The sequence below is a fragment of the Bacillus kwashiorkori genome (assembly GCF_001375515.1).
Classification (GTDB): domain Bacteria; phylum Bacillota; class Bacilli; order Bacillales; family Caldibacillaceae; genus Bacillus_BK; species Bacillus_BK kwashiorkori.
Genome location: NZ_CTDX01000013.1, coordinates 230,686 through 288,356, shown reverse-complemented (window position 1 = coordinate 288,356; position 57,671 = coordinate 230,686). Strand labels below are relative to the sequence as shown.

Here is a 57,671-nt window from a genome sequence, read left to right as displayed (position 1 = left end):
GGCGATATTGATTTAATTAAAAAAATGCGCCTTTATGATGGAGAAGCGGTTGAAGGTTTTAATTCAGCGGATTTAGCTGAGCTGAAAAAGGAACACCCTGATGAAGGAATGAGTGGGATTGATCCTAGATACGTCATTAATCGAATCTCTTCCACCATTATCCGTAAAGAAGTAAAATCAATAAATGCGTTAGATGTGTTGCGCTCCTTAAAAGAAGGGTTAGACCAACATCCATCCATTACACAAGAATTGAAAGAAAGGTATTTGAATTTCATCTCCATTGCTAGAAAGCAGTATGATGATATTGCAAAAAAAGAAGTACAAAAAGCATTTGTTTATTCGTATGAGGAATCTGCTAAAACATTAATGGATAACTATTTGGATAATGTGGAGGCATATTGTAACCGCACAAAGCTACGTGATCCATTAACTGATGAAGAAATTAATCCAGACGAAAAATTAATGCGTTCCATTGAAGAGCAAATCGGCATATCGGAAAATGCAAAAAAAGCATTCCGGGAAGAAATTTTAATTCGAATTTCGGCCTTTGCAAGAAAAGGAAAACGATTTGATTATCGTTCCCATGATAGATTAAGAGAAGCAATTCAGAAAAAATTATTCGCTGACCTAAAAGACGTTGTAAAAATTACTACATCTACGAAAACACCAGATGAACAGCAATTGAAAAAAATAAACGAAGTCGTTGCGCGTCTAATTGATGAGTACGGTTATAACTCCACTTCAGCAAATGAACTTTTACGATACGTTGGAAGCCTGTTGAATAGATAGGTATCGTAAAACGTGTTTTTAAAAAAAGGGTTTTGGTCCAATTAACTAATTTGCTTCTCTGCTAAAGTGAACGAAATTAGCTGTACCGCCATAAAACAAGGGCTGTAACCGTTAATTCAAGTACAGAACTCCATCGCTGAATGAACTTCAGCTCTAAGTGGAGAAAACAACTTGATTCGGGAACAGCCCTTTTCTTTTCGGGATTATATTTAACCTATCAATATGAAAAAATTACTTTCCTATAAGTGCCATAACTGCCTTATAAAGTATTACTAGAGAGAACACTAATACAGCTACTAGTCCTAATAATGTTGTGACAGGTTCAATACTTTCTAGTGGTGTATCAGCAAGTGGCATTCTAAGTAAGGCAAATCCGGCAAGAATACTCGCGAGAAAAAGTAAAATAGCGCGATCCATTTTTCATCCCTCCAATCAATACATATATATGTACAAGTTTTTAAAAAAGTTCTTTTTTCGTGTAAAAATGATGAAAAAAACTACTAGTTTTACTGTCATAGTGTTGAATATTAATGAAGCTTAAAAGGAACATTGTAAGTTTTTCTTAATTAAGATAAAATACAAATAAATATGGCTATCATTCATCATTAGATGATGATTAATATAAACTCAGAACAGGTAAGGGTAAGGGTGAAAAGCAATGATAACAATTAATGAAATTGCCAAATTGGCGCAAGTTTCCCGAACGACCGTATCCCGTGTTCTCAACAATTCTGGATATGTAAGTGACGAAGCTAGAAAACGAGTGCTAAAAGTAATTGAAGAGACAGGCTATACCCCGAGCCAGCAAGCACGCTCTTTGCGGACGAAAGAAACGAAAGTGGTAGGGGTAATTTTACCAAGAATTAGTACGGAGACTGCGAGTAAAGTTGTGGCCGGAATAGATTCCGTTTTAAGTGAAGCAGGTTATCAAATTTTGTTAGCAAATACAAATCTTCAAATGGAAAAAGAACTTGAATACATTCAATTACTTGTCAATCGACAAGTAGACGGAATAATTTTACTAGCTACGAACGTATTGCCAGAATTAGTTGCGAAGGTGGAACAATTGTCCATTCCAATTGTTGCTGTTGGTCAAACTTTTCCAAATATCACCTCCGTCGTATATGATGATTATCATGCAGCAAAAACGTTAACAAAAAAGTTTATTGAAAAAGGTAAAACGAAAATTGCCTTTATAGGGGTAAAAGAAACAGATGAAGCAGTAGGGGTTAGTCGAAAAAATGGTTTTTTAGATGCTATGCGAGAAAATGGTCTAGAAGTTAGAGAAGAGTGGTTAATTACAGGGAGTTTTGAGTCGAAATTTGGTTATCAGGCAATGAAAACGATTTTTACTGAAACAGATACGATGCCAGATGCCGTTTTTGCAGCCACTGACCGACTAGCTATTGGAGTGATGTCGTATTTAAAGGAACAAAACATCCAAATCCCGGAACAAATGAGTATTGCTGGAATTGGGTCCTCCGAAATATCAAAATATATGTCCCCGAGTTTAACGACAGTGCAATATGAAAATGAGCATGCTGGTGAAATTGCTGCAACGATTTTGTTACGTAACTTACAAGGGGAGCATGTACCACCAGAAAAAATTATCTTAAGTTATAGACTTATAAAACGGGATAGTTTATAATTTTTAAAAGGTGTGGAATCGATTTCTGTTCTTGCGGACATAATGGAATCGATTCCACGAAAAACAAATAATCTGGAATCGATTCCTCGCGACAAATAAAAAATTCATTAACACATTTTTTTAATCAAAATTGGCATGATAAATACGAAAAAGGAGTGGAAATGATGTCGGAAAATCAAAATATTGCAAAATCTGTTTTAGAGGCGGTTGGAGGTCAAGAAAACATTGTTTCTGTCGCCCACTGTGCAACGAGATTACGAATCATGGTTAAAGATAAAGAAAAAATTGATCAAGAAAAAGTGGAGAATACAGATAAAGTAAAAGGTGCATTTTTTAACTCTGGTCAATATCAAATTATTTTTGGTACCGGTACGGTAAATCGAATTTATGATGAAGTCATTAAATTAGGTGTATCTGGAACGACTAAAGCTGAGCAATCGAAAGAAGCAGTGAAATCAGGTAGCAAATTCCAAAGGGCGATACGAACTTTTGGTGATGTGTTTGTGCCTATTATTCCTGCTTTAGTTGCGACAGGTTTATTCATGGGATTACGCGGTCTTATCATGCAGGAGCAAATATTAGCTCTTTTCGGGTTAGTTCCAGAAGATATATCAAAAAACTTTTTATTATTTACTGAAATACTAACAGATACAGCATTTGTCTTTTTACCAGCGCTAGTTGCATGGTCAACGTTCCGAGTTTTTGGGGGAAATCCGACAATTGGTCTCGTTTTAGGCTTAATGCTTGTAAGTCCATCATTACCAAATGCTTGGGGCGTTGCTGGTGGTGATGTGCAGCCAATTATGTTCTTTGATTTTATTCCTGTAGTTGGTTATCAAGGCTCCGTCTTACCTGCCTTCATTGCAGGATTTATCGGTGCGAAATTAGAGCAATGGATACGTAAAAGAGTACCAGAAGCACTAGATTTAATCGTTACACCATTTTTAACACTATTAATTATGATTACTTTGGCGTTATTTGTCATTGGACCGATTTTCCATTCAGCAGAAAATATCATTTTATCTACATTTAAAGCAATATTAGAATGGCCTTTCGGAATTAGTGGGTTAATCATCGGTGGTCTAAACCAATTAATCGTGATTACAGGGGTTCACCATATCTTTAATATGTTAGAAATTCAATTGTTAGAGGCATTTGGAAATAATCCTTATAATGCAATTATTACTTGTTCTGTTGCTGCTCAAGGTGGTGCGGCATTAGCTGTTGGATTGAAAACTAAGTCAGCCAAGTTAAAAGCATTAGCATTGCCATCGTCGTTATCTGCCTTTTTAGGTATCACGGAACCAGCAATTTTCGGTGTTAATTTACGATACTTTAAACCATTCGTAATGGCATTAATAGGTGGTGCAGCTGGAGGATTTTTATCATCTATTCTTGGCTTAAAAGGTACTGGTATGGCAATTACTGTTATTCCTGGGGCATTGTTATATCTAAATGGTCAAATTTTACAATATTTGCTTGTAAATGCAGTCGCAATTGGAATTGCCTTCACTTTAACTTGGTTCTTTGGTTATTCCGATAAAATGCAAAAAAATATAAGTAATGAATAAGACAAATATGTACTGGCAAACAACATTAAGTACTATCAGATATGTTTAAACATATCGTTAGTTTTAAGTGACCTCATAAACGAGAACGATGACCCTTTAACAATTTTTTATTTACACAAGTTTTATGAAAAACACGAGCAGAGTTGGTCCTTTGGATACATTGTAAAAAATTTTCGCTAGAAAAAAATGGAGTTGAGTTGTCCCTTACTTGCATTGTAGGGGATAACATCTTGAAAAAGTCAATGAAGTCTTTTTAGTTACGTTTCGATAGGAACATAATGAAACCGTATAAAATGTTACTAGATTAACGGCAGTAGAAATAAATACCTTTTGCATAGCACTGTGCAAAACTTTAAGAGTTGTCCGTTCACTCCAAACAATGTACTAAAAATCAACCTCTCACACAGCCTTAACATAAGGAGTTATTCAAAATGGAAAAAGAAGTTCAGCAAAGAGAAAAGATTACTCGATTATTAGACGACTATCAAAAACGCGAAATTGCTGACCCATATCGCTTAAAATTTCATCTAACACCAAGGATCGGATTACTCAATGATCCTAATGGTTTAATTCAATTTAACAATCGATACCACGTATTTTTTCAGTGGAATCCATTTGCTACAGACCATACATATAAATGTTGGGGACACTATTCCACAAAAGATTTTATTACTTGGCAAGAACATCCCCCTGCACTTTTACCTGACGAATGGTATGACAAAAATGGTTGCTATTCGGGTTCAGCGGTAGAACATAACGGGAAATTATATTTGTTTTATACTGGCAATGTAAAAAATGAAGCGGGCGATAGGGAAACATATCAATGTATGGCTGTGTCTGAAGATGGTATTCATTTTGAAAAAAAAGGTCCCATTATTTATTTACCAGATGGCTATACAGCGCACTTTCGTGATCCAAAAGTTTGGAAGGAAGAAGATTATTGGTATATGGTATTAGGTGCACAAACGAAAGATGAAATGGGTGTTGCAGTTTTATATCGTTCCGCTAATTTTAATGATTGGGAATTTTTAGGTGAAATCGCAGGAAGCAATAAAAATGAGCTAGGGATGTTTGGCTATATGTGGGAATGCCCAGATCTGTTTCACCTTGATGATAAAGAAGTGTTAATTGTTTCACCACAAGGACTTGCTGCAGATGGTTATCAGTACCAAAATCTTTTCCAATCTGGGTACTTTATTGGGAATTGGAATCAATCGAATCATCAGTTTTATCATGGGGAATTTACGGAATTAGATCGTGGGTTTGATTTTTATGCACCACAAACTTTTGAAGATAAACATGGCAGAAGAATTTTGTATGCATGGATGGGGATGGCCGATGGAACAGAACCGTATCACCAATCGGTAAAAAGCGGTTGGATTCATTCGTTAACAATCCCACGCCAATTAAAAATGAAAAATAATCATCTTTATCAACAGCCACTCGAAGAACTAAAAAAGTTAAGAACTTCTGAAAAAACACATTTACTTCACTTATCTCAAGAAGAGCAACAATTATCTCTTACGTCTCCTTGCCAAGAAATTTTTATGGACATAGAGCTAGAGGGAAGTTTATCCATTGTGATTAGCCCAGAATGCCAAATTGTATATGATGGCAGTTCCATTATAGTTGATCGAATTAGTTTTTCTAGTGAAAATAGAGAAACTAGGCAAGTACCTTTAAATAAATTGCGAAACTTACATCTATTTTTAGACCATTCGTCGTTAGAGTTATTTATTAACGATGGAGAGGAAGTATTTACGCTACGCTTTTATCCGACTGAAATTGTTAACAAACTAATATTTTCAACTGACAATGAAATAAAGTTAAAAGCTCAATGTTGGGAACTTGACGAATTAAAATGGATGTTAAATAATGAATAAATGGATGGATTTGTTAAATACTTAACAAAACTTTGATTGCATAAATGGAAGGAGAACTACAATGTTAAAAAAATTATTTGGTAAAAAAGAGACTTCTTCAAATAAAGTTGAATTAACAGCACCACTAACAGGAACGTTACTACCGTTAGAACAAGTACCTGATCCTGTTTTCTCGGAAAAAATGATGGGTGATGGGATTGCTATTGAGCCTACGGAAGGAAAAGTAGTATCCCCAGTTGATGGAGAAATATTACAAGTATTTCCTACAAAACATGCAGTTGGTATTAAAGCTAATAACGGAGCGGAAATTTTAATTCATATTGGTTTAGAAACAGTCGGTATGGGTGGTGAAGGCTTCACTGCACATGTTGCGGAAGGAAGTAAAGTAAAACAAGGTGATTTGTTAATAACAGTCGATCTTGACTTAGTCAAAGAAAAGGCAAAAAGTACGATTACACCAATGATTATTACTAATGGTGATAATCTGACTATTGAAAAAGAGTCACATAATAAAGTACAAGCTAACTCCGAAGTCGTATTGAAAGTTACTGCCAAATAAAGGTTTTTTAAATGCATAATTAAAAGGTCATCATTGAAAAATGGTGACCTTTTCCTTTTTTCTCTGCTTGTCCTAAATGAAAATAACAGTAAATTTTTAAAAAGGTCTTGCATAAGATAAAGTAATTCAAAAAAAGTATTTCTAAACATTCAGAAATATATCGAGTAATACTAATTTTTCCTTGTAACAAAGCAGTGCAAAGACAGTCGACAATATATGTATGCACTTATGGTGTAAAATGTGCATTATTTTGAGAAATTTTTTTATAATGGGAGGGAGAGAAAATGAGTCATTTGAACAAACAACCATTTACAGTTTCACAAGAAGACTGGTCCCTCCATCGAAAAGGCCATGAAGACCAGCAAAGACATAATGAAAAGGTACAAGAGGCCATAAAGAAAAACTTGCCTGACTTAATTTCAGAAGAAAGTATAATTTTATCTAACGGAAAAGAAGTAATAAAAATACCGATTCGTTCATTAGACGAGTATAAAATTCGATATAATTACGATAAAAATAAACATGTGGGCCAAGGAGATGGAGACAGCCAAGTAGGGGATGTTGTTGCGAGAGATGGATCTGGTGAGAAGGCAGGAGGTCAAGGTGAAGGTGCTGGTGATCAGCCAGGGGACGATTACTATGAAGCGGAAGTATCTTTAGCAGAAATCGAAGAACAATTATTTAGCGAATTGGAACTTCCAAATTTAGAACGTAAAGATGATCATGAATTAGTCGTGGAAGATATTGAATTTAACGATATTCGAAAAACGGGGCTAATGGGGAATATTGACAAAAAAAGGACGATGTTATCGGCCTTTAAAAGAAATTCCTTAACAGGTAAGAAAAGTTTTTATCCGATTTATCCAGAAGATTTAAAGTTTAAGACGTGGAACGAAGTAGTAAAAACGGAATCAAAAGCAGTTGTGTTAGCGATGATGGATACGAGTGGCAGTATGGGCATATGGGAAAAATATATGTCACGCAGTTTCTTTTTTTGGATGACGCGATTTTTACGTACTAAATATGAAACTGTAGACATTGAATTTATCGCCCATCATACAGAAGCAAAAGTTGTAACGGAAGAAGAATTTTTTTCAAAAGGAGAAAGTGGTGGAACAATTTGTTCTTCTGCTTATCGTAAAGCACTAGAACTAATTGATACAAAGTATTCTCCAAATCAATACAATATTTATCCTTTCCATTTTTCTGACGGAGATAATTTAACATCAGACAATATTCGTTGTGTTAAATTAGTGGAAGAATTGATGGAAGTATCTAATATATTTGGTTATGGAGAGGTGAACCAGTATAACCGGCACTCTACATTAATGTCGGCATATAAACATATTAAACATGATAAATTCCAATATTATATCTTAAGACAAAAAGCGGATGTCTTTCATGCTTTGCAAAGTTTTTTTAAGAAAAATGTAACAGAAAACTTTCCACAGTTTGCGTGAATAATGGGAAGTAAAAAATCGACAATACGATTGTCGATTTTTTTGTTGCAAGGATCTCTTTTTCGTGATACATTATCATTACGTAAACGTTTACGTATTTAATTGATAAAATTACGTTAATATGTTTATGCTAGTACATATAAATCATATACTTAAGCGATTACGGGTATGATGATTATATCGATCAAAAACAGGGTTGTGATTCTGATGCCATATACCATTAAAGATGTTGCAAAGTTGGCCAATGTATCAACCGCGACAGTATCTAGAGTTCTCAATGACCAAGGTGGATATTCAGAGAAAACGAAACAAAAGGTTTTAGCAGTTATACAAGACTTAGGTTATGAACCGAATGCTATTGCGCGTGGTCTTGTGAATAGACGCACACATACCATTGGGTTTTTAGCTCCCGATTTAACGAGTACTTTTGCCAATGAATTGTTAAAAGGGGTTGAAAAAGCTGTACATGATCGGGGGAGTAGTGTTATTGTTTGTCACACGGAAAATCACGGAGTCAAAACAATGAAATATTTACAATTACTCCATGAAAAGCGAATTGATGGCATTATTTATACAAGCCATGAACTTAAGGAAGAATACTATGAGTATATAAAGAAAATGAATGTTCCACTTGTTCTATTGGCGACAGAAACGGAACAGTATTCCGTTCCTTTTGTAAAGGTGAATGACCGAGCTGCAGCATTTTCCGCAACAGAGTATTTAATTAAAAATGGACATCGGAAAATTGGGTTAATTATCGGTGAAAAAAGCGATCGGATTGCCACTATTCCGCGGCTGGAAGGATACCGGACAGCATTAGCCCATTATCAAATTGATTTTAACTGGGACTATGTTATTTTTAGTGATAGTTATTTTTTTCGGGATGGCATTGCTGGCTTACGTAACTTAAGAGAAGTTGCCCCAGAAGTAACTGCCGTTTTTGCCGGTAGTGATGAAATAGCGATGGGTGTATTATCGGAATGCTACCGGAAGAATATTAAAGTTCCTGATCGATTATCCGTTATCGGTTATGACAATATAAAAATAGCGGAAATGACCACACCTGCTTTAACGACGATTGCTCAACCTTTAACAGCAATGGGCGAAAGATCTGCTCAAATGATTTTTACTATGTTAAATGGGGAGCGCTTAGTTAGCAGTCAATTTTTACCACATACGATTATTGAAAGAGAATCAGTAAAAAATCTTAACTAAAAATAAATAATGAATTTCTAACAATACATTATGAAATTCTAAATAAGATTAAATATTTTATAAAAGGAGCAAACATCATGAAAAAAACTTGGTGGAAAGAAAGTGTTGTATATCAAATTTATCCGCGTAGCTTTAATGATAGTAATGGCGACGGAATTGGTGATTTAAGAGGAATTATTGAAAAGTTAGATTACTTAAAAACCTTAGGAATTAATGTGATATGGTTATCGCCTGTATATCAGTCACCTAATGATGATAACGGCTATGATATAAGTGATTATCAGGCCATTATGGCTGAATTTGGAACGATGGTAGACTGGGAAGAGCTTCTTGCAGAAATGCATAAACGGGAAATGAAATTAATAATGGATTTAGTTGTTAACCACACTTCAGATGAACATGCGTGGTTTGTCGAATCTCGTAAGTCGAAGGATAATCGTTACCGTGATTACTACATTTGGCGTCCCGGGAAAGACGGAAAAGAACCGAACAATTGGGAATCCTCCTTTAGTGGATCAGCCTGGCAATATGATGAAGCAACTGGCGAATATTTCTTACATTTATTTAGTAAAAAACAACCAGACTTAAACTGGGAAAACGAGAAAGTACGGGAAGAAATTTATAATATGATGACCTGGTGGCTCGATAAAGGGATTGACGGATTCCGGATGGACGTTATTAACTTCATTTCAAAAGTTCCTGGTCTTCCTGATGGTGATCCAGTACCAGGTAAAAAGTATGTATCAGGACATAAATATTATATGAATGGTCCTCGGATTCATGAATTTTTACACGAAATGAATCAAGAAGTTCTTTCAAAATACGACATTATGACTGTTGGAGAAATGCCAGGAGCAACTGTCGAACAAGCAAAATTGTATACCGATCCAGAGCGAAAAGAGCTGAACATGGTGTTTACCTTTGAACATATGGACTTAGATTCTGGTCCAAATGGTAAATGGGATTTGCGTCCTTTAAAACTAATAGATTTAAAAGAAAATATTACAAAGTGGCAAACAGGGTTACATGGTGTTGGTTGGAATAGTCTTTACTTAAATAATCATGATCAACCACGGCTCGTCTCTCGTTTCGGTAATGATAAAGAATATCGTGTTGAATCGGCAAAAATGTTAGCTACTTTCTTGCATATGTTACAAGGTACCCCGTACATTTACCAAGGCGAAGAAATTGGCATGACTAATGTGCGCTTTGATTCCATTGATGATTATAAAGATATTGAAATCCTGAATATGTATAAGGAAAAAGTAATAGAAGGCAATGAACCTGTAGAAAAAGTAATGGAATCCATTTATGTCAAAGGTCGTGATAACGCAAGAACGCCAATGCAATGGAATGATAGTGAACATGCCGGCTTTACGACAGGAAAACCGTGGATTAAAGTAAATCCTAATTATAAGGAGATTAACGCAGAACAAGCAATGGCGGATGGAAATTCAATTTATCACTATTACCGCAAATTGATTCAATTACGAAAAAATCATCCGATTATTGTTTATGGTGATTACAAGTTACTAGATAAAGAAAACGAGCAAATTTTTGCTTACTTACGTTCCTATAACGGTGAACGTCTCCTTGTCGTAAATAACTTTACAGCCGACACTGTGGAGTTTCGTATGCCAGTAGGAGAATTTACTCCAACGAGTTTATTAATCAGTAATTATGAGGTAGAGGCGAATTTACCGTCGGAAACATTAACATTACGCCCGTACGAAACAAGAGTGTATTTCGGTAAATAAAAAAATTTTTAGCAAGAAATCCACTTCTCCCCATATGATTTTTTAAAGAACAATATTTAATCTTTTGTTCGATAAAATTTCAAAAGGGGAGAAGGTTGTGGGGATATTTTATGATAAAGAATTAAATTTATTTCATTTAAAGGGAAAAGATACGAGTTATGTGATGCAAATTATTCGTGACGGTTATTTAGCTCATCGTTATTGGGGCAAGCTTGTTAATGAATTTTCTGAGGAATCTATAACTTATATGTACCGTCCATTTTCACCTAATCCGGATAAAACGGACCGGAAATTTTCTCTTGATACACTCCCTCAAGAATATCCACAGTATGGAAATTCTGATTTTCGCATGCCTGCCTATCAAGTTCAATTACAGGACGGATCGACGATTAGTGACTTGCGTTACCATTCACATTTAATCATGAAAGGAAAACCACAATTACAAGGACTTCCAGCAACCTATGTGGATGAGGCGGAAGATGCGGAAACATTAGTTATTACGTTAGAAGATAAACATATCGGTCTGAAAGTGAAGCTGACCTATACTGTTTTTCATCAATTAAATGTATTCACAAGATCTACTTTATTTATAAACGAAGGGAAAAAATCGTTTAAGTTGTTACGGGCTCTCAGTATGAGCATTGATTATTCAGATTGTGAGTTTGATTTGTTACATTTATATGGTGCCCATGCAAAAGAACGATTTTTGTCGAGGCACCCTTTGAAACCAGGAATCCAAGCAATTGGTAGTGTAAGGGGAACGAGTTCTCATCAACATAATCCATTTCTTGCCCTCGTTCGGAAAGAGGCGAATGAATTATCTGGTGAAGTGTTTGCCTTTCATCTTGTCTACAGCGGGAACTTTTTAGCTGCAGCAGAGGTAGATCAATTTCAAACTACTCGTGTCACGATGGGGATTCATCCTTTTGATTTTACGTGGTTACTTCATCCGAAAGAGACATTTCAAACCCCAGAAACGGTATTAGTCTATTCATCTGAAGGTTTAGGAGCAATGTCTAGAACCTTCCATCAACTTTATCTAAAATATTTAATGCGCGGCAAATACAAGGATCGAATCAGACCGATTGTTTTTAATAACTGGGAAGCGACTTATTTTCGCTTTAATTCCCAACGATTATGGAAATTGGCGAAAGTTGCAAGTGAAATAGGAATAGAATTATTTGTTCTAGATGATGGGTGGTTTGGAAAACGTAATAATGCAAAAACTTCCCTTGGTGACTGGGTTGTGAATATGGAAAAAATCCCTGAAGGCTTAGATGGATTTGCCCGAAAAATCGGTAGCTTAGGCTTACAATTTGGTCTCTGGGTGGAACCAGAAATGGTGTCTGTTGATAGTGAACTATATCGCCAACATTCAGATTGGGTTTTACATGTACCTAACCGACCAAGAACAGAAAGTCGAAACCAGTTAATTTTAGATTTGTCACGACGAGATGTTCAAGATGAAATAATTAATCAAATGACAAAGCTCTTTAACAGTGCTCCCATTTCTTATGTAAAATGGGATATGAATCGCCATATGACTGAAATTGGTTCCGCATGTCTGCCACCAGAGCGTCAAAGGGAAACAGCTCATCGATATATGCTCGGTCTATATCGGGTATTATCGGTATTAACAAATCGGTTTCCCGATATATTGTTTGAAAACTGTTCAGGTGGAGGCGGGCGTTTTGACCCAGGGATGTTATATTACATGCCACAAACATGGACAAGTGACAATACGGATGCGATTTCTCGGTTAAAAATTCAATATGGTACAAGTTTCGTTTATCCAATCATTTCTATTGGTTCCCATGTCTCCAATGTTCCCAATCATCAAGTTGGGAGAATTACGTCACTAGATATCCGTGGAGCAGTGGCAATGAGTGGGAATTTAGGATATGAATTGGATTTGACGAAATTGTCAAAGACAGAAATCGATACAATTAAAGAGCAAATAGGAAAATATAAATGGATTCGCCGACTAATTCAATTTGGTGAATTTTACCGGTTGTTAAGTCCTTTCGAAGGCAATGAAGCGGCATGGTTATTTGTGAATCAAGAAAAAACAGAAGCAATTGTTTTTTACTTTTATATTTTGGCAGAACCGGCTGCCCCGATAAAATTTCTTAAACTGTGTGGATTAAGTAGAAGGAAACAGTATCAAATAGTCGGAAGTTCTAAACGGTATGGCGGCGATGAATTAATGAATATCGGTTTGGCAATACCGGCTGATGTAAAAGGAGACTTCCAAAGTTTTACATGGTATTTGCGAGAAGTAACTTGAATTTTTATTAGTCAAGTGTTAAAAGCTCGGAATTTTACTTGCTAGTTACTGGAATAATAGTATAATTGATGGGGTTTATATAAGGCAATTATTTTTAGCTAAGAGCTTCAACTAAAGAAGAATGTGTGTAGAGGTGGCAAATTATGCAGAAAAAATGGTGGAAAGAAAGTGTCGTTTATCAAATTTATCCGCGCAGTTTCAGAGATAGTAATGGTGATGGGATTGGTGATCTTCGCGGAGTAATTGAAAAACTTGATTATATAAAGGATTTAGGAATCGATGTCATTTGGATTTGCCCGATGTATAAATCTCCTAATGACGATAATGGTTATGATATAGCTGATTACCAAGATATTATGGAAGAGTTTGGTACGATGGCAGACTTTGATGAACTTCTCTCTGAAGTCCATAAACGGGATATGAAAATCATTTTAGATTTAGTAATCAACCATACGAGTGATGAACATCCTTGGTTTATTGAATCACGTTCATCAAAGGACAATCCAAAACGTGATTGGTATATTTGGCGTGATGGAAAAAATGGAAAAGAACCAAATAATTGGGAATCAATCTTTGGGGGTTCTGCTTGGGAATATGATGATTCAACAGACCAATATTATTTACATTTGTTTTCCAAAAAGCAACCAGATTTAAATTGGGAAAATGAAGAAGTACGAACAGCACTCACCGACATGGTAAATTGGTGGTTGGATAAAGGGATCGACGGTTTCCGTGTCGATGCTATTTCACATATTAAGAAAAAACCAGGCCTCCCAGACATGCCAAATCCGAACGGCCAACAATATGTTTCTTGTTTCCCATATATGATGAATGTGGAAGGAATCGATCAGTTTTTAAGGGAATTTACAGAAAAGACATTTAAAAAATACGATATAATGACCGTCGGTGAGGCAAACGGAGTCCGCATTGAAGATGCCGATAGATGGGTCGGTGAGGAAAATGGATATTTTAATATGATTTTCCAGTTTGAGCATATCGACTTATGGAGTAAAAATACTGATCAAACAATTGATGTACGCAAATTAAAACAAACGTTAACAAAATGGCAAAACGGCCTGGAAGGTATCGGCTGGAATGCTTTGTTTTTAGAAAACCATGATAAACCACGTAGCGTTTCCAGTTGGGGAAATCCAGATAAATATTGGAAGGAAAGTGCCAAAATGCTTGCTTCCCTTTATTTTCTTATGAAAGGAACCCCATATATTTATCAAGGCCAGGAGATTGGCATGACCAATGTACAATTCCAAACTATCGAAGAATATGATGATGTAAGTATGATTAATTTTTATCATGCTGAAAAAGCAAAAGGCCGTCCTCATGAAGAAATAATGGAAGTAATTTGGACACAAGGCCGTGATAACTCACGAACTCCAATGCAATGGAATAGTGAGAAAATGGCAGGCTTTACTTCTAGTGATCGACCGTGGATGGGCGTCAATTCGAATTACGTAGACATTAATGTAGAGCAACAATTAAATGATCCAGACTCGATTTTAAACTTTTATAAAAGGTTAATTCAAATTAGAAAAGAACATCATGTGTTCGTTCATGGTAAGTATGAATTATTATTTGAGAATGATCCGCAACTATTTGTCTATACACGAACAATGGGCGATCAAAGGGCGATTGTCATTTGTAACTACGGTGAGACTGAACGGGAATTACGATTACCTGAAGATTTCGTTCTTACATCATCACAACTTTTAGCAGCCAATTATGATTCAGCAGATTCACAGCTATCAGAGCAAACGTTGCTAAAACCTTATGAAACAAGAGTGTATTTAATTTAATCGCTATAAAATTATCTGCTCTGTATGAAGCGCAAAGTACTTTTCTGTATGTTGCAGCTACATCAGGGCAGTTTTTTTATGTAAGAAAAAAGAGTTGCTAATAGATTGTTGGAATGTTCGATAGATGTGTTATTGTTTAAGATAGGAGTATTCACAAGAATACATTATGATACAATATTTATTGCACATACTAATGATAATGACAAAAAAGGGGTGGATAACAATGATGACAAATGGTATTAATCGAGTGGTTCTCGTTGGTACTGGTGCAGTAGGTTCCAGTTATGCGTTTGCGTTATTGAACCAAGGAGTAACGGAAGAACTTGTTCTTATTGATATTAATGTAGATCGTACAGAAGGGGATGCGATGGACTTAAATCATGGATTACCTTTCTCACCAACACGAACAAAAATTTGGTCTGGAGATTATTCAGCATGTGCGGAAGCAGATATTGTCGTTTTGACGGCCGGGGCGGCTCAAAAACCGGGAGAAACAAGGCTCGATTTGGTAGAAAAGAATACGAAAATTTATAAATCAATCGTTGAATCAGTAATGGATAGTGGATTTAATGGTATTTTTATTGTGGCAGCGAACCCTGTCGACATTCTTTCGTATGTTGTATGGAAATACTCTGGATTACCGAAAGAAAGAATTATCGGTTCAGGAACCATTCTGGATACAGCTAGGTTGCGATTTTTATTAAGCGAGTATTTCGATGTGGACACACGGAACGTTCACGCATACATAATTGGGGAACATGGGGATACGGAGTTGCCTGTATGGAGCAAAGCAAATATTGCGGGTATTTTATTAAAGGATTATATGAAGAAAAATAGTGCGTTCAAAGCAGCAGATTTAGAAGAGATTTTTCTAAATGTACGCGATGCTGCTTACCATATCATTGAAAAGAAGGGGGCAACGTATTACGGTATCGCCATGGGTCTCGTTCGCTTAACGAAAGCTATTTTACAAAATGAACATTCCGTCCTCACTGTTTCCACTTATTTAAATGGGGAATATGGAAATGAAGATGTGTTTATCGGTGTACCAGCGATAGTTACTCGCGCCGGAATAAGAGAAGTCATCCAAGTAGATTTGGATGAAAATGAGCAACAGCAATTTAACCATTCCGTTAGCGTATTAAAAGAAATTATCGAACAGATTCATTGGGACGATATGTAATATCTAATTGCCAATACATTTATGATCCTATCACATTAAAATCCTCCATGAGCAAATCGTTTTTACGAATTAAAAGGCTTATGGAGGATTATTTTTTTTACAATATGAAATTAGAAAAACTAATTTGTATGTGAAGGTGATACGAACCTTAAATTTAATTTTCTATTGATTAATGCGGTAAAAAGGCGAGTTGGATGAAAAATAAAATGGCGAATATATAGACGATGGGATGAATTTCACGCCATTTTCCCATAAACATTTTTAATATAGGTAAGGAAATGAATCCTAAAGCAATGCCAGTAGATATACTAGATGTTAGTGGCATACATATGATGACTAAAAATGCAGGAAAAGCTTCATCCATTTCGTTCCAATTTATTTTTGCAATATGCCCCATCATTAAACTACCAACAATAATTAAGGCAGGAGCAGTTATTGCTGCCACCCCAGATAACGAGCCGACTAGTGGTCCGAAGAAGGAAGCTATAATAAATAGGAGCGCAATCGTTACAGAAGTTAAACCAGTTTTTCCTCCAGCAGCGACACCAGAAGTTGATTCAATATAGGCGGTAGTAGGGCTAGTACCGAACATGGCGCCAACCGTTGTAGCAAGAGAATCAGATAATAAGGCCTCTTTAGCCCGTGGCATAGATTTCCCTTTAATGAAACCAGCTTGTTCGGCTACACCAATCATTGTTCCTGTCGTATCAAAAATGGTTACTAGTAGGAAGGAAAATACTACAGCATATAAAGAATATTGAAATACATCCCCAATGGCGGTAAATGGATTAGCAATCATAAGCCCTTCAGGTAATGACGGTAATGCGAACACTTTATCAAACGTTAATTGTCCAGTAAAGTAAGCAACAATAGATGTAATAATCATTCCGATAAATAAAGCTCCATTTACTTTTAACGCCATCAAAATAAGTGTTACTGCTAGTCCGAATAAAGCTAATAATACGGTTGGAGAGTGGAGATCTCCAAGACCCACTAAATTTTCTGGATGGCTAGTGATGATCCCTGTATTTTTAAAGCCGATAAAAGCGATAAACAAACCAATCCCTGCAGAAATACCAAATTTCAAATTATCTGGGATAGATTCAATTAACAATTGGCGAAATTTTGTTAATGAAAGCAGTAAAAAAATGAGTCCGGCAACAAATACGGCGGAAAAAGCAGTATGATAGGTAATTCCTCCGTGAGAACCAACGACAGAGAAAGCAAAATAGACATTTAACCCCATTCCTGGTGCAACTGCAATTGGATAATTAGCAAATAATCCCATCCATAATGTCCCGACAACGGCAGCAATTATTGTTGCAGAAAACACTTGCTCAAAAGGCATCCCAGTTTCGGACAATATAGATGGATTAACAACAATTATATAAACCATTGTAAAAAATGTCGTTAGTCCTGCAATTACTTCTGTTTTCATCGTTGTTTTATTTTCTTCTAGTTTAAACATAGAGGTCCTCCTAAATACGAACAATTTTAATCACATATAGTATAATATTCGTTTTTTAATATAAATGCAAGTGATTTTTTTATTTTCTAATATAATTTACACAATAACGGTAAAATACACAGTGAAAAAATGAAATGGAAAAACATATTTTTATAGTTTCTAAATAAAAAACTATTGAATAAAATATAACGATAAATTATAATAACGTTAATAAAACGTTATATAAAAAGAGGTGGGTAAATTGACAATATCCTTAACTAATTTTGATCATTTAACAGAAGAGGAAAGATACGCCAGATTTATGGATAAAATTAATGCTGGGGAGAAAATCGAGGCAGATGATTGGATGCCAGAAGACTATCGAATCGCACTTGTTAAATTAATATCGATGCATGGTATTAGCGAAATAATGGGAGCACTTCCAGAAAAAGAATGGGTTCCAAAAGCACCTTCTATCCGCAGAAAGCTCGGCATCATGGCAAAAGTCCAAGATGAAATGGGACATGGACAATTATTGCTTCGTGTTGTGGAAGATTTATTAAAACCACTAGGAAAAAATCGCGAAAATATAATGGACGATTTATTTTCAGGAGATTTAAAGTTTCATAATGTTTTCCATATGGAAGCACCGACTTGGGCAGATGCAGGTATAATCGCTTGGCTTGTTGATGGGGCGGCGATAATCACTCAAACAAATATGTTGAATGCTTCCTATGGGCCATATGCAAGAGCTTTGCAAAGAATTTGCGCGGAAGAAGTGTTTCATGCCCAACATGGAGAGTCCATTATTTTAGCTTTAGCAGAGGGAACAGAAGAGCAAAAGCAACTGTTGCAAGATGCGCTCAATCGCTGGTGGCCATCTTTACTTATGTTTTTCGGACCAAAATCCGCGGCAACAACTGGTTCTTCCAAACAAGATATTACAATTAAGTATAAAATCCGCACAAAGACGAACGAACAACTACGACAAGACTTCTTTACGAAATATGTACCTCGCATCTTAGCACTCGGACTAAAATTACCTGACGAAACGATGTATTACGATGAGGCAAACGAAGAATGGATATATCAACAGCCTGATTGGAATGAGTTTAAAAAGATTATTAAAAACGAAGGACCGAAGTCGCAAGAACGGCTCCAACTTAGAAAAGCCGCCTATGAAAATAATGCATGGGTGAGAGAGGCGTTAAGCAAAAAAGTAGTAGCAAGTTAACGGAGCAGTACTTTTTAATGAGCTTTCCATCATTCTGAAAAAATACACTCGAAGAAAAATTTCTAAGTATAGGAGGCGAAGCAGTTGTCAGAAAGCGAGTTTTACGAAGTTTATGAGGTGTTTAGTAAGCGTTCACACTCCGCAAATATGCAATACCAGTTCAGTCTGTTAGCACCAAATGAAGAAATGGCACTTATTTATGCACAAGAGAATTTCATGCGTCGAGAACCGGTTGTGGACATTTGGGTAGTCAAACGGTCGGACATTCGAAAAATGTCAGAGACAGAAAGAGAGACGTTAAAACGGTTGGATAATAAAGATTATCGGTTAACGAAAGGTTATGGCTATTTGAAAAAGAAATGGCGTCAATATGAGCAAAAAATGCTGGATGAAAAAGAGATCTTTTCGTGGAGCGGGGGGGAAAGCGGTGAACGAAAAAATAAAGTCAGCAACAGAAGTACAGCAAAATAAGGAGTATAAAGAAGCATTAACAGAGTTACTTTATCAATTAGCCGATGACGATTTTATCCTTTCATTTCGGGGTTCTGAATGGTTAGGGCTGGCCCCCCATATAGAGGAGGATGTTGCCTTTTCATCCATCACCCAAAACATGATGGGTCATGCGTTTATGTATTATCAATTGTTGGAGGAACTTGGTGAAGGGGACATTGATTATTTAGCCCATAGCCGACCGAGTGACGCCCGGAAAAATGCCATTTTATTAGAAGAAGCGAATGGCAACGGGACATATTTAACTAATCCGAACTTTGACTGGGCATTTACGGTTGTAAGGCATTATTTTTATGACATGTATAAACGGATTAAATTATTATCTCTAAAAAATTCATCGTATGGGCCGTTATCCGAAGCAGCGATTAATATACGTATGGAACATTATTACCACATTATGCATTGGCAAACTTGGTTCAAACAGTTAATCTCTGCTGGTGGAGAAGCAAAGACGAGAATGTGTAAAGCAATCGATAGAGTGTATGAGGAAATTGAAGGCCTGTTAACATTAGGTCCGAATGCGAAAAAAATGACAGTTTTCGGTCTCATTGAGGAAGAGGATGTATTAAAACAACGGTTTTACAATGAAATAAATGAAGTGTTTGAAGAACTACAATTAGAACGACCTGCAAAAGGAGAAATGAAACGAGGAAATGGGCGCATTGGGGAACATACCGAAGATTTAAACACCGCTTTACTTTTACTAAGCGATGTATATCGAAGCATCCCAAATGCTGTATGGTAAATCATTGTAATGGTGATAGGGAGATTTTTTATCCTTTCCATTTAATGCATATTAAGCAATTGCTAGACGGTGAGTCAATTGCATCAAGGCAGGCGAATTATTCATGTTAACGGAAAATCAGCTCATTATAGACAAAATTCATGAAATACTGCAACATGTCAAAGATCCTGAAATTCCATCGGTTAGTGTAATGGAATTAGGGATGATTGAAAATATTAAAGTCGATAATGGCAACGTTATTGTAGAAGCGTTGCCCACCTTTGTCGGCTGTCCAGCGTTAGATATAATAAAAGCGAATATTGAAAATGCAATCAAAGACCATTTAGAACACATTAACAGCGTGATATGTAAATTTATTTACCATCCACCTTGGACATCAGACAGAATTTCAACAGAAGGTCGTGAAAAGTTAAAACAATTTGGAATTGCTCCACCACCTGAATTTTTTACAGAAACAGGATTATGGTCGGTCCATTGCCCATATTGTGATTCTGCCTATACGACGATAGAAAATATATTCGGACCGACTGCATGCAGAAGTATTCTTTATTGTAAAAACTGCAAAAATCCATTTGAAGCGATGAAACCTATTTCGACATTATAACAATTTATTAATGATTTTCAACAAGATTGCCCAAGAAAATATAGGAAGCAAACTTTCTTGGGCAATTTTAATCATATTAACGAATAATAAGGAGATGGATAAAATGTTTAAAATGATTGCTTTATTTAAAAAACCTGAGGACATTACTAGTTTTGATGAATACTATTTTGGAACACATATACCATTAACAAAGAAGATTCCTGGATTAGTAGATTTAAAAGTAACAAAATTTACTGGGGCCCCGGGGGGAGAAAGTAAATACTATTTAATGTGTGAAATGTATTATGAATCGAAGGAGTCTTTCAAGGAAGCATCAAAAACACCTGAATCAAAAGCATCTGGCAAGGATGTAATGAAATTTGCAGGTAATCTTGTAACATTTATGTTTGGTGAGGAAGTCAATGGATAAGCAATATCAATATATTGAAACGGAGGTTAAAGACTCCATCGGAATTATTCGCCTTAACCGCCCGAAAGTGTTAAATGCAATTAATCGACAAATGGTAACAGAAATTGTGACTGCTTATGAATATTTTGATAAAAGTGATAAAGTGAAGGTTTTAATGATTACGGGAAATGGAAGGGCTTTTGCTGCAGGCGCAGATATTGACGAAATGACAAATGATGATGCTATTTCCTTGGAAATATTGAATCAATTTGTCGAGTGGGATCGAATATTAACAATAAAAAAGCCGATTATTGGTGCAGTGCATGGTTATGTACTTGGTGGAGGATTTGAATTAGCACTCACATGTGATTTACTTTTTGCTGCGGACAATACAAAGTTTGGTTTCCCAGAAGTGAATCTTGGAGTGATGCCAGGTGCAGGTGGAACGCAAATATTAACTCGAATAATAGGAAAAACTCGTGCCCTTGAGTGGCTTTTCACTGGTGAGATGATGGATGTACAGGAAGCGAAACAAAGTGGCATTGTTAATCGCATTGTTCCTGAGCAATTACTGTTAGAGGAAACGGAAAAGTTTGCGAAAGTAATCGCCAGCAAACCACCATTGTCAATACGCCTTATTAAAGATGCAGCAAAGAAGGCATTAGATTACTCTTTATATGAAGGAATGCAATATGAACGAAAGAATTTTTACTTGCTATTTGCATCTGAAGATCAGAAAGAAGGAATGAAAGCATTTCAAGAAAAACGTCCACCAAATTTTACTGGAAAATAACAAATAAACTAACAAGACACTAGGTGATAAAATGTTTGAAACTATTAAATTACTAGAAGAAGGTAAAGTAGCAAAACTGATATTAAACCGTCCAGATAAATTAAATGCATTTAATGAACAGATGAATCAGGAAATAATGGCAGCTGTAAAACAAGTAAAAAAGATGAATCATATCCGCTGTCTAGTAATCACTGGAGAGGGAAGAGCATTTTGTTCCGGAGAGGATCTAAGTGCGATACAAGGCGAAATTAATCATGGAGAAATATTACGAAATCGATATAACCCAATGATAAAAGAAATCGCTAGTTTAGAAAAACCGGTCGTGGCTGCGGTTAACGGGGTAGCAGCAGGTGCAGGTTTTAGTTTAGCATTAGCTGCGGATTTTCGATTAGCTTCAGAAAAGGCGAGTTTCGTAGAAGCATTTATTCATGTTGGGTTAATTCCTGACTCCGGAAATTTGTATTATTTGCCGCGAATAGTCGGGTATGCGAAAGCGTTAGAGTTAGCTGTATTAGGAGAAAAACTTTCGGCTGAAAAGGCATATGATTACGGTCTTGTTACTAAAGTAATTAGTGCAGAAAGTTGGCAGAAGGAAGTGGAGGCGTTTTGTAAACGGCTAGCTAATATGCCGACGAAAGCAATTGGTCTTATAAAAAGATATATGCATGATAGTTTTCAAACAAGTTTGCCAGATATGTTAAATAATGAAGCAAATGCACAAAGAATTGCAGGACTAACTTCCGATCATGAAGAAGGTGTGAAGGCATTTTTAGAAAAACGTAAACCGAATTTTACCGGGGAATAGTATTTTTTATGCTAGCTGAATTTTTGTAAAGAAGCATCCATTTTAAGAAAGTAATATTTAAAAGGGGAGGAAGAAAGATGGCAACAGTAAAAGAGCAGAAGTTTGAAGTATTACCAATAAAGCGGGATCATTATTCATTTATCATTAATGGGGAGCGTGTCGAAGGGGTTGCTGGTGAAACATTTTCAACATATAATCCTGCGAATGGGGAAGTAATTGCAACCGTAGCAAGAGCAACGGTAGAAGATGCAGAACTGGCTGTTAGAGCAGCTAGAGAAAGTTTTGATAAAGGAAAATGGCGCCGCACAGCTGCAGGTAAGCGAGCAAGAATATTGAATAAAATTGCTGGAATTATGCGTTCTCGTTTCCAAGAGTTAGTTGAACTAGAAGTATTAGATAGCGGCAAATCTATTTCTGCAGCTCAAGGCCAAGTAATGCAAGCAATTGAAGACTTTGAATTTTATGCAAGTGCAATTGTAAGTCATCGTGGTTCCGTTAACCCAATGCCAGGTGCATTTTTTAATTATACGCAAAAGGAGCCTGTCGGTGTTTGTGCTCAAATTATCCCTTGGAATTACCCATTAATGATGGCCGCTTGGAAAGTAGCACCAGCACTCGCTGCAGGATGTTCGATAGTATTAAAGCCAGCTAGTTTAACCCCATTAACAGCTATTGTATTAACCGAAATTTGCCATGAAGCGGGAGTTCCTGCGGGGGTAGTCAATATTGTTCCTGGTGCTGGAGCTGCAGTCGGTAATTATCTTGTGGAACATGATCTTGTTGATAAAGTAGCTTTTACAGGTTCGACTCCGATCGGGAAAAATATTATGGCACGGGCAAGTACTACGTTAAAGCGGGTCACATTAGAATTAGGAGGAAAATCGCCTAATTTAGTTTTCGAAGATGCAGATCTCGATGCTGCGGTAAATGGAGCGTTATTTGGTATTTTCTATAATACAGGCCAATCATGTGAAGCAAGATCAAGATTATATATTCAAGAATCGATTTACGATGCGTTTATGGAAAAATTTATAGCAAAAACAAAACAGTTACAATTAGGAAATCCGCTAGATCAAAAGACTCATGTCGGTGCAATTATCAGTAAAGAACAATTAGACACTATTGATACATACGTGCAATCAGCAGTGGAGGCAGGAGCAACTGTTGTAACAGGAGGGAAAAAAGCGGTTGTTCCAGGATATGAAAATGGGTATTGGTATGAGCCAACAATCATTACGGATGTCACCCATGATATGAAAGTTGTTCAAGAAGAAATCTTCGGTCCTGTTGTAGTTGTAATGCCTTTTAAGGGTGAAAAGGAAGCGATTCAGTTAGCAAATGATACTATTTACGGACTGGGCTCATCAGTATGGACAAAGGATCATGCTCGAGCGACAAGGGTTGCTAATGAAATTAGAGCAGGCATAGTTATGATTAACAGTCCTTTTTCTGCTTTTCCAGGAACCCCGTTCGGTGGCTATAAACAATCAGGATTTGGCCGTGAATTAAGCATTGAAACGTTGGACTTATATACAGAAACAAAGAGCGTGTTATCTTATTACGGTCCAAAGCCATTAAATCCTTTTGGTTTGTAATTATAAAAAAATTCAGCGAGCGAGCATAGCTAACATTTACCGGCATGCTCGCCTTCTCTATATATTTTAAAAAGAGGTGAGTAGATGAGCCATTTACCAGTCGTTGTCATCGGTGCGGGCGTGATGGGACGAGGAATTGCTTACGTTTTTTCTGTTAATGGTTTCCCAACTACTGTAGTAGACGTTCATGAAGATGCATTAAAGAATGCGGAAAAGGAAATTAAACAAATTTATCATAAAGGGTTTGAGCGGGGAATTATTTCAGAGATTGAGTTTCAGCGAAAAGATACTTACTTGCATTTTAGCAAGGATTTTTTGGAAAGCTGTGAGTTTGCTCAACTTGTTATTGAAGCGGTGCCAGAAAATTTACAACTAAAAAAATCTGTTTTTGAAAAACTGGATGATGTTACACAAGCAAGTTGTGTCTTAGCAACAAATACTTCGACTATGAGCCCAACAGAAATTGGTGCTTTTACGAAAAAACCTGAGAAGGTTATTGCGATGCATTTTTTTAATCCGGTCCATAAAATGAAGTTGATAGAAATTGTGAGAGGTTTAGAAACTTCCGACGAAACGGTTCAATTTGTGAAAAGTATTGCTGAAAAAATTGGCAAGGAGACGGTAATTATTAATGAGTTTCCGGGATTTGTTACGAGTCGAATGAGTGCGTTAATTGGCAACGAAGCATTTTATATGTTGCAAGAAGGACTAGGAACACCCGAGGAAATAGATAGAGCCATTAAGTTAGGACTAAATTTTCCAATGGGACCGTTTGAGTTAGGGGATTTAGTCGGGCTCGATACTCGCTTAAATAACTTGAATTATTTACATAAAACATTAGGTGAAAAGTATCGACCAGCGCCATTACTTATTCAATATGTAAAAGCAGGTAGACTAGGAAGAAAAACCGGACGTGGAGTATATGATTATACGAAAAAGACGGATAAGTAATTCCTAGAAAACTGTATGATCATTTGAAAGGGGTTAACCGATGAACGAAGTAGTTATTGTTGATGCAGTGAGAACGCCAATCGGTAAATATAACGGCGTATTGAAAGATATTAGACCGGATGATTTAGGTGCTATTGTTATCGAGGCTTTGCTTAAGAGAAATCAAACTGTGCCAGTGGAAGATATAGAAGAAGTAGTGTTAGGTAATGCGAATCAAGCAGGGGAGGATAACCGTAATGTTGCAAGAATGTCCAGTTTACTTGCAGGGCTTCCAGTAACAGTAGCTGGAACGACTATTAATCGTCTTTGCGGCTCAGGACTAGATGCGGTAAATTATGCGGCAAGAGCAATTATGGTTGGAGAAGGTGATATTTATATTGCAGGTGGCACAGAAAGTATGACGCGTTCCCCTTTAGTGATGGCAAAACCTACGAAAGCTTTTCCAAGAGGGAATATGGAGTTGTTTGATACAACGATAGGTTGGCGTTTCATTAACAACAAGCTTCAAGAAAAATACGGAACAGACTCTATGCCAGAAACAGCAGAGCATGTAGCAAAGGTTTATCAAATTTCTAGGGAAGAACAAGATCAATTTGCTTTTGAAAGCCAAATGAAAGCTAAAGCAGCTGTAGATGCAGGTAAGTTTCTAGAGGAAATAGTACCTATCCATGTCAACGATGAGACAATTAATAAGGACGAGCATCCACGCCCTTCCACAACTATGGAAAAATTAGCAAGCTTGCGCCCATTATTTCCTGGAGGAACAGTTACAGCAGGAAATGCATCAGGAGTCAATGATGGGGCTAGTGCCTTATTATTAATGAGCAGGCAAAAAGCAGAAGAACTTGGAGTAGCCCCACTAGCGAAATATATTACCTCTGCAGTAGCAGGTGTAGAGCCGAAAATTATGGGTGTAGGGCCTATTGAAGCAGTAAAAAAAGCATGCAGGCGGTCAGGAATATCGATTGATAAAATGGATGTGATTGAAATTAACGAAGCATTCGCCGCACAATCAATTGCCTGTATTAGAGAATTACAATTAGATACAAATAAAGTGAACGTCAATGGTGGTGCTATTGCTTTTGGCCATCCCCTTGGGGCTAGTGGTGCAAGAATTTTGACGACGTTAATTTATGAACTAAGGAGACAAAATAAACGATATGGTTTAGCAACAATGTGTGTCGGTGTTGGTCAAGGGATTGCGACAATGATTGAAAATGTCAATGAATAACTATATGAGGGTGAATTTTAAAAGTATTAAATAACAATTTCAAAACGAAATAATATAAAAAAATAGTATATTAGAATAAGATATAATTAGAGAACATTTTTATTAAATACGTTGTGCTATCAAGGGGGAAAGTATAATGAGTACCATTTTACTAGAAAAACAAGATCAAGTGTCAATCGTAAAACTTAATCGGCCAGAAGCACATAATGCATTTAATTTAGCAATGCTGACAGAGCTTGGCGAAGTAATTGAAAAGCTTAGTCATGATACGGAAACAAAAATCGTTATTTTCACAGGGGCAGGGGAAAAAGCATTTAGTTCGGGAGCAGATTTAAAAGAGCGTCGGACATTAACAGATAATGAAGTACGTCGTAACGTCCGGAAAATTCGCACAGTTTTTCAACAAATTGCTGATATGCCGCAACCGACAATTGCTGCTGTAAATGGTTATGCATTTGGCGGTGGATTTGAATTAATGCTCGCTTGTGATTTTCGCATTGCACAAAAGGAATCTATTATCGGCTTGACAGAAACGAGTTGGGCTATCATACCTGGGGCTGGTGGCACACAAAGATTACCGCGCCTAATAGGCGTAGCAAAAGCGAAAGAACTGATTTTAACAGCAAAAAAGCTATCAGCGGAAGAGGCTTTAAATTATGGCATTATAACGAGAGTAGTAGAAAAAGGAGAATTACTTCCATCCTGTTTGGAGTTAGCGAAAATAATGCTAGCTAATGGTCCAATCGCTTTACAACAAGCAAAGTTTGCAATTGACCAAGGGATGAACACGGATTTAAGAACAGGGCTTGATATTGAAGGAAAGGCATATGAAGTGACGATACCGACAAAAGATCGACTAGAGGCATTACAAGCGTTTGCGGAAAAAAGAAAACCTGTATTTAAAGGTGAATAAAAAACAAACTATATATTAATATATTTTTTAAAAATAATTTTTTGGGAAAAGTAGCAAAATTAACTTGACTTCTTTCCTTATTTGTAATGAAATAGAACATAAACAATAACACTGATTTGCTTTAAAGCGATAAAGTGTTTGAAGGGGTTCACAATTAAAATGGATAGTAGCTTAAATACACGATCAATGATTTTCACCATTTACGGTGATTATATAAGACATTATGGTGGAGAAATATGGATAGGTAGTTTGATTCGCTTATTTAAAGAATTCGGACACAATGAACAATCAGTTCGGGCGGCAATTTCTAGAATGCATAAGCAAAATTGGGTTCAATCTCGGAAAGAAGGAAATAGAAGTTATTACTTCCTAACTGAACAAGGGATTGAACGTATGCAAGAAGCTGCTGAGCGAATATTTAAACTTAGACCGAATCATTGGGATGGAAAGTGGCGTATGCTTATATACACCATTCCAGAAGAGAAACGACATATTCGTGACGAACTGCGCAAAGAATTAGTTTGGAGCGGCTTTGGAACGATGGCGAATAGCGTATGGATCTCCCCGAATGATTTAACGAAACAAGTTTATAAAATGATAGATAAATATGATGTTCGTCCGTATATTCATTATTTCATCACAGAATATAATGGTCCCCATGAAAGGGGACAATTAATTAAAGACTGTTGGAATATTGACGAAATTAATGAAAAGTATGAAGCATTTATAGAGAAATATAAAAGGGAAGCAGATAGTAATTATAAAAAAATTCATACCGGACAAATGACTCCAGCTGATTGTTTTGTAGAACGGACAAAGCTTGTTCATGAATATCGAAAATTTTTATTTATTGATCCTGGACTTCCTGAAGAACTTTTACCAGAAGTTTGGCTAGGGAATCAAGCATCTGCACTATTTAGAGATTATTATAAAGTTTTAGCTAAACCAGCAAGTTCTTTTTTTGAAGAAGTGTTTCAAGAAGGAAATGTTATTCATAAAAAGGATAAAGCTTATGATGTTCTCCACCATCCGTTTATGGCTGATAATGATTAAATTTTTCTATAAAAGTATATTGGAAAAAATTTGTCATTGGAAGATTAGAAAATAGAAATTTTCATCTTGAGAACTGTATAACTGAGGAGGATTGAAGGTGAACCGATTATGTAAAATTTTAAACATCCGCTTTCCGATTATCCAAGGAGGAATGGGAAATATTAGCAACGCGCCACTAACGGCAGCAATATCAGAAGCTGGCGCATTGGGAACTTTCGGCGTTGGCACTCGAACACCCGAAGAGGTAGAGCCAATCCTTCAGCAAATAAAAAGAACAACGACAAAACCATTTGCTGTGAACATCCCTATTTCCGTTACAAAATATGGAAAAGAGTGGATAGATTTAGTTTCTAAATATTCTGTTCCTGTAGTAAGTTTGTCGGCAGGAAACCCTGCCAATTTTATTCCTTATTTGAAAGAACGAGGCATTAAGGTGATGACTGTAGTAGGTACAGTGAAACATGGATTGAAAGCGATGGAAGCTGGAACAGATATTGTTGTTGGGGAAGGATTTGAAGCAGCGGGGATTAACTCACCGTATGAAATAACGACGATGGCTCTAATCCCCCAATTAAGAAATTCCCTATCTATTCCGATTATTGCTGCAGGTGGAATTGGTGATGGGAGGGGCTTAGCTGCCGCACTTACTCTAGGGGCAGATGGTGTACAGTTAGGAACACGATTTATCGTTGCGAAGGAAGCTCCATTTTCAAAACGGTATAAAGAAAAGATTATCCAAGCTAATGATCAGGCAACAGTTATTGTCGGGAGAAGTGTTGGTAAGATTCGCCGCCTTTTACATACCCCTTATGCGCAACAACTATTAACGGAAGAACAGAATGGTATGGATGAAGAAACATATTTCAGAAAAACAACCGAATTGGTTCATTGGCGTGGGGCTATGGAAGGGGATGTAGAAAATGGGCTAATGAATAGTGGACAAATTGCTGGTTTAGTTTATGCAGAGCAGACTGCTGAAGAAATTATTGATTCGCTCATTCAAGAAGCGAAGCAAGCTATTACAGAATTATATAAAAGCTATATTGTTTGATGAGACAAGTTGGCAAAATACAAAATTTATTATCTAAAAATTTACCAATATTAAATAATATTAATTTTACAGTTTTTTGTTGTATTTCTGAACAGTTTATTTCCTCGATAGACACGGGCAAATAGATTTTTATAAAAAAAACTATTTTAAGATTGTTGTTGATTTCCGTTTCAAATTTATTTGTGACAAATCTCAGCGACAGGAACAGGCGGACGATTTCGGCGGGCAATAACATGGATACCCATGAAACCGATTTTTTACCTGTTTGAATGAAAATAGCTGTATTTTCAGGGTAGCCATAAAAAAAGAATGGAGTGAAGAGGATGGGATGGATATTTGATGCATCACTGCAAGGGATAATTTTTGCCATAATGGCTCTCGGCGTCTATTTGACATTTCGAATTTTAGACTTTCCAGATTTAACAGTTGATGGCAGTTTTGTAACAGGAGCGGCTGTATGTACGGTTATGATTGTTAGCGGCATATCCCCGTTAATTGCAACTTTTTCCGCTTTAATTATCGGATTTGTCGTAGGAGCAATTACTGGTATTCTTCATACGAAGGGGAAAATTAATGCACTGCTTTCTGGTATTCTAATGATGATTGCCTTATATTCTATTAATTTGCGGATAATGGGCTTAACATCTGATAGTACACCCGTTGTAGCAAATCTTTCCTTATTAGGAGAAGATACAGTTTTGACAAAAGTTGCTGATTTTTTTAATAATTTAGGCTTTATTTGGGGTGGACATTCATGGGGACTATTATTTTTTCTCGTACTAATCACTTTCTTATTTAAATTTATATTAGATCTTTTCTTAAAAACAGAAGTCGGGCTTGCGATTCGGGCAACTGGAGACAATAAAAAAATGATTCGGAGCTTTTCGGCAAATACAGATAGTTTAATTATTATCGGCGTCGGTATTTCTAACGCATTTGTTGCGTTTTCTGGAGCAGTAATGGCGCAATATTACGAGTTCTCCAATGTAAATATGGGAATTGGAATGATTGTAATTGGACTCGCCTCTGTTATTATCGGGGAAGCGTTATTCGGGACAAAAACAATCGGACGAATTACTTTAGCCGTTATACTCGGTTCAGTCATCTATCGGATTGTGATCGGATATGCACTACAACAGCAAATATTAGATGCATCCGATATGAAACTAGTCACAGCGATTATCGTAATTTTAGCTTTAGTTATTCCAAACATTTTAGAAAAGAGACGGGCGAAAAAAAGAAAAATGAAACGCCAACATTCACTCCAAAGGAAAGCTGGGGCAGAGGAGGGAAAAGCTAGTGCTTAAATTAAGCGATGTACACAAAATTTTTAACGAAGGAACTGTGGATGAAAAAATAGCCCTTAATCACATAAATTTATCATTAAAGAAAGGTGATTTTGTTACTATTATTGGTAGTAACGGGGCAGGAAAATCGACATTAATGAATATCATATCTGGTTTATTAACACCGGATTCTGGCACAGTTTTTATAGATGGAAAAAATGTTACACAAATACCAGAATATAAACGATCGAAACTAATTGGCCGGGTCTTTCAAGATCCGATGTCAGGAACAGCACCATCGATGACAATTGAGGAAAACTTAGCAATGGCATATTCCCGGAATAAAAAGAGAACACTTAAATTCGGAGTAACGAGCAAAAGGCGGGAGTTTTTCCGTGAATCGTTAGCTACATTAAATCTTGGGTTAGAGGATCGCCTCAATGCAAAAGTCGGGCTATTGTCAGGTGGAGAAAGGCAGGCGATTTCCTTATTGATGGCAACATTTACCGAACCAGCAATACTACTATTAGATGAACATACTGCTGCACTCGATCCGGCACGAGCACAATTAATCACAGAAATCACGAAAGATATAGTAGAAAAATTTGAGCTAACGACATTAATGGTTACCCATAATATGCAACAAGCGCTAGATTTAGGAAATCGTCTAATTATGATGGATAAAGGACAAATTATATTAGAAGTTAATGAAGAAGAGAAAAACGATTTAACCATTGAACGGTTGCTGGAAGAATTTCAACGAATCCGTGGGGAGAAAATGGCAACCGATCGGACATTACTTGCTTAATAAATTCACCGTTTGTTTTTTCTAGATAAAAAAGGTTATTTGAAGATACTCTAATAACCTTTTTTTTGTTTGTCCCGTTTTTTTGTACGCAATATATTTAGCAAAAAAATAGTGAATAACGTTTAAATTAATATAATATACAAATTATTTAATGATATTAAAAGTTTCATAATTTCATCACAATATATTAATATCTCCTTCACAACTGTTTCCTCATTCTAAACAATCGTACGTTATGATAATAGGTAGAAGGTGTTTTTTAATTTAATTACTTGGAGGGATTCATGTGATGGAGGAAACAGTAGTAAAAGAGACGGTCAAGTCATTACCAAGAATTGGATCAAAGGCCCCACAGTTTGAAGCGGTTACATCCCACGGGATATTAAGATTATCTGATTATGAAGGAAGTTGGGTTATTTTATTTTCCCACCCAGCAGATTTTACTCCAGTATGTACGACGGAATTCATCGGTTTCCAAGAAATTTATCCACAATTACGAGAAATGAATGTAGAACTATTAGGACTCAGTGTCGATAGCGTTTCTTCTCATATCGCTTGGGTACGCAATATTGAGGAAAAATTTGGCGTGAAAATTGAATTTCCAATTATTGCTGATTTAAATAAAGATGTTGCTCAATTATACGGTATGATTATGCCAGAAGAAAGTTCGACAGAAACATCGAGAGCAGTATTTGTTATAGATGATAAACAAATTGTTCGGGCAGTTATTTATTATCCTCTAACTACTGGACGGAATATGGATGAAATACTTCGGCTAGTGAAAGCACTGCAAACAACCGATCAGCACGGTATAGCAACACCTGCAAACTGGCGTGAAGGAGATAAAGTCATTGTTCCAACACCTGCTACGACAGAAGTAGCAGAAGAAAGAATGAAGGATGACAGTGTGGAATGTATTGATTGGTACTTCTGCAAAAAACAATTGTAAAGGAGAACTGTCATGGCTTGCATAAATGAAAAAGGACATTTGACCGAATCGGCGAAAAAATTACTACAATCTATTGAAACAGAAGCAATGACACCGCAAGAAATTTCCAAACATACTGGATTACCATTGTTTAAAATTCGTAGTAGTTTAAGAGAAATGAAAGATATGGGTTTTGTAACGTTAGAAGCGGAAAAATATCAAATGAATCCAAAAATAAAAAGTCTTGTAGAAAAAAGTTAGATTAGGAAATGTAGTATTTTGCATATTCGGGTATTTCTCTGTACATTTGCACTACTGAAAAAATGTTTATTATGTATGAAACTTATCCTTCTCCATACACGTTGGGGAAGGAATTTTTTTTTATATCAAGAAATATATAATGATAGTTCCTTTAAGTGGACTGCGCAGCAATCTAGGTGGAACTAACAATTCCAATAATTTGTAAGTTTTGTTAGAAAAGTATCGAAATTCACAATCAAAAGAAACCATTGACGATTCATATAACGAGATGTTAGAATAACGTTAAAATAACGTTATGTAATATTTTCATGTTGTTAATGTTTATAATTGACAGGAGATTAGTAGATTACGATGGAGGTCATCCGATGAAACCTGGAATGGAAATTGGACAAATTGCAACTATTTCTTTCCGAGTAACGGAAGATATGTATGCACAATTTGAAGGCAATGTTGTTCATCCTGCTTATTCCACTGTCTCAATGGTCTATCATATGGAGTGGGCATCGAGGCAAATAATTTTACCTTATTTGGAGGAACACGAAGAAGGAATGGGGGCAAGTGTATCTGTAAAACATATCGCACCAACAACGGCAGGTACTGATGTGACGGTAAAAGCAATTATAACAAAGCTGAAAAAGAACCTTGTAATTACGGAAGTAGAGGCGTTTAATGAAAAAGGTTTAATTGGTAAAGGAGAAGTTGTTCAAGTCATTTTACCGAAACAAGAAATTCGTGAAAAGCTTGCAAACTCAAAAAATGTTTCCACAAAAATGTAAGCGTTTCCTACCAATTAGACAATTACCGACAAAGGGGGATGTTAGATGGATATTTTTACAAAAATGAATGAATATGAACAAATTATGTTTTGCAATGACTCTGCTTCAGGTTTGAAAGCAATTATAGTCATACATAATACTACACTTGGACCTGCATTGGGCGGTTGTCGAATGCGCCCGTATGCATCAGTGGATGAAGCGTTAGAAGATGCTCTTCGACTGGCAAAAGGGATGACATATAAATGCGCCGCAGCTGATGTTGATTTTGGCGGTGGAAAATCGGTTATCATCGGTGATCCACAAAAGGACAAATCACCAGAGTTATTCCGTGCCTTTGGTCAGTTTATTGATTCATTAAATGGGCGTTATTATACGGGTACAGATATGGGAACGGAACTGTCTGACTTTGTTCATGCAGCGAAGGAAACTAATTGTATTGCTGGACTCCCGGAGGAATACGGGGGCGGAGGAGATACATCCGTTCCTACAGCTATGGGGGTCATTTATGGATTAAAGGCAACGAGTAAAATGTTATGGGGATCCGAAGACTTAGCAGATAGAACCTTTTCCATTCAAGGACTTGGCAAAGTGGGCTTTAAAGTAGCTGAACAGCTTATTGAGTTAGGAGCAAATTTATATGTAACAGATGTCAATGACAATACATTGGCGAAGTTTATTGAAAAAAACAACAAGTACCGTAACGCGATAAAATTCGTTCATGGAAATGATATTTACTCGTCTGCCGCGGACATTTTCGTTCCATGCGCCTTAGGGGGCATTATTAACGACGACACGATAGAACAATTACAAGTAAAAGCGGTCGTCGGATCTGCGAATAATCAACTATTGGAAGATCGTCATGCCGATGTGTTGCGACAAAAAAATATATTATATGCACCTGATTACATCGTAAATGCAGGTGGTTTAATTCAAGTGGCAGATGAACTTTATGGTCCGAACAAAGCGCGAGTTTTACAAAAAACAAGTGCCATCTATCATTCTTTAGAAGAGATTTATCAAGAAGCGGAAAAACTTAATATTTCTACAGCACAGGCTGCAAACAACTACTGTGAACGAAAAATTGCTGCAAGGAAAAATCGTAATAGCTTTTTCTCAAGGCATAAACGTCCAAAATGGCAAATTAGAAATTAATCGTTGTTCAATCCAACACTAAAATCAAAAATGTTTAGGTAATGGGGTGAGAGGATGGAGGAATTTTTACAGAAAAAGCAGTTTATTGATGAAAACGGAAATATCGTCGACGAAAGATTTCATAGTTACTTTGATGAAGATTTTATAAAGAAAATGTATGAAAAACTTGTTTTAGTTCGCACTTTTGACCGAAAAGCAATTAGTCTTCAGAGGCAAGGGAGAATTGGTACATATGCTCCGTTTGAAGGACAGGAGGCAGCTCAAGTCGGTAGTGCAAGTGCGCTTAATGAAGACGACTGGATGTTTCCGACTTACCGTGATCATGCAGCAATTATCAGTTTCGGACAATCTATATCGACAGTTTTTCTTTATTGGTTAGGAAGAGTAGAAGGGTGTTTACCGCCTGATAATCGCCATATTTTTCCACCAGCAGTGCCAATAGCAACACAATTACCTCATGCAACGGGAGCGGCCCTTGCTGAGAAATGGAAAGGGACTAATAATGCAGCAATTGTTTATTTTGGGGATGGTGCAACATCGGAAGGGGATTTCCATGAGGGGATAAATTTTGCCAGTGTATTTAAAGCACCTGTCGTGTTTTTCAACCAAAATAATCGTTTTGCAATATCTGTTCCAATTGAAAAACAAATGAATTCACGCACCATTGCTCAAAAGGCGATTGCTTATGATATCCCCGGAGTAAGAATTGATGGTAATGATGTGTTTGCTGTTTATTTCTATACGAAGGAAGCATTAAATCGGGCAAGAAATGGAGACGGTCCAACACTAATTGAAGCTGTTACTTGGCGGTATGGTGCACATACGACAGCAGATGATCCTTCTAAATACCGTGATCAAAAGGTAAGCCATGAAAAACGTGACGTGATTGACCCAATTTTACGGATGGAACGGTTAATGAAAAATAACGGTTATTGGGATGAAACGTGGGCACAATCTGTTCAGAACTTTGCAGTAGAGCAAATAGAAAAAGCTATCATAGAAATGGAAGCATATCCACCGCCTAATGTGAATGATTTATTTGATCATGTATTTGCTGAGCCAACTTGGACAATTGATGAACAGAAGCGAAATTATTTACACCATCTTCAGAATAAACGAAATTAAATTGATGTTATCTAGCATAAGAAAGATACCGAAATAAATCACCATGGAGGTGTTATGTATGACAACAACAGGTACAAAAGTCAAAACAAATAAACTAACGTTAGTGCAGGCGGTTACTGATGCGTTAAGAACAGTGATGAAAGAACAAGAAGAAGTTATCCTTTTAGGAGAAGATATTGGGAAAAATGGCGGTGTTTTTCGAGCAACAGACGGGCTACAAGCACAATTTGGTGAAAAGAGGGTAATTGATACACCGCTAAGTGAGGCAGGAATTATTGGAGTATCCATTGGCATGGCCCTGAACGGGTTTAAACCAGTTGCAGAAATACAATTTATGGGTTTTATTTATCCGGCATATGAGCAAATAATGACGCATGCGACAAGAATCCGAATGCGGACGATGAGTAAATATCACGTTCCAATGGTTATACGTGCGCCTTATGGAGCTGGTGTACATGCACCAGAAATTCATTCTGATAGTGTAGAAACTTTATTCACACACATGCCTGGTATAAAAGTTGTTTGTCCATCGTCTCCTTATGATGCAAAAGGGTTATTAATAGCCGCTATAGAAGACCCAGATCCTGTACTTTTCATGGAATCATTGCGGCTTTATCGTTCAGGAAAGGAAGAAGTACCTGAAGGAAAGTATAAAGTTGAAATAGGTAAAGGTAAAACAATTACTTCTGGTAACGATATTTCTGTATTCGCTTGGGGAGCAATGGTACCTGTAGCAGTTAAAGCATGTGAAGAAGTGAAAAAAGAACACGGAATTAATTGTGATGTCATTGATCTTCGTACCCTTTATCCGCTAGATAAAGATATTATCGCTGATTCGGTTCAAAAAACAGGTAGAGCGGTAATTGTTCATGAAGCACATGCTACAGGCGGGGTCAGTAATGATGTATTAGCAATTATTAATGAAACTTCCTTTCTCTATTTAAAGGCACCGATTGAAAGAGTAACAGGCTTTGATGTTCCAGTTCCATTTTACTCTTTAGAAAATCATTATTTACCAAATGTAGAGCGAGTAAAAATCGCCATCGAGAAAACAATGTTTTTTTAGTATGGTGAAAAACGATAAGGTTAGATTTTTTCAAGAAAAGAAGGTAGGTGACTAAAATGATGGAGATAAAATTACATGATATTGGCGAAGGGATGACAGAAGGAGAAGTACTTCAATATTTTGTAAAAGTTGGCGATAAAGTTAAAGCAGATCAGCCATTAGTTGAAGTACAAACAGATAAAATGACCGCGGAAATACCTGCGCCACAATCAGGGATTGTCCAGGAAATTGTAGTTGAACCAGGAACAACTGTTGCTATTGGGACGACATTATTAATAATGGAGGCAAAAGAATCTAATAAAGTAGTAAAAGAAAAACCATCCACTTTTCACATTGTGCAAATGCCGACACTCCTACATCAAGAACATCCGCAGAAAAAACATCAGCATCAGCCGATTTTAGCGGCACCTTATACGAGAAAAATTGCTAGAGAGCACGGAATCTCATTAGAGGAGATTAATGGTACTGGTCCAGCTGGCAGAATCACTGATGAAGACGTATTTTTATATATTGAAAGTTTAAAACATAATAAAGGAAATGAGACGAAAAAGGAAGCTGTTCAATCGTTTATTTTAGACAAAAATGAGAAAGTTGTAAAACAAGAGCAGTCTATCAATCAAGCTACTTCTGAAACGGTAGCAGATGAAATCCCGTTTCGCGGACGAAGAAAACAAATTGCTAAAAAGATGGTGCAATCTAAATTTACCATTCCACATGTTACCCATTTTGATGAAGTGGATATGACAGAACTACTAGCCTATCGAGAGCAACTTAAGGAAATGGATGTTCCAATTTCTGTGGCTGCGTTTTTTGTAAAGGCTCTTCAATTAGCTTTAAAGGAATATCCAATCTTTAATGCTAAGTTAGATGAGGAAAAGGAAGTAATTAGACTGGAAAAAACGTATAATATCGGCTTGGCGACAGATACGGAAGATGGACTAATTGTCCCTGTAATTCACCATGTGGAGCGAAAATCATTAAAAATAATCCATCAAGAAATGAAAAACTTGATTGAAATGGCGAAAAACGATGAACTGACGTCGAAAAACTTGCAAGATGGAACATTTACGATTAGCAATGTCGGGCCATTCGGCAGTATTGGAGCAACACCAATCGTAAATTATCCGGAGGTTGCATTAATCGCCTTTCATCAGACGAAGGAAGTACCAGCAGTTCGCAATAAAGAAATTGTGATTCGTTCCATGATGAATATTTCTATGTCCTTTGATCATCGTGTGGCCGATGGACTAACTGCTGTGAAGTTCACAAACTATTTCAAAAAGTTAATAGAAAATCCGAAACTGCTGTTGTTGGAGTTGATTTAATGGTTGTAGGTCAAATTTCCCAAGAAAAAGAAATAATTATAATCGGTGGCGGACCAGCTGGTTATACAGCTGCGATTCGATTAGCACAATTAGGCAAAGAAGTTACGTTAATCGAGGAAAATAAATTAGGAGGAATTTGTTTAAATGAAGGCTGTATTCCTTCTAAATTATTTGCTCATGTCGCAAAAACAAAAGAGGAAATAACAACTACTAGCAAACTAGGGCTAAAGGCAGAGTCCTATCAGTTTTCTTTTCATGATTTGGATAAGTATAAAAATAAAGTAGTAACTCAGCTTCGAAAAGGGGTAGACTCCCTTTGTAAAGCGAATAAAATTGATATTATTCAAGGTAAGGCAATTTTTTTAGATAAAAATCGAATTGGTGTCGAACAGGAAGATAGCTTTCCGACTTTTACCTTTCAATCGGCAATCATTGCTACAGGTGCAAGTTATCAACCTTATGAAGGAATTCCGTTAGATGGTCAAATGATTGTTAACCAGCGAACAATATACAATTTACAAAGTTTTCCTGAACATTTGATTGTTTATGGAACAGATTATATTGCCCTTGAAGCAGCATTTTCCTACCGTTCTCTCGGTTCAAAAGTAACACTCATCGAAAAAAACGAGGAAAGCTTTTCCTATTTAGATTCATCAATAAAAGAAGAACTAAGGAAACAGCTTAAGAAAGCGAAAATCAATGTTGTAAAGGTGAACGCCATTAATAGTTATGATATAACTGCTTCTAGTGTAGCTTTAATAGTGGAAACACAACAAGGTGAGAGTCAATTAATTGAAGGGACCCATCTGTATGTTCAATCCATTCCTATTGGCAATGTAGAGGATCTTGGATTAGAAAGGATAGGGGTCCGTATAAATGAAATGGGCTGGATTGATGTAACAAATAACTGTAATACTTCCGTGGAAAACATATACGCCATTGGCGATGTGACTGGTGGTGATCAATTAGCGGTAAAAGCTATAAAGCAAGGTAAAGTTGTTGCCGAAAAAATTTGTGGAATACCGACCGAATGGGATGAAACGAATATTCCGAAAGTCATCCATACAAATCCGCCAATTGCCTATGTAGGATTGAATGAAGAAGAATCAACAAACTACGGTTATGCTGTTAATATTGGTAAGTTTTCCCTAGCAGCAAATGGATTTGCGACTATTATCGGCAAGCGTGAAGGCTTTATTAAAATTATCGAAGATCGGAAGACGGAAAGAATTCTTGGTGTCCATATTATCGGTGCAAATGCGGTCGAACTAATTACAACAGGAGTATTAGGTTTGGAAATGGTTGCAAGAAAGGAAGATTTCTTATTTCCTCTCTATCCTCATCCATCATTAAATGAAGGAATATTAGAAGCGGCTGAGGACTTATCGAATTGGGCAATCCATCAAGCTCCAGTTAACGTGAAAAGCTAAGTTTTTTTCACCAATCGGTGGAGATGAAATAATTTCCACCGATCGGTAGTTGTTTGACAAAAATTCTTCCTCTATATAGAACATATTGTCACCTCTACTAGTAGAAGTCGCTCTGTATAGTATGTAATAAAGAGCGTACTAGCTTTTCCCTCTATTATTTTTATTCATCATCCATTATAATGAAGGAAGGAATAAATAATAAAGGTTGTGACAATTTGTTGAAAGCGCTAATTTTTGACTTCGACGGTACAATAGTAGACACAGAGTCTTTATGGTTTGAAGTCTATTATGAGTACTTCAAGAAAAAGTACAATTATCAGTTGCCAATAGAAACATTTTCAAAAGGAATTGGTTCTGATGGAGAATTTCTATTTAAGCTGATTGGAACGGATTTAGGTGAAGAATTAAATATGGATGAATGTTTAATTGAATTACATTCGTTATTTTCTGACCACTCGGAGTCACTTGTCGTTAGAAAAGGTGTAGTAAATTTAATTAACGACGCACATAAAGCTGGATACAAACTAGCCATTGCATCTAGTTCTACGAAACAATGGGTACTTCATTACTTGCATAAATTTAATTTAACCAATTATTTTCCAATCATCAAAACAAGGGATGATGTTCATGAAGTTAAACCAAATCCCGAATTGTATTTTAAAACAATAGAGGCACTTAAATTGCACCCGTCTGAGATAGTGGTAATGGAGGATTCCTATAATGGGTCGATGGCTGCTACACGGGCAAATTTGCGGTGTATTGCTGTTCCTAATAATGTGACAAAATACACAAACTTCCCCAAACATATAGAGGTGTATCAAGAGTTTACGGATATAACTTTGACTAATCTGTAAGTGTACTTGAATGTATTTATCTATTAACTATTCATTTAGTGAAAATTTCAAGAAAACAAAAAAGTTACTTAACCAATAATAAGAGGTAAGTAACTTTTTTTGTTGGTTGTTAAATCAACACCAATCTTTAACATAGTTATATGTTAAACTTATCACATAATAATTTAAAATTCATAATAGTTATATTCAAATTATTATTTGCCTAATAAATAACTTTTCATAAAATAACTACTTTACTATTGACAATGAGAATGATTATCAGTAAGATTGTAATTGATAATGATTATCATTTTTACTCAATTGCATGCATATCATTAGAGTGATTAATCTGTAGTTTCTTTCTAGTTACACTATTTACATCATGAATAACGGAAATAAAAAACATCGTAAAGAAAGTGACGTCATGGCCATGAAAAGAAGATATTTGTTGCTAATCTTAATAATTTTATCAGTCGGATCATTATTTATTGGTGTAGTTAATATATCGCCATTAGACTTACTACGTTTTAATGATGATGAAGTACAAATTTTATTGATTAGTAGACTCCCAAGATTAATCAGCATTTTGATAGCTGGGGCTAGTATGAGTATTGCGGGTCTCATTATGCAACAATTAAGCAGGAATAAATTTGTTTCACCAACTACTGCTGGAACGATGGATTTTGCTCGACTTGGTATTTTAGTTTCATTAATGTTGTTTGCCAACTCTGGATCTATTGTAAAAATGTTGATTGCTTTTATCTTTGCATTGCTAGGCACTTTTCTTTTCATGCAAATATTAGAAAGAATTAAGTTTAAAGACGCAGTGTTTATCCCATTAGTTGGTCTCATGTTAGGGAATATTGTTAGTTCCATTGCAACCTTTTTTGCTTATCGGAATGATTTAATTCAAAATATTTCTTCTTGGTTAATCGGGGATTTTTCACTAATTATGAAGGGACGCTATGAATTAATTTACATAAGCATACCACTTCTAATCATCGCTTATGTGTTTGCGAACAAATTTACGATTGCCGGAATGGGAGAGGATTTTTCAAAAAATCTTGGGTTAAACTACCGACAAATCGTGAATATCGGTTTAACCATTGTAGCACTCATTACATCTTCCGTTGTATTAACGGTCGGGATGATACCATTTTTAGGGTTAATTATCCCAAACATTGTTTCAATTTTTCAAGGAGATCATTTGAAAAAAAGTCTTTCACATACAGCAATATTAGGAGCAACTTTCGTGTTAGCCTGTGACATTCTCGGAAGAATTATTATATACCCGTATGAAATCCCAATTAATTTAACTGTCGGTGTAATTGGTAGTGGCATTTTTATTTACTTACTTTTGAGGAGAAGGACAAATGAATCATAAAGTGAAGACATGGATACTCGCAGCATTGGCTTTCATACTTATCTTTCTCTTTCTTTTCACGGGGTTAACAGGCAGTTGGGAATATATACTAACACGAAGAGCTTTGAAAGTCTCTGCAATCGTCGTTACTGGCGCAGCCATTGCTTTTTCAACAATCGTCTTTCAAACCATTACACAGAATCGAATATTGACGCCAAGTATTTTAGGCTTGGATTCTCTATATTTACTAATAAATACCGTTATTATTTTTCTGTTCGGCTCTAAAACGCTTACAACGACAGATCGTAATGTGCAATTCCTATTAATTGTGCTTATCATGGTTTTCTTTGCTTTCCTATTATTTAAATTATTGTTTAGGCGAAATGATCAAAATATATATTTTCTATTATTAATTGGCTTTATCATTGGAACATTTTTTGAGAGTTTTTCCACATTTATGCAAGTTTTAATTGATCCGAATGAATTCCAAATTGTGCAAGACCGGATGTTTGCATCATTTAACAATATTAATACAGATGTTTTAGTTTTGGCGGTAATTTTGTTAGTGCTAGTTTCCCTATACTTTTTTAGATATATGAAATATTTAGATGTTTTATCTTTAGGAAGAGATACAGCAATCAATTTAGGTGTTGACTTTGATTATGTTGTCAAACGTTTATTAATTGTAGTAGCGATATTAATTTCGATAGCAACCGCCCTAGTTGGCCCAATAACTTTCTTAGGATTGTTAGTTGCTAATTTAACATATGAGTTTTTAAAAACGTACAAACATCATTATTTAATTATCGGATCGATATTAATCAGTGTTATCGCTTTAGTTGGCGGTCAATTATTAGTAGAGCGAGTCTTTACATTTTCCACGACATTAAGTGTCATTATTAATTTTCTAGGTGGCATTTACTTTATATATCTTTTGTTAAAGGAGAATAAATCATGGTAGACATAATTAATGTGACGAAACGATATGGGATGAAGCCTGTCGTCCAAGATGTGTCAGTCAAAATTGAAAAAGGAAAAATTACTTCTTTTATCGGACCAAATGGGGCTGGGAAAAGTACGTTATTATCCATGATCAGCCGGCTTATATTCAAAGATGAAGGCGAAATCCTCCTAGAAGGCAAGGATATTCATAAAGGAAAAAGCCGAGAATTAGCTAAGAAAATTTCAATATTAAAACAATCTAACCATATTAATTTAAGACTTACGGTGCGTGAACTCGTTTCTTTCGGAAGATTTCCATATTCACAAGGAAGACTATCAAGTGAAGATTGGCAATTTGTGGATGAGGCAATCACATATATGGGGTTGGAGGATATCCAACATCAATATTTGAATGAGTTAAGTGGTGGACAGAGACAGCGAGCTTACATTGCGATGGTTATCGCCCAAGACACTGAATACATTTTACTTGATGAACCGTTAAATAATTTGGATATGAAACATTCTGTCCAAATTATGAAGACGTTAAGAAAACTTGTGGATGAACGTGGTAAAACGATTATTTTAGTTATTCATGATATAAATTTTGCTTCCGTATATTCAGATTATATTGTTGCTTTAAAAGATGGGAAAATTGTTAAAGAAGGTACAACAGAAGAAGTGATTAATCGTCAAGTTTTACGTGATATATATGATATGGATATAGCTATTAAAAACGTAGAAAACTGCCGTATCTGTGTTTATTTCTCATAAAAAAATATTGGAGGATGGATCTTAAGATGAGAAAAATTACACTATCATCAATTATTTTATTATTTATTATAATGTTAGCTGCATGTGGGAATGGCGCTGATAATTCTAGCGGTGCTAATAATTCAGAAGATACAATTACGATTAATCATGAACTAGGAGAAACAAAAGTAAAGAAAAATCCGCAAAAAATTGTCGTGTTTGACTTCGGAATGTTAGATACACTAGATAAAATGGGGATTGAAATTACCGCGCTACCTAAAGTAACAATTCCACCTTATTTAAATAAATATGAAGCTGAAAAGTATATGAATGTCGGATCATTAAAAGAACCAGATTTTGAAAAAATTGCGGAACTTGGACCAGACTTAATCATTATATCAACTCGTCAAGCAGAACTTTACGAAGAGTTTGATAAAATTGGACCAACCTTATACATTAACTTAGATTATACGAATTATATGGAATCCTTTAAAGAAAATGTTCAAACAGTGGCAAAAATCTTTGGTAAAGAGGATTTTGTTAAGAATGAATTAGCAACTCTTGATAAACAAATTGAATCGGTGAAAGAAAAAGTAACAGCAACGAATAAAAATGCGTTAATTATTTTAGCGAATGAAGGAAAGATTAGTGCATACGGACCCAACTCACGATTCGGTTTAATTCACGATGTGTTAGGTTTTGCACCAGTAGACACGAACATTGAAGTATCCACTCATGGTCAAAGTATATCCTTTGAATATATCGTCGATAAAGATCCTGAGTATTTATTTGTTATCGATAGAACTGCCGCAATTGGTGGAGAGACTGCTGCAAAAGAATTTGTTGAGAATGACTTAACGAAAAAGACGAAGGCATTTAAAAATGGGAAAGTCTTTTATTTAGATGCTAACTACTGGTATTTATCTGGAGGCGGCCTTATTTCTGTTAGTGAGATGGTAAAAGAAATAGAAAATACAATTAAATAATTATCTTGAAATAATGTTCAACAAAGGTCAAACTTATAAAAATTTAGTTTGACCTTTTTTCATGTTATAGGTGATCTTTCAAATGCCATCCATCGATGTCCCGAAAAAAATCGCTACTGCATAACATAAGGTAAAGTGAAAGAAGGGAGGAGCTAGAATGAGCCTTTATATGAATCAAAATAATGAAAGGATATATATAAATAAGGCGATAGATGATAATCAAAACCAAAAAATTTATAAAGCTAATTTTATCGAGCAATATCTTCGCGAACAAAAAAGTGCAAATGAGAAGCTTGAAGCAACATTGAAGTTATTAATAGAAAACTTGCACGGTTATGAAGCGCGTGAAGATGATCGTTGGTTCGCAGTTCAAAATAAGTTATCGGAAGTAAGACAAAATCAAAATAATCTTGATGAATATCAACGGCAAATGGTTGGCAAGTTAAATGAATTAGAACAGAAAAACCATGAACTTTTTAAACAGATAGAAGAAGGGAAGCATACGGAAGATGTCCGTAAGTTGTTGAATGGTTTAAAGCAAGCGTACGTTGATTTAATTGAAAGACTAGCTCTAAATGAAGAGAAAAATGAGGAAATGACAAAACAACTGGAAAGTTTAAATGGGTTGCAAACTAATTTACAAGACACATTAGAAAAACAAGAAGTGGTGCAAAAGGAAATCCGTGACCGTTTAGATAATCAAGAAGCTTTAACAGATAAATTATTAAGGCAAATGAATAATATCCGATCGATCATTTATGAAAGAACGAATTTTTTAGCTGGAAAAATTGAAGAAGGTTACAATATTACTTCCAAGTATATTTATAAAATTATGACGGGACATGACAAACCGATGACTTTTTTTCAACTCAATCATAAGAGCGATATGGAGCAAAAGAACAAATAAAATGCAGGTCCCAGAAAACAATATTGTTTTTAGGATAACATAAGTAATAAAAGGCTAGGCAATCCAACATTAGCTTAGTCTTTTTTTATGATGATTTCCAGCTATTCCCTTTATCGTGCTAATGGTATAGCTTAACGATAAAAGTGGAGATTTCTATTGTGTTCACGAAGATGCGGTTATATGAAAGGTTAGTTTGTTACTTGCTTAACATGTATCTGGTATGATAGAGATAGTGTTTCACCATGCCAAGCATCTTATATAGTGAAAGGAGTATCATTTATGGAATGGAAAAACAAATATGTTGGTTACATTGGTACATATACGAAAGGAGATAGTAAAGGGATTTATCGGTTTACTTTGAATATGGAAAAAGAGCAGTTGGAAGATATTCAACTTGTTGCCGAACTAGGTAATCCTACATATGTCACTATAAGCCAAGATAACCGTTATTTATATTCTGTTATAAAGGACGAGAATTTTGGTGGCGTGGCAGCGTATGCCATTAATCCAAATCACTATCATTTAACAGAGATAAACAGACAATTAGTGGAAGGGCCATCTCCGTGTCATGTAAGTGTAGATTCAAAAAATAGTGTAGTTGTTTCTGCTAATTATCATGCAGGTACGATAACTACTTATGAAACGAAGCCAGATGGGTCAATATTGCCTGCCAAATCACATATTCAACATGTAGGTAAAGGACCGAATGCCATTAGACAAGAAAAACCCCATGCCCATTTTTCTGGCTATACCCCTGATGAACAATATATTGTTGCTATAGATTTAGGAATTGATAAAGTGATTACTTATCACCTTGTAGATGGAGTTTTAACGGAAGCTCATTCTTTAGCGGTTCGCCCAGGCAGTGGACCACGTCATATTACTTTTCATCCGAATGGCAAATTCGCTTATGTAATGACAGAATTAAGTAATGAGGTTATCGTGTTAAAATATCATGGAAATGGTCAGTTTACAGAAATACAATACATTGCTACAATTCCAGCTGATTACACAGACAATAGTCAAGGGTCTGCTATCCAGATGACGAAAGATGGGAAATTTGTTTATGCGGCAAATCGTGGACATAACAGTATTACCGTTTTTCGTGCGGAGGATCAAACTGGGGAACTTCAGTTAGTGGAACATGTTTCGTCGGAGGGCGACTGGCCCCGTGATTTTACTTTAGATCCTACAGAACGATACATCATCGGCTCTAATGAACAATCCGGTAATTTAGTTTTATATAAACGGAATAATGAATCTGGCAAACTTTCCGTTATACAATCAAATTTGAAAGTCCCTTACCCAGTTTGTGTGAAATTTTTACATGGAGGTGCATATTGAGGGACGAAAGTAAGTGGAATTTAATTTGTTCATAATTGTTACAGAAAAGGAGCTAAGTTGTCGGCTCCTTTTGTTTTGCAATGTTACGTTGGAGATTGTGCCGTTCTCTGCGATGAATGAGTTGTTAAATGGATTCTGGAAAATCATTTTGTATAAAGTTGTAAGTCCTTCTAGAGCTCGAGTAATTTAGGTTTATTTTGATCATCTTTTTGTCGACTTAAGAAATAAATAGATTTATAAAATAGTATGGATTATGGTTCATCTGCAAATCTTCGTGAAACAAGATAAATGATTAATCCAATCGGGCCTGTGAATATGGTAAGAATCCAAAAAATATGTCTAATCTTACTATAATAAAAGTATTTATCAGAATCATAAAATACCCAAATGGCTAATATACAAAATATAGAAAAGAAAAAAGCTATTTCTAATTGGTAACCACTAAAGTCTGTCCTGTTAGATATACCCCATCCCACTTTGTTCGAACCTCCCAATTACTAATCGAATTTATGATTTCTTATATTTTTGTCTATAAATTTATCTCCCTATTTAAAACGTTATCAAATGAATTAATAATAGTCAATAAATTTGGTGTAATGAAAAAACAACCTTTGGAGTAAAAATTCCTCAGGCTGCTTCAATAATTCGGTGCGCTTTTTGCTAAATCAATTAAATATCTCCACATAACTTATTGACATAAATTTAAATATGTTCACTTTTCCTTTTGGATTTTCTTTTCAGGAAACGCCATTTTCCAGCTAAAATATTCGTTATTAGGATTTTTCTCATACCGTAAATATGCATCAAACTTGTTACCTTTTTTACTTGTTAGTCCCTTAACCAAAACGATGCCATTTTTTAAAAGATTTTTCACCATCGTTTTAGTTGGTTTCTTTTTCATTGATGCTAAAAATTTATCATTTTTCCAGATTACAAATTTACAGCCATTTTTCCAATTGCTACAGCCAAAGCCTTTTTGTCCTTCAATAATTCCATGCCCGCAAAGAGGACATTTTCCAAGAACCTCAATGGTTTTCTTATCGTTTAATACTTCATTTATAATGATGTCTTTTTCATTTTTAATTGTTTTAACAGCATTTGCTGTAAAACCAAAAATTAAATTCAAGAAACTTTCCTTTGTAAACTTTTGCTTTTCAATATCAGACAATGTTTTTTCCAGTCTGCCAGTGAATTCTAAATCAAACAATTCCTTTACGGGAAATGTTTCCACTAATTTTCTTCCAAGTTCTGTACAAATCAAATTTTTATTTTGATTAGTAATATAGCCGACATCTTTTAATTTTTTTATCGTTTCGGCTCTTGTAGCTGGCGTACCAATGCTATAACCACTTAAAATAGCTGCCATCATTTCCTCACTGTCTTCGTCCTCTTTGTCTTTACCCTTGCCGCATGTTTCCATTACTCTTAATAATGTTTTTTCTGTATGGTGTTTTGGTGGTTCCGTCATATGAGAAGTTAATTTATGATCGATAATATTAACAATCTCATCAATATTTACTAGAGGTAGAATAGTATCCTTCGATTCCATGTTCTCTACCTTTTTCCATCCCTCAACCAACTGGACTTTTCCTTTTGAAATAAACAGACCTTTAATTTCATCAGCATGAACTTTAGTCATTATTTTCGTTTCCTCATGTTCAGCAATCGGCATAAACTGCATAATAAAGCGATTTTTAACTGCATTATACACAATTTCCTCATCCTTCGTTAAGGATTTTGGAAGTAAGTATGTCGGAGTTATCGCACTGTGACTTTCTACTTTAGAATTATCAAAAATCCGTTTCTTTTTCGCAAATGTAATTTCATTTTCATATGGAAGTCCTTTTTTTAGATTATTAAGTACCTTAGCTGCCTTATCTACTAAACTTTCTTCTAATACTACACTGGCAGTACGTGGATATGTAATATACTTCTTTTCATATAGAGACTGAGCCACTTTCAGCACTTTATCGGAAGTCCAGCCTTTATATTTACTTGTAATAAAACCTTGTAAGTTTGAAAGGTTAAATAAATATGGAGGATATTCTTTTTTTAGTTCCACTTTTTTATCGAAAATTATCGCTGAGTGATGATTTAATGCTTGTTGGATTAACTCCAAATTTGCTTTATTTTTAAATTTAGCCTCTTCATCTTCTACATATACCCCTTCGTATTCTTTACCATCATTTGTTTTAAATGCAGCCGCTAATTTAAAATAATCTTCAGGTACAAAGTTTTCAATTTCTTTATCTCGATCATAAATAATTTTTAACGTTGGTAGTAGCACTCTTCCAATGTTCAGTGCCTTTCCAGAACCCTTTTGATACTTTAATGTAGCAACCGATGTTAAATTAATCCCAATGACCCAATCAGCCCACTGACGGCTAATACCAGCATCGAGAAGGGGTCTCATTTCCGTATTTGGTTTTAAGTTTTGCAGTCCTTTTAACACTTCATCTGGTGTCCATTCGTTCAACAACAAGCGGTAAACTTGTTTTTTTGTTTTGAGATTATAAATAATCGTGTCTCCAATGACTTGTCCTTCACGATCATAATCACAAGCAGATATGACTGAGTCTACATCATCTCGCTTAATTAAGTTGTAAATAATTTTCAACTGCTTTTTACCACGAAAATCTTCTTTCTCTCTGTTACGAGCATCGCATTTTACTTTATAGCGAAACTGAGAAGGGATAAAGGGAAAGTTATCCATTCTCCATTTTGTCATTCCTTTATCATAATCTTTCGCATCATAAAGTTGTAATAAATGTCCAAAAGCCCAAGTAATAATATAGTCTTTTCCTTCAAAGTACCCTTCTTGTTTATTTTTTATTTTTAAAGCATCCGCAATATTTTTTGCAACGGATGGTTTTTCTGAAATAACGACACTTACCATTTCGATACCTCCATTTCCTATTAAATAGGGTGGATTTTCATTAACTCGATACATAGGAATACACCAAAAAATGTGGTGAAATTCACTCAAGTAATATATGTGAAAGGCTTTTACTTAACAATCGATTGTTTTACGGATATAGAGCTGTTAGTCCATTTCAAGTAAAAGAAGCAAGACATATTGCTTAGCTGTTTCTATTATAACTTTTTCAAGCATATTACACATCAGAAGATTTGTTATGTTAGTTGAAAGTTGAGTAAAATAAGATTAACTAACTAAAGAGGTGATTAATGTGGATAAAACAATAAACGGAACGGTTACTCTACATAATGGTGTAAAAATGCCTTATTTTGGATTAGGGGTATATAAAGTCGATGCGGGAAGTCAAGTAGTTGATACAGTAAAGACAGCTTTAGAAACTGGCTATCGTTTAATTGATACAGCTGCATTTTATGATAATGAAGAAGGGGTAGGGGAAGCGATTAAAACGAGTGGTATTCCTCGGGAGGAAATATTTGTTACAACGAAAGTGTGGAATAGTGATCAAGGTTATGATAAGACATTGCAGGCGTTTGAAAGAAGTATGGAAAAATTAAATCTTGATTACATTGATTTATACTTAATTCACTGGGCTGTACCAGGTAAATATTTAGAAACTTGGCGTGCGCTAGAAACATTATATAAAGACGGACGGGTGAAAGCAATAGGGGTGAGTAATTTTCAAATTCATCATTTACAAACATTGATGGATAAATATTCGGAAAAACCTACCGTCAACCAAGTAGAATTGCACCCACAGTTATCTCAACCGGAATTACGAAAATTTTGCCAAAAACATGGCATACAAGTAGAGGCATGGTCTCCACTCGGCAGAGGCAGACTTCTTAATCACCCGGTTTTGAATGAATTAGGTGAAAAGTATTATAAAACAGCTGCTCAAATAATTTTGCGCTGGCATTTGCAAAATAATGTTATCATTATTCCAAAGTCTGTGACACCAAGTCGAATTAGAGAAAATGCGCAAATATTTGATTTTGATTTATCACAAGAAGATATGGCAAAAATTGATGCGATTAATATCAATCAAAGATTTGGTCGAGATCCAGACAACGCCAACTTTGAATAAGATGGAAGTTCCGTAAAAATTGACGCGAAAAAAAATAGTTGCAGTAAAGCTAACCCATTTTTCGTTGCGTGCTAGATGAAGAACAAAAAAGCTGTTCTTCATCTTATTAATGTTATTCTGTATAAAAATAGCTCATTTCATCTATGAAGGGTGCAGTTACTTTTAATTTTTCCAAAGTAATTGGGTGAATAAACTCAATGGATTGGGCATGTAAAGCTTGTCTATGGAAAATAGGTTTACCACCGTAAAGTGTGTCACCAACTAATGGATGGCCAATCGAACTAAAGTGAACCCTAATTTGGTGTGTTCTGCCAGTTTCTAACCAACATAAAACCGTCGAAATATTTCGTTTTGCATTATATTGATGTAATTGAAAATGAGTGATTGCCGTTTGACCTGTAGGAGATACACGTCTTCTTGTTGGGTGATGGCGATCTCGACCAATATTTGTTCGGATTATTCCCTTTTTGTTCGTTAGTTTCCCATGTATTGCGGCAACATAAATTCGTTTAATTTCTCGTCTTTCCAATTTTTTATCCAATATTGCCCCAGCGAAATAATGTTTAGCAAACAATATCGCTCCGGTTGTATCTTGATCAAGGCGGTGAATATGTTTTACCGTGCATGTTTCACCTTTTTCTTGTAAATGATTGGCAATGCCGTTTGCAAGTGTTGTTTTATCTGAAGCACCATTCGGATGTGTAGCAATACGTGCAGGCTTATTGACTATTATCAGATGATCATCTTCGTATAGTATTTGGATGGCTTGTTGCAATTTGTTAGGAATGACACCATAATCCCCTTTAGTAAAAATAGGTAGGGATAGTTCATCATTCTCTTTTACTTTAGTGGAAAGTGCTGTTTGCATTCCGTTCAATAAAATAGTCTTATCCATTCTCCATTGGTGGAGAAGCTTTTTTGGAGTTTCCCAAACTTCCTTTAAAATTTGTTCTATAGCATGATTTTCCCAATTAGATGGAATCGCAACCTGTAAATAATTTCCTAGTCTCTTTGTTTTCAACATATAATCACCTGTGAAAAATCCTTTTTTTTCCGATATTTCATCATTCCGTTCTATCATTATCGTTCTTACAATTCGCCTAGCCAAAAATTTAATAAAATCCTTTATTTAAACTGTCCATAACATTGAAACGTTCGATTCATATTGGTATTTTCTGCAGTGCATACCTTCAATTTCCACTCTATTTTCCTATTGACTTATGTTATTCTAATGATGATAAAAACATAATGGAATAAGTGTCGAGAAGAATGTGACAAGCATCCAAAAAGAGTACATAGTCTGTTCTTTTTGGGTAAAGCGTTCAAAATAATATTATGACACACCATATTAAAGAATAAAAGATAAAGGTGGGTTCTAATTGAAGGTAGTTATTGCTTCAACCCGTGAACAGGAGGAAAAGATTAAGCAACTAGTGAATCATATGTATAAGAACATTTTTCCTCATTATTTTTCGGATGATGAAATTAACGAATTTCTCCAGTTAGGGATTTTAGATTTAACAGATTATGAACAGTATGCGACATTGAAGGAATCATTTCAGATTATATGTAGCTTACAAATAACGATTACCCTTATTGAGACGAAATCCCTTATGGACGAGCATTATCAGCAACTGTTTAAAAAAAATGTTTCATTTTTAAATGAAATTGGCATTTCTTTTCCGTTTTCTTATCATCATTTTGTCGGGTCAGACAGTATTGCCCTTGAAAGAGGCAGTATCTATACGAAAGCAGCGAACGAGTGGCTCGTATAAATGCATCTTTTAGCTACAGAAACGACCTTGATAAGGAACAATTAACATAGTTGCGTCAAAGCAAAAACCCAAGATGTTGTTATATGAACATTCTTGGGTTTTTACTTTTAAACTGTTTCCTAAAAAAGGCTTAGTGAGCAAGTCCTTTTACTCAGTTATATTATCATGCATCCACTTTTCAAAGACGTCTTTCTCATCATACCCGACTTTTCGAGCAAATTCTTTTCCATCTTTAAAATAGATTAGTGTAGGTGTTCCTTCTAATTGATATTCATCCCAACCTTGCTCAAATTCATAAACATTATACAATTTCAAATCAATATTCAAATCTTTCGCTAAATCAACGACGATTGGTGTAGTTAAATTACAATAGTAACAAGTTGGACTGAAAAAATAAACTGCTTGTGACTTTCCTTCCTCTAATAATTGTTGTAAGTCATTAGGTAAAATGATGTTTTGATAATCTTCATCATCCAATTGTGCAATTGTTTCCTTTTTTAATTTATTCGTACCATACGGATTATTGTTAAGCTTTTCTTTCGATTGATAATTATTTAACAGTGCAATAGAAGTAAATACAACAACGATAATACCAAGAAAAATTAATACTTTTTTCAATGTAAATGACCCCTTTTTATATATTTCCAAATGGCAAAATTTAGAATGAATATGATAAAAAATGCGGATAATGCTAGAAAAGGAATAGTTATAAAGCCAAACCAATTTATATATTGTACGGTGCAAGGAACTCTTCCACAGGCAATGGCATTTTCACCTAGTAAAGTGATTTTTTGTGTAGCATAATGATATAGAGACAGTGTGCCACCAATACTTGAGAACATCATTGCGTAAAAACTTATTTGTAAATCTTTTTTCACTACGGCAATACCTAATATCAATGTTAACGGGTACATCAAAATTCGTTGATACCAACAAAGTTCGCATGGTTCAAAGTATCTTATTTCCGAAAAATATAAACTGCCGAACATAGCTATTATCGATACACACCAACTGAAAAAAAGAAAATCATGATATTTTTTTTGTCCAGCCAATTGGATAATTACACCACCTTTCAAACAATTTTATTTTATCATAAGTTTTTTGAAAATGCCTTTTTTATCTATTATGGAAAACAATGTTGTTACATCATTTTCACTATTATACAAGCATTAATAAGGAACAAGTTTTTTTCTTTCTGTTGAAAAATCATCCAGTTTTACAATAATGAAAAGCCCTGCAATAAATGCAGAGCTAGCACATGTTTCTTTCGTTTTCATTATCGGCCGATAGAATATAATGCTTCTTCTTGTAAAATGGTGGCAGTATCATTCGCATGTTCAATGTAGTGAAGTAATGCGAATAAATACTTTTCAACGATAGCGTAGTCATGTTGGTAGTGGTATGCATGTAGAAAATGTTCAATCTTTTTGGATAAAAAATCATCTTTCGTTCGAACCATTAATATTAATAAATTGTCCCATTCTGATCTGTATGTGTAGTACAACGCACGATCATAATCTGCTTTATTCATCAAGTATCCTCCTCTTTGGGAGTTGTTATTATTGTATGCTGAAACATTTATTTTTTACACTGTAAATGTTAACAGCCTTTGAAATATGATACTTTTGCCCTTACCATTATATTCAACGTTTGTTTTGACGTTTCCGGGAAATACTTTTTTAAAGAAAATAAATTTTTTAAAGAAGGCTCAATAAAAAACAACATAACTTTTCCATCATCTTTTCTCAAATTCCTTCATAAATTGGAAGTAAGATATCGCTTGTTGAAGTCATCTTATACTGATTTCAAGGAGGAAGTTCCATGAGAGATGATGAACGTAAAAAATTAGAACAGGCAATCGAGGAAATTACAGAAATTGCCGAAGGGTTTGGACTGGATTTTTACCCGATGCGTTATGAAATTTGTCCTGCTGATATTATTTATACATTCGGAGCATACGGAATGCCAACGAGATATTCTCATTGGAGTTTCGGAAAGCAATTCCATAAAATGAAGCTCCATTATGATTTAGGTTTGAGTAAAATTTATGAGCTAGTAATAAATTCTAATCCTTGTTATGCCTTTTTATTAGATTCCAATACGTTGATTCAAAACAAGCTAATTGTTGCCCATGTACTTGCCCATTGCGACTTTTTCAAAAACAATGTCCGTTTTCAAAATACGAAGCGGGATATGGTCGAAAGTATGGCAGCTACTGCAGAGCGAATCCGTAAATATGAAATGGAGTATGGAAAACGAGAGGTAGAATCGTTTCTCGATGCTGTCCTTGCTATCGAAGAACATATTGACCCGTCCCTATTGCGACCTAATTTTCTTTGGGATATGGAAGAGGAATATGAAGAAGAACCACAAGCGGTATCCCCTTACGACGATTTATGGAATTTAGATAAACCGAAAAAAACTCCAATGGAACCTCGAAAAAAACGTAAAAAATTCCCACCACAGCCTGAAAAAGATATACTGCTTTTTATTGAACAATATAGTCGTGAATTGGATGATTGGCAACGTGACATTTTAACGATGATTCGCGAAGAAATGCTCTACTTCTGGCCGCAACTTGAAACGAAAATAATGAATGAAGGTTGGGCATCGTATTGGCATCAACGGATATTGCGAGAGATGGATTTGACGAGCCATGAAGCGATTGAGTTTGCCAAACTAAATGCCAGTGTCGTGCAACCGTCTAGAACGGGTATAAACCCATATTATTTAGGGCTAAAAATCTTTGAGGATATTGAAGACAGGTGGAATAATCCGACAGAAGAAATGAAAAAGTTAGGTGTAAAACCTAATTCAGGAAGAGAAAAAATCTTTGAAGTTCGTGAGTTAGAGTCAGACCAATCATTTTTACGAAATTACTTAACGAAGGAATTAGTCCATCGTGAGGATATGTATTTATTCCAAAAGCAAGGGAAAGATTACAAAATTGTTGATAAGGCATGGGAAAAGGTACGAGATCAACTAGTAAATATGCGTGTAAATGGTGGTTTTCCGTATATTACTGTAAACGACGGTGATTATTTAAAAAGTGGGGAACTATATTTACGCCATCATTTTGAAGGAATAGAACTAGATATTAAGTATTTAGAAAAGGTACTTCCATATATTTATCAGTTATGGGGTCGCGGTATTCATATGGAAACGATTATTGAAGACAAACCGATTATTTTCCATTTTGACGGTAAAAGTGTGAAAAGGAGATATGCATAAACTTGTTAAAAACGACAGTAACGTCTTCACATTAATTAAAAAACCAAATAATGGCAGCTTTAGTTTATATGCATTTGTCCTTTCTTGCAACAGGTTAGAACCATATTTGTCATTGTTTGGAGAAGGAAGGTTTTTACTAGGGTTTCTCAGTGGTTTTGTATTAATACCCATTTATACTATATATAGTTTTAACTACTTGCCATTTTCTAATTGCTTTTGCAATTTATTTACAGAGGAAACGTGTGCCAGCTCGTTTAGCTCCGTATGTTATATTTATTGCTGGAAGTTATTTGCTACAGCCTTATTATGCAATGATGGAGTTAGTCGATATTCATGTTTTATTTGAAAGGGAATTAATGGTGTTACTTGGATTGCAGTTGTTGTTTACTTGAAGTTAATATTGAGGGGTAAATATGAACGACAAATGCAAGCAATACAATGGGGAGTACTAAGTATTATAGCAGTGAAGGGGTTGTTCCTTACAGAGAAACAGCCCCTTAATATTGTTGATGCGTAAAAATTTTCATTGCGAAGGAAGCTAATTGTACCCGGTTTTGTAAATGCAATTTTCGTAAAATGTTTTTCACATGGTTTTTTACGGTATTTTCAGAGATGGAAAAAAAGTTGGCGATTTGTTTGTTTGTTAACCCTTTAGCAATAAGCAGTAATACTTCTTTTTCCCTCGGAGTTAAAGATTGAAAAGATTGAGCCCCCCGCAAATCACGCTCTTTGAATCTTCCTAGCAATTTTCTGGCAATATCCTTCGTCACGTCACAAGTTCCCTCGATGACGGAATATAAAAACCTTAATAAATCATCGTCTTCCATTACTTTTAGTAAATAACCTTGTGCCCCGTATTGTAAAGCAGAAAATAAATCTTCAATATAATCGGAGTGAGTTAACATTATTACTTTTATAAGTGGATGCTTATCTTTTATCATTTTTGTCGCATCTAGTCCATTCATTGCCGGCAAATTTACATCTATCAACACTATATCTGGCAAAAATTCATCGCAAAGATGTACTGCTTCAATTCCGTTTTCAGCTTCCCCAATAATAGTAAAGTAAGTATTCCTTGCTAAAATTTCTTTCGTTTTTATTCTATCAATAGTGGAATGGTCTGCAATAAGAACCCGATATGGAATTTGCATTTTACTCTGCATCCTTTGAAAGTTTTTTGTGTAGCTAATATGTATCTAATACTGTGTACAAGTCAAATGAGTTTTGGAACGAGATTATATATTTATGTTACCATATAAAAAACCGCAATAGTAAGAAGAAACTTAAATGAAATAAAACTAGCAAACATTGTTACAGTTTGCTAGTTTTGAAAACAGCTGAAAGTTTCATTCACTTGTTCATACTTTACGGAAATAACTTAATAGTTCCAACGTAAATGTCTTCGAGTCTTTATAGTCATTTTCAAATGTCTTTATTAGGTGACCTTCTTCCATAAATAATATTTGATTGCCAACTTCTGCAGCTACATCCATCATATGTGTAGAAAAAATAATGACAGTTCCGTTTTCTTTCAAACTTTTAACAATCTCAATAAACACATTAATCCAAAATGGGTCGAGTCCATTAGTAGGCTCATCCATAACTAATACTTTCGGCTTGCCGAGAATAGCCTGGCCGAATAATAGTCGTTGCCGCATTCCTTTGGATAAATGCTTCACTTCTTCATTTTGTTTCTCCTCAAGTCCTAGAAGTTGGATGATTTCATTTACTCTTTCTAATGGAACATTACGGAAACTTCCATAGAAAGAAAGGAATTCCTTGACTGTTAATTGTTGTCCAGCATGATATTCATCTGGCATATAACCAAGAAGTGATACATACTTTTTTCTTTCGGTAATAAAGTTAATATCATTTATT

The 57,671-nt window shown here is 35.5% G+C and carries 55 protein-coding genes (2 of these 55 only partly in view); 45 read left to right on the top strand and 10 right to left on the bottom strand.

Annotation, left to right across the window (positions count from 1 at the left end; translation table 11 throughout):
* Window positions 1-789 carry the end of a PrkA family serine protein kinase gene (locus tag BN1242_RS05550; RefSeq protein WP_062352508.1) on the top strand. The gene continues 1,107 nt to the left of window position 1, outside the view, so the window shows 789 of its 1,896 coding nt (coding positions 1,108-1,896); its start codon lies off the left edge, out of view; it ends in the stop codon at window positions 787-789.
* A 231-nt stretch (window positions 790-1,020) separates the two neighbouring features.
* Here BN1242_RS05550 and BN1242_RS05545 read toward each other — a convergent pair whose 3' ends face one another.
* Complete coding sequence (locus BN1242_RS05545) at window positions 1,021-1,206, bottom strand: hypothetical protein (RefSeq protein WP_062352505.1); 186 nt, start codon at window positions 1,204-1,206, stop codon at window positions 1,021-1,023.
* 241 nt (window positions 1,207-1,447) lie between these two features.
* On the opposite strand from BN1242_RS05545, the gene BN1242_RS05540 reads away from it, so the two are divergent.
* The 10 genes from BN1242_RS05540 (at window position 1,448) to BN1242_RS05495 (ending at window position 16,163) form a co-directional block, all read left to right on the top strand.
* Window positions 1,448-2,437 carry a LacI family DNA-binding transcriptional regulator gene (locus tag BN1242_RS05540; RefSeq protein ID WP_062352502.1) on the top strand — a complete coding sequence of 330 codons (990 nt, stop codon included), beginning with the start codon at window positions 1,448-1,450 and terminating at the stop codon, window positions 2,435-2,437.
* Window positions 2,438-2,601: 164 nt separating this feature from the next.
* Window positions 2,602-4,008: a sucrose-specific PTS transporter subunit IIBC gene (locus BN1242_RS05535; RefSeq protein WP_062352499.1), complete on the top strand. Its 1,407-nt coding sequence runs from the start codon at window positions 2,602-2,604 to the stop codon at window positions 4,006-4,008.
* A 431-nt stretch (window positions 4,009-4,439) separates the two neighbouring features.
* Complete coding sequence (locus tag BN1242_RS05530; RefSeq protein WP_062352496.1) at window positions 4,440-5,891, top strand: sucrose-6-phosphate hydrolase; 1,452 nt, start codon at window positions 4,440-4,442, stop codon at window positions 5,889-5,891.
* A gap of 61 nt (window positions 5,892-5,952) precedes the next feature.
* Window positions 5,953-6,450: a PTS sugar transporter subunit IIA gene (locus BN1242_RS05525; RefSeq protein ID WP_062352494.1), complete on the top strand. Its 498-nt coding sequence runs from the start codon at window positions 5,953-5,955 to the stop codon at window positions 6,448-6,450.
* Window positions 6,451-6,734: 284 nt separating this feature from the next.
* Complete coding sequence (gene yhbH / locus BN1242_RS05520) at window positions 6,735-7,910, top strand: sporulation protein YhbH (protein WP_062352491.1); 1,176 nt, start codon at window positions 6,735-6,737, stop codon at window positions 7,908-7,910.
* A 207-nt stretch (window positions 7,911-8,117) separates the two neighbouring features.
* Entirely contained in the window at window positions 8,118-9,125 is a 1,008-nt protein-coding gene (locus BN1242_RS05515; RefSeq protein WP_062352488.1) for a LacI family DNA-binding transcriptional regulator, read from the top strand.
* A gap of 77 nt (window positions 9,126-9,202) precedes the next feature.
* On the top strand, window positions 9,203-10,882 hold the full coding sequence (locus BN1242_RS05510) for a glycoside hydrolase family 13 protein (protein ID WP_062352485.1): 1,680 nt from the start codon (window positions 9,203-9,205) through the stop codon (window positions 10,880-10,882).
* Window positions 10,883-10,979: 97 nt separating this feature from the next.
* Complete coding sequence (locus BN1242_RS05505) at window positions 10,980-13,169, top strand: alpha-galactosidase (RefSeq protein ID WP_062352482.1); 2,190 nt, start codon at window positions 10,980-10,982, stop codon at window positions 13,167-13,169.
* A gap of 143 nt (window positions 13,170-13,312) precedes the next feature.
* Window positions 13,313-14,980, top strand: coding sequence for a glycoside hydrolase family 13 protein (locus BN1242_RS05500; protein WP_062352479.1), 1,668 nt, complete (start codon window positions 13,313-13,315; stop codon window positions 14,978-14,980).
* 226 nt (window positions 14,981-15,206) lie between these two features.
* Entirely contained in the window at window positions 15,207-16,163 is a 957-nt protein-coding gene (locus tag BN1242_RS05495) for an L-lactate dehydrogenase (protein WP_062352581.1), read from the top strand.
* A gap of 169 nt (window positions 16,164-16,332) precedes the next feature.
* Here BN1242_RS05495 and BN1242_RS05490 read toward each other — a convergent pair whose 3' ends face one another.
* A complete protein-coding gene (locus BN1242_RS05490; protein ID WP_062352477.1) occupies window positions 16,333-17,631 on the bottom strand; it encodes an NCS2 family permease in 1,299 nt (432 codons plus the stop codon).
* A 301-nt stretch (window positions 17,632-17,932) separates the two neighbouring features.
* Between BN1242_RS05490 and paaA the strand changes: the two genes are divergently transcribed.
* The 30 genes from paaA to BN1242_RS05340 all read left to right on the top strand — a co-directional run bounded on the left by paaA (window position 17,933) and on the right by BN1242_RS05340 (window position 46,765).
* The gene (gene paaA / locus BN1242_RS05485; protein ID WP_062352579.1) at window positions 17,933-18,844 is read left to right on the top strand and encodes a 1,2-phenylacetyl-CoA epoxidase subunit PaaA; all 912 of its coding nucleotides are present in this window, start codon (window positions 17,933-17,935) and stop codon (window positions 18,842-18,844) included.
* Window positions 18,845-18,928: 84 nt separating this feature from the next.
* Complete coding sequence (gene paaB, locus BN1242_RS05480; RefSeq protein ID WP_062352474.1) at window positions 18,929-19,315, top strand: 1,2-phenylacetyl-CoA epoxidase subunit PaaB; 387 nt, start codon at window positions 18,929-18,931, stop codon at window positions 19,313-19,315.
* Window positions 19,233-20,099, top strand: a complete 867-nt coding sequence (gene paaC, locus BN1242_RS05475; protein WP_077216121.1) for a 1,2-phenylacetyl-CoA epoxidase subunit PaaC — start codon at window positions 19,233-19,235, stop codon at window positions 20,097-20,099. Before paaB ends, paaC begins: the two co-directional genes overlap by 83 nt.
* 103 nt (window positions 20,100-20,202) lie before the next feature.
* The gene (paaD, locus tag BN1242_RS05470; RefSeq protein WP_062352472.1) at window positions 20,203-20,703 is read left to right on the top strand and encodes a 1,2-phenylacetyl-CoA epoxidase subunit PaaD; all 501 of its coding nucleotides are present in this window, start codon (window positions 20,203-20,205) and stop codon (window positions 20,701-20,703) included.
* Window positions 20,704-20,806: 103 nt separating this feature from the next.
* Window positions 20,807-21,112 carry an EthD family reductase gene (locus tag BN1242_RS05465; RefSeq protein ID WP_062352469.1) on the top strand — a complete coding sequence of 102 codons (306 nt, stop codon included), beginning with the start codon at window positions 20,807-20,809 and terminating at the stop codon, window positions 21,110-21,112.
* Window positions 21,105-21,884: an enoyl-CoA hydratase-related protein gene (locus BN1242_RS05460; RefSeq protein ID WP_062352466.1), complete on the top strand. Its 780-nt coding sequence runs from the start codon at window positions 21,105-21,107 to the stop codon at window positions 21,882-21,884. Before BN1242_RS05465 ends, BN1242_RS05460 begins: the two co-directional genes overlap by 8 nt.
* Window positions 21,885-21,915: 31 nt before the next feature.
* Window positions 21,916-22,689, top strand: a complete 774-nt coding sequence (locus BN1242_RS05455; RefSeq protein WP_062352462.1) for an enoyl-CoA hydratase-related protein — start codon at window positions 21,916-21,918, stop codon at window positions 22,687-22,689.
* 77 nt (window positions 22,690-22,766) lie between these two features.
* Entirely contained in the window at window positions 22,767-24,284 is a 1,518-nt protein-coding gene (locus tag BN1242_RS05450; protein ID WP_062352459.1) for an aldehyde dehydrogenase family protein, read from the top strand.
* Between the two features lie 84 nt (window positions 24,285-24,368).
* Window positions 24,369-25,235 carry a 3-hydroxyacyl-CoA dehydrogenase gene (locus tag BN1242_RS05445; protein ID WP_062352457.1) on the top strand — a complete coding sequence of 289 codons (867 nt, stop codon included), beginning with the start codon at window positions 24,369-24,371 and terminating at the stop codon, window positions 25,233-25,235.
* Between the two features lie 40 nt (window positions 25,236-25,275).
* Complete coding sequence (locus tag BN1242_RS05440; RefSeq protein ID WP_062352454.1) at window positions 25,276-26,466, top strand: thiolase family protein; 1,191 nt, start codon at window positions 25,276-25,278, stop codon at window positions 26,464-26,466.
* A 136-nt stretch (window positions 26,467-26,602) separates the two neighbouring features.
* On the top strand, window positions 26,603-27,379 hold the full coding sequence (locus BN1242_RS05435) for an enoyl-CoA hydratase-related protein (RefSeq protein WP_062352451.1): 777 nt from the start codon (window positions 26,603-26,605) through the stop codon (window positions 27,377-27,379).
* Between the two features lie 159 nt (window positions 27,380-27,538).
* Entirely contained in the window at window positions 27,539-28,432 is an 894-nt protein-coding gene (gene paaX / locus BN1242_RS05430) for a phenylacetic acid degradation operon negative regulatory protein PaaX (RefSeq protein WP_062352448.1), read from the top strand.
* Between the two features lie 97 nt (window positions 28,433-28,529).
* Complete coding sequence (locus BN1242_RS05425) at window positions 28,530-29,483, top strand: NAD(P)H-dependent flavin oxidoreductase (protein WP_062352445.1); 954 nt, start codon at window positions 28,530-28,532, stop codon at window positions 29,481-29,483.
* A gap of 323 nt (window positions 29,484-29,806) precedes the next feature.
* Window positions 29,807-30,790, top strand: coding sequence for an ABC transporter permease (locus tag BN1242_RS05420; protein ID WP_062352442.1), 984 nt, complete (start codon window positions 29,807-29,809; stop codon window positions 30,788-30,790).
* Window positions 30,783-31,577 carry an ABC transporter ATP-binding protein gene (locus tag BN1242_RS05415; RefSeq protein WP_062352439.1) on the top strand — a complete coding sequence of 265 codons (795 nt, stop codon included), beginning with the start codon at window positions 30,783-30,785 and terminating at the stop codon, window positions 31,575-31,577. Before BN1242_RS05420 ends, BN1242_RS05415 begins: the two co-directional genes overlap by 8 nt.
* Window positions 31,578-31,866: 289 nt before the next feature.
* Window positions 31,867-32,526: a peroxiredoxin gene (locus BN1242_RS05410; RefSeq protein ID WP_062352573.1), complete on the top strand. Its 660-nt coding sequence runs from the start codon at window positions 31,867-31,869 to the stop codon at window positions 32,524-32,526.
* A gap of 12 nt (window positions 32,527-32,538) precedes the next feature.
* Window positions 32,539-32,766 (top strand): helix-turn-helix domain-containing protein, encoded by a 228-nt coding sequence (locus BN1242_RS05405; protein WP_062352436.1) that lies wholly within the window; start codon window positions 32,539-32,541, stop codon window positions 32,764-32,766.
* Window positions 32,767-33,131: 365 nt separating this feature from the next.
* Entirely contained in the window at window positions 33,132-33,542 is a 411-nt protein-coding gene (locus BN1242_RS05400) for a thioesterase family protein (protein WP_062352434.1), read from the top strand.
* A gap of 45 nt (window positions 33,543-33,587) precedes the next feature.
* Window positions 33,588-34,694, top strand: coding sequence for a Glu/Leu/Phe/Val family dehydrogenase (locus tag BN1242_RS05395; protein WP_062352431.1), 1,107 nt, complete (start codon window positions 33,588-33,590; stop codon window positions 34,692-34,694).
* Window positions 34,695-34,748: 54 nt separating this feature from the next.
* The gene (gene pdhA / locus BN1242_RS05390; protein ID WP_062352429.1) at window positions 34,749-35,819 is read left to right on the top strand and encodes a pyruvate dehydrogenase (acetyl-transferring) E1 component subunit alpha; all 1,071 of its coding nucleotides are present in this window, start codon (window positions 34,749-34,751) and stop codon (window positions 35,817-35,819) included.
* 58 nt (window positions 35,820-35,877) lie between these two features.
* A complete protein-coding gene (locus tag BN1242_RS05385) occupies window positions 35,878-36,885 on the top strand; it encodes an alpha-ketoacid dehydrogenase subunit beta (protein WP_062352426.1) in 1,008 nt (335 codons plus the stop codon).
* Window positions 36,886-36,944: 59 nt separating this feature from the next.
* Complete coding sequence (locus BN1242_RS05380; protein WP_062352423.1) at window positions 36,945-38,210, top strand: dihydrolipoamide acetyltransferase family protein; 1,266 nt, start codon at window positions 36,945-36,947, stop codon at window positions 38,208-38,210.
* Complete coding sequence (gene lpdA, locus BN1242_RS05375; RefSeq protein WP_062352420.1) at window positions 38,210-39,640, top strand: dihydrolipoyl dehydrogenase; 1,431 nt, start codon at window positions 38,210-38,212, stop codon at window positions 39,638-39,640. Before BN1242_RS05380 ends, lpdA begins: the two co-directional genes overlap by 1 nt.
* A 215-nt stretch (window positions 39,641-39,855) precedes the next feature.
* Window positions 39,856-40,494, top strand: a complete 639-nt coding sequence (locus tag BN1242_RS05370) for an HAD family hydrolase (protein WP_062352417.1) — start codon at window positions 39,856-39,858, stop codon at window positions 40,492-40,494.
* Between the two features lie 409 nt (window positions 40,495-40,903).
* On the top strand, window positions 40,904-41,857 hold the full coding sequence (locus tag BN1242_RS05365; protein ID WP_062352569.1) for an ABC transporter permease: 954 nt from the start codon (window positions 40,904-40,906) through the stop codon (window positions 41,855-41,857).
* Window positions 41,847-42,797: an iron chelate uptake ABC transporter family permease subunit gene (locus tag BN1242_RS05360; RefSeq protein WP_062352414.1), complete on the top strand. Its 951-nt coding sequence runs from the start codon at window positions 41,847-41,849 to the stop codon at window positions 42,795-42,797. The genes BN1242_RS05365 and BN1242_RS05360 overlap by 11 nt, the downstream gene beginning before the upstream one ends.
* A complete protein-coding gene (locus BN1242_RS05355; RefSeq protein WP_062352411.1) occupies window positions 42,791-43,549 on the top strand; it encodes an iron ABC transporter ATP-binding protein in 759 nt (252 codons plus the stop codon). The genes BN1242_RS05360 and BN1242_RS05355 overlap by 7 nt, the downstream gene beginning before the upstream one ends.
* A gap of 26 nt (window positions 43,550-43,575) precedes the next feature.
* Entirely contained in the window at window positions 43,576-44,514 is a 939-nt protein-coding gene (locus BN1242_RS05350; protein ID WP_062352409.1) for a siderophore ABC transporter substrate-binding protein, read from the top strand.
* Between the two features lie 157 nt (window positions 44,515-44,671).
* On the top strand, window positions 44,672-45,421 hold the full coding sequence (locus tag BN1242_RS05345; protein ID WP_062352406.1) for a hypothetical protein: 750 nt from the start codon (window positions 44,672-44,674) through the stop codon (window positions 45,419-45,421).
* A gap of 279 nt (window positions 45,422-45,700) precedes the next feature.
* On the top strand, window positions 45,701-46,765 hold the full coding sequence (locus BN1242_RS05340; RefSeq protein WP_062352403.1) for a lactonase family protein: 1,065 nt from the start codon (window positions 45,701-45,703) through the stop codon (window positions 46,763-46,765).
* Between the two features lie 251 nt (window positions 46,766-47,016).
* On the opposite strand, the gene BN1242_RS05335 is transcribed toward BN1242_RS05340, so the two are convergent.
* Together BN1242_RS05335 and BN1242_RS05330 are read right to left on the bottom strand one after the other, a co-directional pair.
* A complete protein-coding gene (locus BN1242_RS05335; protein ID WP_062352399.1) occupies window positions 47,017-47,241 on the bottom strand; it encodes a hypothetical protein in 225 nt (74 codons plus the stop codon).
* A gap of 236 nt (window positions 47,242-47,477) precedes the next feature.
* Complete coding sequence (locus BN1242_RS05330) at window positions 47,478-49,661, bottom strand: type IA DNA topoisomerase (RefSeq protein WP_062352566.1); 2,184 nt, start codon at window positions 49,659-49,661, stop codon at window positions 47,478-47,480.
* Window positions 49,662-49,953: 292 nt separating this feature from the next.
* Here BN1242_RS05330 and BN1242_RS05325 point away from each other — a divergent pair, with 292 nt between their 5' ends.
* Window positions 49,954-50,787 carry an aldo/keto reductase gene (locus tag BN1242_RS05325; protein ID WP_203226042.1) on the top strand — a complete coding sequence of 278 codons (834 nt, stop codon included), beginning with the start codon at window positions 49,954-49,956 and terminating at the stop codon, window positions 50,785-50,787.
* A 112-nt stretch (window positions 50,788-50,899) separates the two neighbouring features.
* Here the strand turns inward: BN1242_RS05325 and BN1242_RS05320 are convergent, their stop codons facing one another.
* Window positions 50,900-51,895, bottom strand: coding sequence for an RluA family pseudouridine synthase (locus tag BN1242_RS05320; protein WP_238985085.1), 996 nt, complete (start codon window positions 51,893-51,895; stop codon window positions 50,900-50,902).
* Window positions 51,896-52,166: 271 nt separating this feature from the next.
* Here BN1242_RS05320 and BN1242_RS05315 point away from each other — a divergent pair, with 271 nt between their 5' ends.
* Window positions 52,167-52,562, top strand: a complete 396-nt coding sequence (locus tag BN1242_RS05315; protein WP_062352396.1) for a DUF5365 family protein — start codon at window positions 52,167-52,169, stop codon at window positions 52,560-52,562.
* Window positions 52,563-52,709: 147 nt separating this feature from the next.
* Here the strand turns inward: BN1242_RS05315 and BN1242_RS05310 are convergent, their stop codons facing one another.
* The 3 genes from BN1242_RS05310 to BN1242_RS05300 all read right to left on the bottom strand — a co-directional run bounded on the left by BN1242_RS05310 (window position 52,710) and on the right by BN1242_RS05300 (window position 54,093).
* On the bottom strand, window positions 52,710-53,180 hold the full coding sequence (locus tag BN1242_RS05310) for a thioredoxin family protein (protein WP_062352393.1): 471 nt from the start codon (window positions 53,178-53,180) through the stop codon (window positions 52,710-52,712).
* Window positions 53,177-53,620, bottom strand: coding sequence for a disulfide oxidoreductase (locus tag BN1242_RS05305; RefSeq protein WP_062352558.1), 444 nt, complete (start codon window positions 53,618-53,620; stop codon window positions 53,177-53,179). The genes BN1242_RS05310 and BN1242_RS05305 overlap by 4 nt, the downstream gene beginning before the upstream one ends.
* A gap of 218 nt (window positions 53,621-53,838) precedes the next feature.
* Complete coding sequence (locus tag BN1242_RS05300; protein WP_062352390.1) at window positions 53,839-54,093, bottom strand: YhdB family protein; 255 nt, start codon at window positions 54,091-54,093, stop codon at window positions 53,839-53,841.
* Between the two features lie 290 nt (window positions 54,094-54,383).
* Between BN1242_RS05300 and BN1242_RS05295 the strand changes: the two genes are divergently transcribed.
* Window positions 54,384-55,793: a SpoVR family protein gene (locus BN1242_RS05295; RefSeq protein ID WP_062352387.1), complete on the top strand. Its 1,410-nt coding sequence runs from the start codon at window positions 54,384-54,386 to the stop codon at window positions 55,791-55,793.
* A 242-nt stretch (window positions 55,794-56,035) separates the two neighbouring features.
* Window positions 56,036-56,185 carry a hypothetical protein gene (locus tag BN1242_RS13630; protein WP_158661047.1) on the top strand — a complete coding sequence of 50 codons (150 nt, stop codon included), beginning with the start codon at window positions 56,036-56,038 and terminating at the stop codon, window positions 56,183-56,185.
* 105 nt (window positions 56,186-56,290) lie between these two features.
* Here the strand turns inward: BN1242_RS13630 and BN1242_RS05290 are convergent, their stop codons facing one another.
* Together BN1242_RS05290 and BN1242_RS05285 are read right to left on the bottom strand one after the other, a co-directional pair.
* Window positions 56,291-56,944: a response regulator gene (locus BN1242_RS05290; protein WP_062352384.1), complete on the bottom strand. Its 654-nt coding sequence runs from the start codon at window positions 56,942-56,944 to the stop codon at window positions 56,291-56,293.
* A 207-nt stretch (window positions 56,945-57,151) separates the two neighbouring features.
* Window positions 57,152-57,671: the 3' portion of an ABC transporter ATP-binding protein gene (locus BN1242_RS05285; RefSeq protein ID WP_062352555.1), read on the bottom strand. Its footprint extends 182 nt past the window's final position; the window shows 520 of its 702 coding nt (coding positions 183-702); its start codon lies off the right edge, out of view; the stop codon is at window positions 57,152-57,154.

Bases quoted from the DNA above. Each gene is read 5' to 3' on its own strand.
- BN1242_RS05380 (WP_062352423.1), top strand. From the start codon at position 36,945: ATGGAGATAAAATTACATGATATTGGCGAAGGGATGACAGAAGGAGAA.
- pdhA (WP_062352429.1), top strand. From the start codon at position 34,749: ATGGAGGAATTTTTACAGAAAAAGCAGTTTATTGATGAAAACGGAAAT.
- BN1242_RS05295 (WP_062352387.1), top strand. From the start codon at position 54,384: ATGAGAGATGATGAACGTAAAAAATTAGAACAGGCAATCGAGGAAATT.
- BN1242_RS05330 (WP_062352566.1), bottom strand. From the start codon at position 49,661: ATGGTAAGTGTCGTTATTTCAGAAAAACCATCCGTTGCAAAAAATATT.
- BN1242_RS05460 (WP_062352466.1), top strand. From the start codon at position 21,105: ATGGATAAGCAATATCAATATATTGAAACGGAGGTTAAAGACTCCATC.
- BN1242_RS05510 (WP_062352485.1), top strand. From the start codon at position 9,203: ATGAAAAAAACTTGGTGGAAAGAAAGTGTTGTATATCAAATTTATCCG.
- paaD (WP_062352472.1), top strand. From the start codon at position 20,203: ATGTTAACGGAAAATCAGCTCATTATAGACAAAATTCATGAAATACTG.
- BN1242_RS05300 (WP_062352390.1), bottom strand. From the start codon at position 54,093: ATGAATAAAGCAGATTATGATCGTGCGTTGTACTACACATACAGATCA.
- BN1242_RS05360 (WP_062352414.1), top strand. From the start codon at position 41,847: ATGAATCATAAAGTGAAGACATGGATACTCGCAGCATTGGCTTTCATA.
- BN1242_RS05450 (WP_062352459.1), top strand. From the start codon at position 22,767: ATGGCAACAGTAAAAGAGCAGAAGTTTGAAGTATTACCAATAAAGCGG.
- BN1242_RS05540 (WP_062352502.1), top strand. From the start codon at position 1,448: ATGATAACAATTAATGAAATTGCCAAATTGGCGCAAGTTTCCCGAACG.
- BN1242_RS05290 (WP_062352384.1), bottom strand. From the start codon at position 56,944: ATGCAAATTCCATATCGGGTTCTTATTGCAGACCATTCCACTATTGAT.
- BN1242_RS05495 (WP_062352581.1), top strand. From the start codon at position 15,207: ATGACAAATGGTATTAATCGAGTGGTTCTCGTTGGTACTGGTGCAGTA.
- BN1242_RS05395 (WP_062352431.1), top strand. From the start codon at position 33,588: ATGGATATTTTTACAAAAATGAATGAATATGAACAAATTATGTTTTGC.
- BN1242_RS05435 (WP_062352451.1), top strand. From the start codon at position 26,603: ATGAGTACCATTTTACTAGAAAAACAAGATCAAGTGTCAATCGTAAAA.
- BN1242_RS05345 (WP_062352406.1), top strand. From the start codon at position 44,672: ATGAGCCTTTATATGAATCAAAATAATGAAAGGATATATATAAATAAG.
- BN1242_RS05545 (WP_062352505.1), bottom strand. From the start codon at position 1,206: ATGGATCGCGCTATTTTACTTTTTCTCGCGAGTATTCTTGCCGGATTT.
- BN1242_RS05420 (WP_062352442.1), top strand. From the start codon at position 29,807: ATGGGATGGATATTTGATGCATCACTGCAAGGGATAATTTTTGCCATA.
- BN1242_RS05535 (WP_062352499.1), top strand. From the start codon at position 2,602: ATGTCGGAAAATCAAAATATTGCAAAATCTGTTTTAGAGGCGGTTGGA.
- BN1242_RS05355 (WP_062352411.1), top strand. From the start codon at position 42,791: ATGGTAGACATAATTAATGTGACGAAACGATATGGGATGAAGCCTGTC.
- BN1242_RS05385 (WP_062352426.1), top strand. From the start codon at position 35,878: ATGACAACAACAGGTACAAAAGTCAAAACAAATAAACTAACGTTAGTG.
- BN1242_RS05410 (WP_062352573.1), top strand. From the start codon at position 31,867: ATGGAGGAAACAGTAGTAAAAGAGACGGTCAAGTCATTACCAAGAATT.
- BN1242_RS05465 (WP_062352469.1), top strand. From the start codon at position 20,807: ATGTTTAAAATGATTGCTTTATTTAAAAAACCTGAGGACATTACTAGT.
- BN1242_RS05445 (WP_062352457.1), top strand. From the start codon at position 24,369: ATGAGCCATTTACCAGTCGTTGTCATCGGTGCGGGCGTGATGGGACGA.
- BN1242_RS05515 (WP_062352488.1), top strand. From the start codon at position 8,118: ATGCCATATACCATTAAAGATGTTGCAAAGTTGGCCAATGTATCAACC.
- BN1242_RS05455 (WP_062352462.1), top strand. From the start codon at position 21,916: ATGTTTGAAACTATTAAATTACTAGAAGAAGGTAAAGTAGCAAAACTG.
- paaC (WP_077216121.1), top strand. From the start codon at position 19,233: ATGAAAAAGAGATCTTTTCGTGGAGCGGGGGGGAAAGCGGTGAACGAA.
- BN1242_RS05530 (WP_062352496.1), top strand. From the start codon at position 4,440: ATGGAAAAAGAAGTTCAGCAAAGAGAAAAGATTACTCGATTATTAGAC.
- BN1242_RS05525 (WP_062352494.1), top strand. From the start codon at position 5,953: ATGTTAAAAAAATTATTTGGTAAAAAAGAGACTTCTTCAAATAAAGTT.
- paaX (WP_062352448.1), top strand. From the start codon at position 27,539: ATGGATAGTAGCTTAAATACACGATCAATGATTTTCACCATTTACGGT.
- BN1242_RS05500 (WP_062352479.1), top strand. From the start codon at position 13,313: ATGCAGAAAAAATGGTGGAAAGAAAGTGTCGTTTATCAAATTTATCCG.
- yhbH (WP_062352491.1), top strand. From the start codon at position 6,735: ATGAGTCATTTGAACAAACAACCATTTACAGTTTCACAAGAAGACTGG.
- BN1242_RS05365 (WP_062352569.1), top strand. From the start codon at position 40,904: ATGAAAAGAAGATATTTGTTGCTAATCTTAATAATTTTATCAGTCGGA.
- BN1242_RS05340 (WP_062352403.1), top strand. From the start codon at position 45,701: ATGGAATGGAAAAACAAATATGTTGGTTACATTGGTACATATACGAAA.
- BN1242_RS05350 (WP_062352409.1), top strand. From the start codon at position 43,576: ATGAGAAAAATTACACTATCATCAATTATTTTATTATTTATTATAATG.
- BN1242_RS05400 (WP_062352434.1), top strand. From the start codon at position 33,132: ATGAAACCTGGAATGGAAATTGGACAAATTGCAACTATTTCTTTCCGA.
- BN1242_RS05490 (WP_062352477.1), bottom strand. From the start codon at position 17,631: ATGTTTAAACTAGAAGAAAATAAAACAACGATGAAAACAGAAGTAATT.
- lpdA (WP_062352420.1), top strand. From the start codon at position 38,210: ATGGTTGTAGGTCAAATTTCCCAAGAAAAAGAAATAATTATAATCGGT.
- paaA (WP_062352579.1), top strand. From the start codon at position 17,933: ATGGATAAAATTAATGCTGGGGAGAAAATCGAGGCAGATGATTGGATG.
- BN1242_RS05440 (WP_062352454.1), top strand. From the start codon at position 25,276: ATGAACGAAGTAGTTATTGTTGATGCAGTGAGAACGCCAATCGGTAAA.
- BN1242_RS05405 (WP_062352436.1), top strand. From the start codon at position 32,539: ATGGCTTGCATAAATGAAAAAGGACATTTGACCGAATCGGCGAAAAAA.